This window comes from Enterobacter sp. ENT02 (assembly GCF_019219165.1).
GTDB lineage: Bacteria > Pseudomonadota > Gammaproteobacteria > Enterobacterales > Enterobacteriaceae > Enterobacter > Enterobacter mori.
In genome coordinates this window covers 229,685-287,355 of the sequence record NZ_JAHUWD010000003.1, presented here as the reverse complement: position 1 = coordinate 287,355, position 57,671 = coordinate 229,685, and the positions used below count along the sequence as shown (strand labels likewise).

The 57,671-nt window shown below is 55.3% G+C and carries 54 protein-coding genes, 1 tRNA gene, 1 pseudogene and 1 riboswitch (2 of these 57 running past the window's edge); of the genes and pseudogenes, 32 read left to right on the top strand and 24 right to left on the bottom strand.

All coding sequences use genetic code 11. The features are described 5' to 3' along the window. On the top strand, positions 1-113 hold the 3' portion of the coding sequence (locus tag KW829_RS12355; RefSeq protein ID WP_218308320.1) for an AraC family transcriptional regulator. 727 nt of this gene lie to the left of the window's left edge; the window shows 113 of its 840 coding nt (coding positions 728-840); its start codon lies beyond the left edge, outside the window; its stop codon occupies positions 111-113. A 29-nt stretch (positions 114-142) separates the two neighbouring features. On the opposite strand, the gene KW829_RS12350 is transcribed toward KW829_RS12355, so the two are convergent. From KW829_RS12350 to KW829_RS12330, 5 genes are read right to left on the bottom strand one after another with little or no spacing between them, the layout of a single operon-like run. Beyond that, a complete protein-coding gene (locus KW829_RS12350) occupies positions 143-1,018 on the bottom strand; it encodes a MurR/RpiR family transcriptional regulator (protein ID WP_218308319.1) in 876 nt (291 codons plus the stop codon). Further along, a complete protein-coding gene (locus tag KW829_RS12345; protein ID WP_218308318.1) occupies positions 1,015-1,965 on the bottom strand; it encodes an iron-siderophore ABC transporter substrate-binding protein in 951 nt (316 codons plus the stop codon). The genes KW829_RS12350 and KW829_RS12345 overlap by 4 nt, the downstream gene beginning before the upstream one ends. A 10-nt stretch (positions 1,966-1,975) precedes the next feature. After that, complete coding sequence (locus KW829_RS12340) at positions 1,976-3,016, bottom strand: iron ABC transporter permease (RefSeq protein WP_172701215.1); 1,041 nt, start codon at positions 3,014-3,016, stop codon at positions 1,976-1,978. Next, the gene (locus KW829_RS12335) at positions 3,013-3,996 is read right to left on the bottom strand and encodes an iron ABC transporter permease (protein ID WP_218308317.1); all 984 of its coding nucleotides are present in this window, start codon (positions 3,994-3,996) and stop codon (positions 3,013-3,015) included. The genes KW829_RS12340 and KW829_RS12335 overlap by 4 nt, the downstream gene beginning before the upstream one ends. Next, the gene (locus tag KW829_RS12330; protein WP_010435633.1) at positions 3,993-4,805 is read right to left on the bottom strand and encodes an ABC transporter ATP-binding protein; all 813 of its coding nucleotides are present in this window, start codon (positions 4,803-4,805) and stop codon (positions 3,993-3,995) included. The genes KW829_RS12335 and KW829_RS12330 overlap by 4 nt, the downstream gene beginning before the upstream one ends. A 383-nt stretch (positions 4,806-5,188) precedes the next feature. Between KW829_RS12330 and KW829_RS12325 the strand changes: the two genes are divergently transcribed. After that, positions 5,189-7,318 carry a TonB-dependent siderophore receptor gene (locus tag KW829_RS12325; RefSeq protein ID WP_218308316.1) on the top strand — a complete coding sequence of 710 codons (2,130 nt, stop codon included), beginning with the start codon at positions 5,189-5,191 and terminating at the stop codon, positions 7,316-7,318. Between the two features lie 83 nt (positions 7,319-7,401). On the opposite strand, the gene parE is transcribed toward KW829_RS12325, so the two are convergent. Genes parE through nudF form a run of 5 tightly spaced genes read right to left on the bottom strand, consistent with a single transcriptional unit; the run spans position 7,402 to position 11,810 of the window. Beyond that, on the bottom strand, positions 7,402-9,294 hold the full coding sequence (parE, locus tag KW829_RS12320) for a DNA topoisomerase IV subunit B (RefSeq protein ID WP_029740698.1): 1,893 nt from the start codon (positions 9,292-9,294) through the stop codon (positions 7,402-7,404). Between the two features lie 28 nt (positions 9,295-9,322). Next, positions 9,323-9,904, bottom strand: a complete 582-nt coding sequence (yqiA, locus tag KW829_RS12315; protein WP_218308315.1) for an esterase YqiA — start codon at positions 9,902-9,904, stop codon at positions 9,323-9,325. Then, positions 9,904-10,731, bottom strand: coding sequence for a 3',5'-cyclic-AMP phosphodiesterase (cpdA, locus tag KW829_RS12310; protein WP_089599602.1), 828 nt, complete (start codon positions 10,729-10,731; stop codon positions 9,904-9,906). Before cpdA ends, yqiA begins: the two co-directional genes overlap by 1 nt. Before the next feature lie 27 nt (positions 10,732-10,758). Next, positions 10,759-11,181, bottom strand: coding sequence for a DUF1249 family protein (locus KW829_RS12305; protein ID WP_218308314.1), 423 nt, complete (start codon positions 11,179-11,181; stop codon positions 10,759-10,761). Further along, entirely contained in the window at positions 11,178-11,810 is a 633-nt protein-coding gene (nudF, locus tag KW829_RS12300; RefSeq protein ID WP_010435645.1) for an ADP-ribose diphosphatase, read from the bottom strand. Before nudF ends, KW829_RS12305 begins: the two co-directional genes overlap by 4 nt. A gap of 203 nt (positions 11,811-12,013) precedes the next feature. Between nudF and tolC the strand changes: the two genes are divergently transcribed. From tolC to KW829_RS12285, 3 genes are all read left to right on the top strand, one after another. Beyond that, complete coding sequence (gene tolC, locus KW829_RS12295; protein WP_218308313.1) at positions 12,014-13,480, top strand: outer membrane channel protein TolC; 1,467 nt, start codon at positions 12,014-12,016, stop codon at positions 13,478-13,480. Positions 13,481-13,669: 189 nt separating this feature from the next. After that, positions 13,670-14,335 (top strand): DUF1190 family protein, encoded by a 666-nt coding sequence (locus KW829_RS12290; RefSeq protein WP_010435649.1) that lies wholly within the window; start codon positions 13,670-13,672, stop codon positions 14,333-14,335. A gap of 2 nt (positions 14,336-14,337) precedes the next feature. Beyond that, positions 14,338-15,498, top strand: a complete 1,161-nt coding sequence (locus tag KW829_RS12285; RefSeq protein ID WP_218308312.1) for a glutathionylspermidine synthase family protein — start codon at positions 14,338-14,340, stop codon at positions 15,496-15,498. An 82-nt stretch (positions 15,499-15,580) separates the two neighbouring features. Here the strand turns inward: KW829_RS12285 and ygiD are convergent, their stop codons facing one another. Next, positions 15,581-16,369, bottom strand: a complete 789-nt coding sequence (gene ygiD, locus KW829_RS12280; RefSeq protein WP_089599609.1) for a 4,5-DOPA dioxygenase extradiol — start codon at positions 16,367-16,369, stop codon at positions 15,581-15,583. A 131-nt stretch (positions 16,370-16,500) separates the two neighbouring features. Here ygiD and zupT point away from each other — a divergent pair, with 131 nt between their 5' ends. From zupT to KW829_RS12255, 5 genes are all read left to right on the top strand, one after another. After that, entirely contained in the window at positions 16,501-17,274 is a 774-nt protein-coding gene (zupT, locus tag KW829_RS12275) for a zinc transporter ZupT (protein ID WP_010435656.1), read from the top strand. 424 nt (positions 17,275-17,698) lie between these two features. Beyond that, positions 17,699-18,274: a fimbrial-like protein gene (locus KW829_RS12270; RefSeq protein ID WP_010435659.1), complete on the top strand. Its 576-nt coding sequence runs from the start codon at positions 17,699-17,701 to the stop codon at positions 18,272-18,274. Between the two features lie 78 nt (positions 18,275-18,352). Beyond that, on the top strand, positions 18,353-20,875 hold the full coding sequence (locus tag KW829_RS12265; protein WP_218308311.1) for a fimbria/pilus outer membrane usher protein: 2,523 nt from the start codon (positions 18,353-18,355) through the stop codon (positions 20,873-20,875). A 14-nt stretch (positions 20,876-20,889) separates the two neighbouring features. Then, on the top strand, positions 20,890-21,624 hold the full coding sequence (locus KW829_RS12260; RefSeq protein WP_218308310.1) for a molecular chaperone: 735 nt from the start codon (positions 20,890-20,892) through the stop codon (positions 21,622-21,624). 2 nt (positions 21,625-21,626) lie between these two features. Then, on the top strand, positions 21,627-22,688 hold the full coding sequence (locus tag KW829_RS12255) for a pilus assembly protein (protein ID WP_371317574.1): 1,062 nt from the start codon (positions 21,627-21,629) through the stop codon (positions 22,686-22,688). A gap of 57 nt (positions 22,689-22,745) precedes the next feature. Here the strand turns inward: KW829_RS12255 and ribB are convergent, their stop codons facing one another. After that, positions 22,746-23,399 (bottom strand): 3,4-dihydroxy-2-butanone-4-phosphate synthase, encoded by a 654-nt coding sequence (ribB, locus tag KW829_RS12250; protein WP_010435670.1) that lies wholly within the window; start codon positions 23,397-23,399, stop codon positions 22,746-22,748. A 106-nt stretch (positions 23,400-23,505) separates the two neighbouring features. Next, positions 23,506-23,656, bottom strand: a riboswitch (FMN riboswitch). A 121-nt stretch (positions 23,657-23,777) separates the two neighbouring features. Here ribB and ubiK point away from each other — a divergent pair. Further along, positions 23,778-24,074 (top strand): ubiquinone biosynthesis accessory factor UbiK, encoded by a 297-nt coding sequence (ubiK, locus tag KW829_RS12245; RefSeq protein WP_013098757.1) that lies wholly within the window; start codon positions 23,778-23,780, stop codon positions 24,072-24,074. A gap of 77 nt (positions 24,075-24,151) precedes the next feature. Here ubiK and hldE read toward each other — a convergent pair whose 3' ends face one another. Genes hldE through KW829_RS12230 form a run of 3 tightly spaced genes read right to left on the bottom strand, consistent with a single transcriptional unit; the run spans position 24,152 to position 29,801 of the window. Then, positions 24,152-25,582, bottom strand: coding sequence for a bifunctional D-glycero-beta-D-manno-heptose-7-phosphate kinase/D-glycero-beta-D-manno-heptose 1-phosphate adenylyltransferase HldE (gene hldE, locus KW829_RS12240; RefSeq protein WP_010435676.1), 1,431 nt, complete (start codon positions 25,580-25,582; stop codon positions 24,152-24,154). A gap of 40 nt (positions 25,583-25,622) precedes the next feature. After that, complete coding sequence (glnE, locus tag KW829_RS12235) at positions 25,623-28,478, bottom strand: bifunctional [glutamate--ammonia ligase]-adenylyl-L-tyrosine phosphorylase/[glutamate--ammonia-ligase] adenylyltransferase (protein ID WP_218308308.1); 2,856 nt, start codon at positions 28,476-28,478, stop codon at positions 25,623-25,625. 21 nt (positions 28,479-28,499) lie between these two features. Next, positions 28,500-29,801: an inorganic triphosphatase gene (locus KW829_RS12230; protein WP_218308307.1), complete on the bottom strand. Its 1,302-nt coding sequence runs from the start codon at positions 29,799-29,801 to the stop codon at positions 28,500-28,502. A gap of 237 nt (positions 29,802-30,038) precedes the next feature. On the opposite strand from KW829_RS12230, the gene KW829_RS12225 reads away from it, so the two are divergent. Together KW829_RS12225 and KW829_RS12220 are read left to right on the top strand one after the other, a co-directional pair. Then, positions 30,039-30,659 (top strand): TIGR04211 family SH3 domain-containing protein, encoded by a 621-nt coding sequence (locus tag KW829_RS12225; protein ID WP_010435686.1) that lies wholly within the window; start codon positions 30,039-30,041, stop codon positions 30,657-30,659. Between the two features lie 60 nt (positions 30,660-30,719). Beyond that, complete coding sequence (locus tag KW829_RS12220) at positions 30,720-31,961, top strand: multifunctional CCA addition/repair protein (protein WP_172701222.1); 1,242 nt, start codon at positions 30,720-30,722, stop codon at positions 31,959-31,961. A gap of 13 nt (positions 31,962-31,974) precedes the next feature. Here the strand turns inward: KW829_RS12220 and bacA are convergent, their stop codons facing one another. Together bacA and folB are read right to left on the bottom strand one after the other, a co-directional pair. Further along, on the bottom strand, positions 31,975-32,796 hold the full coding sequence (gene bacA, locus KW829_RS12215; protein WP_010435693.1) for an undecaprenyl-diphosphate phosphatase: 822 nt from the start codon (positions 32,794-32,796) through the stop codon (positions 31,975-31,977). Positions 32,797-32,902: 106 nt separating this feature from the next. Next, positions 32,903-33,271, bottom strand: coding sequence for a bifunctional dihydroneopterin aldolase/7,8-dihydroneopterin epimerase (gene folB / locus KW829_RS12210; RefSeq protein ID WP_108416206.1), 369 nt, complete (start codon positions 33,269-33,271; stop codon positions 32,903-32,905). Between the two features lie 107 nt (positions 33,272-33,378). Here folB and plsY point away from each other — a divergent pair, with 107 nt between their 5' ends. Both plsY and KW829_RS12200 read left to right on the top strand, forming a co-directional pair. Beyond that, the gene (plsY, locus tag KW829_RS12205; RefSeq protein WP_010435699.1) at positions 33,379-33,993 is read left to right on the top strand and encodes a glycerol-3-phosphate 1-O-acyltransferase PlsY; all 615 of its coding nucleotides are present in this window, start codon (positions 33,379-33,381) and stop codon (positions 33,991-33,993) included. Positions 33,994-34,086: 93 nt separating this feature from the next. Beyond that, positions 34,087-35,553, top strand: a complete 1,467-nt coding sequence (locus KW829_RS12200) for an MFS transporter (protein WP_172701223.1) — start codon at positions 34,087-34,089, stop codon at positions 35,551-35,553. 40 nt (positions 35,554-35,593) lie between these two features. On the opposite strand, the gene KW829_RS12195 is transcribed toward KW829_RS12200, so the two are convergent. Beyond that, the gene (locus KW829_RS12195) at positions 35,594-36,016 is read right to left on the bottom strand and encodes a MarR family winged helix-turn-helix transcriptional regulator (protein WP_172701224.1); all 423 of its coding nucleotides are present in this window, start codon (positions 36,014-36,016) and stop codon (positions 35,594-35,596) included. 147 nt (positions 36,017-36,163) lie between these two features. On the opposite strand from KW829_RS12195, the gene KW829_RS12190 reads away from it, so the two are divergent. From KW829_RS12190 to ureG, 9 genes are all read left to right on the top strand, one after another. After that, positions 36,164-37,177, top strand: coding sequence for an alpha/beta hydrolase (locus KW829_RS12190; protein ID WP_218308306.1), 1,014 nt, complete (start codon positions 36,164-36,166; stop codon positions 37,175-37,177). Between the two features lie 148 nt (positions 37,178-37,325). Next, positions 37,326-38,153, top strand: coding sequence for an urease accessory protein UreD (locus tag KW829_RS12185; RefSeq protein ID WP_218308305.1), 828 nt, complete (start codon positions 37,326-37,328; stop codon positions 38,151-38,153). 10 nt (positions 38,154-38,163) lie between these two features. Beyond that, positions 38,164-38,466 (top strand): urease subunit gamma, encoded by a 303-nt coding sequence (locus KW829_RS12180; RefSeq protein ID WP_006811999.1) that lies wholly within the window; start codon positions 38,164-38,166, stop codon positions 38,464-38,466. A 10-nt stretch (positions 38,467-38,476) separates the two neighbouring features. Next, positions 38,477-38,791, top strand: a complete 315-nt coding sequence (locus tag KW829_RS12175; protein WP_010435720.1) for an urease subunit beta — start codon at positions 38,477-38,479, stop codon at positions 38,789-38,791. Beyond that, positions 38,784-40,487 carry an urease subunit alpha gene (gene ureC, locus KW829_RS12170; protein WP_218308304.1) on the top strand — a complete coding sequence of 568 codons (1,704 nt, stop codon included), beginning with the start codon at positions 38,784-38,786 and terminating at the stop codon, positions 40,485-40,487. Before KW829_RS12175 ends, ureC begins: the two co-directional genes overlap by 8 nt. Positions 40,488-40,496: 9 nt before the next feature. After that, positions 40,497-40,955, top strand: a complete 459-nt coding sequence (ureE, locus tag KW829_RS12165; protein ID WP_218308479.1) for an urease accessory protein UreE — start codon at positions 40,497-40,499, stop codon at positions 40,953-40,955. A gap of 9 nt (positions 40,956-40,964) precedes the next feature. Continuing rightward, positions 40,965-41,504 (top strand): HupE/UreJ family protein, encoded by a 540-nt coding sequence (locus KW829_RS12160; RefSeq protein ID WP_029741751.1) that lies wholly within the window; start codon positions 40,965-40,967, stop codon positions 41,502-41,504. Next, entirely contained in the window at positions 41,504-42,178 is a 675-nt protein-coding gene (locus tag KW829_RS12155) for an urease accessory protein UreF (protein ID WP_218308303.1), read from the top strand. The genes KW829_RS12160 and KW829_RS12155 overlap by 1 nt, the downstream gene beginning before the upstream one ends. Positions 42,179-42,187: 9 nt before the next feature. Continuing rightward, entirely contained in the window at positions 42,188-42,805 is a 618-nt protein-coding gene (gene ureG / locus KW829_RS12150; protein WP_010435731.1) for an urease accessory protein UreG, read from the top strand. Between the two features lie 43 nt (positions 42,806-42,848). Here ureG and tsaD read toward each other — a convergent pair whose 3' ends face one another. After that, positions 42,849-43,862: a tRNA (adenosine(37)-N6)-threonylcarbamoyltransferase complex transferase subunit TsaD gene (tsaD, locus tag KW829_RS12145; RefSeq protein WP_010435734.1), complete on the bottom strand. Its 1,014-nt coding sequence runs from the start codon at positions 43,860-43,862 to the stop codon at positions 42,849-42,851. A gap of 236 nt (positions 43,863-44,098) precedes the next feature. Between tsaD and rpsU the strand changes: the two genes are divergently transcribed. The 5 genes from rpsU (at position 44,099) to KW829_RS12120 (ending at position 51,401) form a co-directional block, all read left to right on the top strand. After that, entirely contained in the window at positions 44,099-44,314 is a 216-nt protein-coding gene (rpsU, locus tag KW829_RS12140; RefSeq protein WP_001144069.1) for a 30S ribosomal protein S21, read from the top strand. Between the two features lie 115 nt (positions 44,315-44,429). Then, on the top strand, positions 44,430-46,175 hold the full coding sequence (gene dnaG, locus KW829_RS12135; protein WP_218308302.1) for a DNA primase: 1,746 nt from the start codon (positions 44,430-44,432) through the stop codon (positions 46,173-46,175). A gap of 135 nt (positions 46,176-46,310) precedes the next feature. After that, on the top strand, positions 46,311-48,182 hold the full coding sequence (rpoD, locus tag KW829_RS12130) for an RNA polymerase sigma factor RpoD (RefSeq protein WP_260662717.1): 1,872 nt from the start codon (positions 46,311-46,313) through the stop codon (positions 48,180-48,182). 161 nt (positions 48,183-48,343) lie between these two features. Beyond that, complete coding sequence (locus KW829_RS12125; protein ID WP_218308301.1) at positions 48,344-49,393, top strand: YncE family protein; 1,050 nt, start codon at positions 48,344-48,346, stop codon at positions 49,391-49,393. A 10-nt stretch (positions 49,394-49,403) separates the two neighbouring features. Continuing rightward, positions 49,404-51,401 carry a TonB-dependent receptor domain-containing protein gene (locus KW829_RS12120; protein ID WP_218308300.1) on the top strand — a complete coding sequence of 666 codons (1,998 nt, stop codon included), beginning with the start codon at positions 49,404-49,406 and terminating at the stop codon, positions 51,399-51,401. A 30-nt stretch (positions 51,402-51,431) separates the two neighbouring features. On the opposite strand, the gene mug is transcribed toward KW829_RS12120, so the two are convergent. Further along, positions 51,432-51,938 (bottom strand): G/U mismatch-specific DNA glycosylase, encoded by a 507-nt coding sequence (mug, locus tag KW829_RS12115; protein ID WP_089601111.1) that lies wholly within the window; start codon positions 51,936-51,938, stop codon positions 51,432-51,434. Positions 51,939-52,062: 124 nt separating this feature from the next. Between mug and KW829_RS12110 the strand changes: the two genes are divergently transcribed. The 3 genes and pseudogenes from KW829_RS12110 (at position 52,063) to KW829_RS12105 (ending at position 54,294) form a co-directional block, all read left to right on the top strand. Further along, positions 52,063-52,138, top strand: a tRNA-Ile gene (locus tag KW829_RS12110). A gap of 175 nt (positions 52,139-52,313) precedes the next feature. Next, positions 52,314-52,487 (top strand): annotated as a pseudogene (locus KW829_RS22935) (site-specific integrase); the annotation flags it as partial. Continuing rightward, complete coding sequence (locus KW829_RS12105; protein ID WP_218308299.1) at positions 52,477-54,294, top strand: KAP family NTPase; 1,818 nt, start codon at positions 52,477-52,479, stop codon at positions 54,292-54,294. The pseudogene KW829_RS22935 and the gene KW829_RS12105, both read left to right, overlap by 11 nt. A gap of 243 nt (positions 54,295-54,537) precedes the next feature. Here the strand turns inward: KW829_RS12105 and KW829_RS12100 are convergent, their stop codons facing one another. The 4 genes from KW829_RS12100 to KW829_RS12085 all read right to left on the bottom strand — a co-directional run. Beyond that, complete coding sequence (locus KW829_RS12100) at positions 54,538-54,738, bottom strand: ogr/Delta-like zinc finger family protein (protein WP_100166454.1); 201 nt, start codon at positions 54,736-54,738, stop codon at positions 54,538-54,540. Between the two features lie 67 nt (positions 54,739-54,805). Continuing rightward, a complete protein-coding gene (locus KW829_RS12095) occupies positions 54,806-55,960 on the bottom strand; it encodes a phage late control D family protein (protein WP_218308298.1) in 1,155 nt (384 codons plus the stop codon). Further along, complete coding sequence (locus tag KW829_RS12090) at positions 55,957-56,421, bottom strand: phage tail protein (RefSeq protein ID WP_218308297.1); 465 nt, start codon at positions 56,419-56,421, stop codon at positions 55,957-55,959. The genes KW829_RS12095 and KW829_RS12090 overlap by 4 nt, the downstream gene beginning before the upstream one ends. 11 nt (positions 56,422-56,432) lie before the next feature. Continuing rightward, a protein-coding gene (locus tag KW829_RS12085) for a phage tail tape measure protein (protein WP_218308296.1) crosses the window boundary here: on the bottom strand, positions 56,433-57,671 show its 3' portion. 1,041 nt of this gene lie beyond the right edge of the window; 1,239 of the gene's 2,280 nt are visible here — the last part of the coding sequence; its start codon lies beyond the right edge, outside the window; its stop codon occupies positions 56,433-56,435.

Sequence of the window (57,671 nt, the reverse complement as noted above, 5' to 3'; positions counted from 1 at the left end):
GAGACATCGCGGCGCAGACGGGGTTCTCCGACGTGACGTGGTTCATCAGCGCGTTTAAAAAAGGGATTGGCGAGACGCCGCTGCAGTACAGGAAGAACCATCGTTCGCTTTGACGCCCTCTACCACAGGAAGAGGAGGAAAATCAACCACTCTTCTTCCCCGGCTTTAATCCACGATGTAACTCGTTGATGCGCTTCATCGACTTAATAGTGCGCTGCGGCTCGGTGGAGGCGACGGACAAAATAATCATTTCAAGGCACAGCAGCACCGTGCCGTGGAGCGGGATTTTGCCCTTCTCGCCGCCGCGCGGAACGTGGATCACCACGCTGGCCTCTTTACTGAATCGCGAGTCGGTCGCGTTAGTCAGCAAAATGGTGGGAATGCTCAGACGTTTCGCCTCGCGCAGCGTGGTCTGCCCTTCCCGGTGCGCGGATTTTTGCGCCATCATCACCAGCACGTCACCGCGCTGAAGCGCAATAAGCTGCTCGGCAAGCCCTATCCCGGTGCGGTTGAGCGGGATCGCGGGAAGTCCCATACGGCTGAACAACCTGGCAGTGTAATCGGCCAGAATACCGGATGCGCCAATGCCAAAAATAGCGACCTGCCTCGCCTGTGCCAGCAGCGACACGGCCTGCGCCATCGCATAGCGGTTGTGTGGTTCAGACAGCACCTCGCAGGTGTGCCGATGCCCCTCCAGCACGAAATCTATGCTCGTATTCACATCGCTGCTCAGCGTATTCACCGTGGTAGACATTTTCTCGCTGGAAGTCACCACCGGGCCGAACCACTGCTCGAGCGTCTGCTTCAGATCGCGCAATCCGGCAAAACCGAGCGCCTGGATAGCGCGAACGACGGTGGCATCCGAGGTGTTAAGCAGTGTCGCGATCTCCATCGCCGTCTGCTCCATGACCGCTTCACGATTTTCATTGATATAGCGCGCCACCAGCAGCAGCCGTGGCGTGAGCTGGTTCGCTCGCGAACGGAAGCGGTCACCGTACACATCGACTTTGCGGATCACCGTGATGCCTCCGGCAGCGGACGTCCCGCAATCTGCGACTGCACCTGCGCGACCATCAGGCCTAACGAGGCGAACGAGTTCGAGATGGCCTCCTCGCGTGAGATGAGCACGTAATGCCCGGTGCGGCAGGCGTTGAGGAACTGGCACCATCCTGGCATCACCGCGTCCATCGCCGCCAGCTCGTCCTGCGGCTTGCCGCCGGTATCGCCGCGCCAGGTGGCGAAGACGAAATCGGCATCCAGCTCCGGCAGGCGCTCGGCGCTGACGTCGATACGCCCACCGTCCGGGATGCTCTCAATCAGCGGTGGAAACGTGAATCCTGCGTCGCGCAGCACGCGTCCAAGCGAGTGGTAGCTGTGCATGGCGTTGATTTTTCCCTGATTGGCCTGAATCACCGACACGGTTAACGTGCGGGTGTCGATAGTCGCTTTCAGGGCCTTGATTTGCTCCTGATAGCGACGCTCCAGAACCTTCAGCCGCGCCTGCGTACCGGTGAGCTGCGCCAGCTTGCGGTAGATTTCGGGCGCACCGCCGTCGAGGTGATCGATGCTCACCGTCGGGGCAATTTTTTCCAGCTGTTCTACCGGCGTGTTACGGGTCGGCTCGGTGATGATCAGGTCCGGTTTCGCGGCGGCAATGGCTTCAATGTCGATATCCGCAGTGCCGATGAATTTGATGTCGGAATTATCAAAATCGACGCCGGTTAACATGCCGCTGGAACGCAGAAAATGGCTGCCGTCCGGTCGGGTGCGGCCATGGCTGGCAACCGGGGGTACCCCAAGCTCAATCAGCGGGATGGTGATATCCAAATCGTGCAACGAGACGATCCGCTTCGGATGGACCGGCACTACCACGTTGCGGTTCAGATCGTCTGTAAACGTCTGCGTCGGTTCCGCCGCACTCGCCACAAACCCTACCAGCAACAGCATTGTCAAAAGTACGCGCATCACACTCCCTCTAAAATCGGTCCCGACGCTGCCAGAGCAGCAGCAGGAAAAACGGCCCGCCAATCAGTGAAATCACAATCCCCGCCGGCAGCTGTAGCGGCAAAAATGCCAGACGCCCGACGTTATCCGCCAGCAGCACCAGCAGCGCGCCCAGCACGGCGCTTCCCGTCAGCAATGCTGTTTGCCCACCGCGCAGCAGCAGGCGCGCCATATGCGGTGCAATCAGCCCCACGAAACCCATCCCCCCCACACAGGAGACGCAGGCCGCGGTGAGCACGACCGGTGCAAGCACGCGCAGCAAGGCAAGTCGTGAAGTGCGCACGCCAAGCCCGGTCGCGGTGTGGTTACCCAGCAACGCCACGTCGGCGGCGCGTGCGGTAAAGAGCAGCAGCGCGAACGCGGGAAGCGCCCAGGCGGCAGCAATACTGACCAGCATCCAGTTTGCCGCATGCAGGCTTCCCGCCAGCCACAGCATCGCGGTCTGCACGTCGCGCACGTCCGCGGTAGTCATAAAAACACCCATTGCGGCGGCAAACGCCCATGACACGCCGATACCCGTCAGGATGAATCGCGGACGGGAAATATCGCGTGCCAGCGCCACCACCAGCAGCGCGGTCAGCAGCCCACCGGCCATGCCGACCAGCGGTCGCCAGTACAGGCTAAGCGCCGGGAACTGAAAAATCAGCAACAGCACCGCCGCGCTACAGCCCTCTTTCACGCCGATAAGCCCGGGGTCAGCAAGGCCATTGCGGGTGATGGACTGCATCGCCGCCCCCGCCATACCGAGCATCGCGCCGCACAGCACCGCCATCAGCAGGCGCGGCAGACGGATATCCATCACGATGTAATGCGTCTCTGCTTCCAGCGTCTGCGGATAAAACAGCGCGCGCCCGACGGCGGAGGCAGGAATGGGCAGCGAGCCGTGGGTCAGACCAAAACTGAGAAGCAAGAAGGCAGCCAGCGATAAAAATGCCAGGCATGCCAGCGCTTTTGGACGAACCAGCGCCGAAAGGGGGCCGACGCGTAGCGCACGCAGTCCCACCCGGCTCATTTGAACATCCTCGACGCCAGGAAGATAAAGACGGGCGCACCGACCAGCGCGGTCATAACGCCGGTTGCCAGCTCATACGGCGTAAACAGCGTGCGGGCGGCAACATCCGCCAGCAGGAGAACCAGCGCCCCACACAGGGCCGAAAGCGGCACCATTGCGCGGATGTCCACCGTCACCAGGCGGCGGATCAGCTGTGGTACCACAAGGCCGATAAAACCAATCGGCCCGGCGATGGAGACCGCCGCGCCGCAGAGCAGTGCAATCGCCAGCAGCGCGAACAGGCGCGTTTTCAGCAATGAGACGCCAAGCCCCTGCGCCATTCTGTCGCCCAGCGCCAGCATGTTGAGCGAGGGCGAGAGCCACAGCGCCAGCGCAAAGCCAGCGGCAGCAACCCCTGCCGCGCTCCCTATCGTCCCGGCGCTGAGCCCCGCTAAATCTCCAGCCAGCCAGGTGCGCATGGCGAGCAGCGTCTGTTCATCAAGGATTAATATCGCGGCAGTCACCGATGAAGCAAATGCCGACATCGCCACGCCGCACAGCGTGACTTTCATCGGCGTCAGCCCGGTGCGACCAGAGGAGGAGAACATCAGCACCAGCAGAAACAGCGCCGCGGCACCGACGGCGGCAACGAGCGGGCGACCAAACGGCAGCGACAGCCCAAGCGCGCTGACGATCACCACCGCCAGCGCCGCCCCTGCATTCAGCCCCAGAATATGCGGCTCGCCGAGCGGGTTACGGATCACCGACTGCAGCAGCACGCCCGCCACGCCGAGCGCGGCGCCAGTCACCATTGCGGCGCAGAGACGCAGCAGCCGGAGCCTGATAATCACGCTATGGTCGAAATTGCGCGGATCGAAATGGAAGAATGCATCCACTACCGTCCGGGGAGCGATAAAGCGCGCGCCGATGCCCAGATGTGCAATCGCGCCCATCGCCAGCAGCAATGTGAATACAAGGAATGCCAGAGAGGTGCGCATCATGGTTGTTCTGCGACCTTTCGAAACGGCATAAAGAACGGCTTTCCGGTCATTGGGTTAACGGACATATGTACGTCGACGTCAAACACCGTTTTGATCAGCGACGGCGTGCAGGTGTCGCCTTCATGTAATACCCCCTCGACTTTGCCCTGGCGTAAAAAGACCAGCGAATCGCCGTAGTTCACGGCAAAGTTGAGATCGTGCAGCACCACCACCACGGTGCGCCCGTGCTGGCGGGTCAGGGTGTGCAGCAGCTCCAGGATCTCCACCTGATAGCGAAGGTCGAGATACGTCGTGGGCTCATCCAGCAGGATATACGGCGTTTGCTGCGCCAGCGCCATGGCGATCCAGCAGCGTTGACGCTGACCGCCGGACAGGCTTTCAACCGGCAGATGAGCAAACTCTGCCGTTCCGGTCAGGCGTAATGCCTCCTCCACCGCCAGCTCGTCTTCATCACTCCACTGACGCATAAAGTTCTGCCAGGGAAAGCGCCCGCGCGAAACCAGTTCAAAAACGGTTAACCCCTCCGGCAACAGCGGAGACTGCGGCAAAATGCCAAGCTGACGGGCGACCGCTTTGGTCGGCTGTTCATGAATGGCTTTGCCATCCAGCACGACGCTGCCGCCAAGCGGCTGTAGCAGACGCGCGAGGGTGCTCAACAGCGTGGATTTGCCACAGCCGTTCGCCCCCACCAGAACGGTCATCTTCCGTTGCGGGATCGCGAGGGAGATATCATCAACGATGATTTTTTTGTGATAACCCGCAGAGAGATTCTCCAGAACCAGTCCCGGTTTTGTCGTGTTATGCGCCACGTGAATGCCAACGTAATGAAAAACCAATAAATAAAAATAAAACTCATTCTCTTTTGAGAAGTTTGCCGCTGCGCCATGTAGTAGTCAAGTGAATAAAAGCCCTGGATAAACCAGGGGCGATCGCAACGGGTCACGCAAAGTTAAATCAATAAATTCCAATAAATTTCAATAAATTAAAAGCCAATTGCTTTGATTTTAACGGTACGAAAATCACTGTAGTCATTATTTTACTTTTTCCATTTACTACTACAATCCCGCATGATTGAATGATTCTCAATTACAAGTTCGATGCCATTCAGGCTAACGAACAGACCGTAAGGGCAATGACTCACACATTTTTCCGCGAAGATTGTTTCGCCGGATATTCTGGGAAAACAGATGTAATGGCTAAGTTCACACCTTCATTCTCTGGGGTAAAAGGGCGCGCGCTCTTTTCTCTGTTGTTTATGGCACCTTTGGTACACGCAGCGGCAAACGACGGCGAGACCCTGACCGTTACCGCCGATCCGAATGCGACCCTCGACGCCACCAGCGGCTATCAGCCCCTGAACACCTCCACCGCCACGCTGACCAACATGCCGATGCTGGACATCCCGCAGGTGGTCAATACCGTCAGCAATAACGTGCTGGAAGACCAAAACGCGACCACGCTCGACGAGGCGCTGTATAACGTCAGCAACGTGGTGCAGACCAACACCCTGGGCGGCACGCAGGATGCCTTTGTGCGCCGTGGTTTTGGCGCGAACCGTGACGGCTCGATCATGACCAACGGCCTGCGCACCGTGCTGCCGCGCAGCTTTAACGCCTCAACCGAACGCGTGGAGGTGCTGAAAGGCCCAGCCTCGACCCTGTACGGTATTCTCGACCCCGGCGGCCTGATTAACGTCGTCACCAAACGCCCGGAGAAAACCTTCGGCGGCTCGATTTCTGCCACCTCGACCAGCTTTGGCGGCGGCACCGGACAGATCGATGTCACCGGCCCGATTGACGGCACGCGCCTGGCGTATCGCCTGACGGGGGAATATCAGGACGAAGACTACTGGCGCAATTTCGGCAACGAACGCAGCACCTTTATCGCCCCGTCGCTCACCTGGTTTGGCGATGACGCCACCGTGACCGTGCTCTATTCGCATCGCGACTATAAAACGCCGTTCGATCGCGGAACGATCTTCGATCTCAACACCAAAAAAGCTGTCGACGTCGATCGCAAAACCCGCTTTGACGAATCGTTTAACGTCACCGACGGGCAGTCCGATCTCGCGCAGCTCAACGCGGAATATCGTCTTAACAGCCAGTGGACTGCGAAGTTCGACTACAGCTACAGCCAGGATAAGTACAGTGATAACCAGGCGCGCGTGATGGCCTACGATTCAAAAACCGGCAACCTGACCCGCCGCGTGGATGCCACCCAGGGCTCCACCCAGCGGATGCATACGACGCGAGCGGATCTGAAGGGGAACGTGGATATCGCCGGTTTCTACAACGAGATCCTGACCGGCGTGTCGTATGAGAATTACGATCTGCTGCGCACGGATATGATGCGCTGCAAGAACGTCAAAGGTTTCAATATCTACAATCCGACGTATGGGAATCTCGACAAGTGCACCACCGTCTCGGCGTCCGACAGCGACCAGACCATCAAGCAGGAGAGCTACTCCGCCTACGCGCAGGACGCGCTGTACCTGACCGATAAATGGATCGCCGTCGCCGGACTGCGCTACCAGTATTACACCCAGTACGCGGGGAAAGGCCGTCCGTTTAACGTGAATACCGACAGCCACGACGACCAATGGACGCCTAAGCTGGGGCTGGTGTACAAGCTCACCCCGGCAGTCTCGCTATTTGCCAACTATTCCCAGACGTTTATGCCGCAGTCGTCCATTGCGAGCTACATCGGTGACCTGCCGCCGGAAACGTCGAATGCGTATGAAATTGGTGCTAAGTTTGACCTTTTTGACGGCATTACCGCCAATATTGCGCTGTTTGATATCCACAAGCGCAACGTGCTGTACACCGAAAGCGTGGGTGATGAAACCATCGCCAAAACCGCAGGCCGCGTGCGCTCTCAGGGCGTAGAAGTGGATCTTGCGGGGTCGCTGACTGAGAACACCAACATTATTGCCAGCTACGGCTATACCGACGCGAAGGTGTTGGAAGACCCGGACTATTCGGGCAAACCGCTGCCGAACGTGCCGCGCCATACCGGCTCCCTGTTCCTGACCTACGATATTCACAATGCGTTTGCCGGGAATACACTGACGCTGGGCGGCGGCGGGCACGGCGTAAGCCGTCGTTCCGCAACCAACGGTGCGGATTACTATCTGCCGGGCTATTTCGTGGCGGATGCGTTTGCGGCGTACAAGATGAAGCTGCAGTATCCGGTGACGCTGCAGGTGAACGTGAAAAACCTGTTTGATAAGACCTACTACACGTCGTCCATTGCGACCAACAACCTGGGCAACCAGATTGGCGATCCGCGCGAAGTGCAGTTTACGGTGAAGATGGAGTTTTGACGTAAAAAAGCCCGATGGCGCTAACGCTTATCGGGCCTACGATCCATTCCCTCTCCCTGTGGGAGAGGGTTAGGGTGAGGGCATCAGGCCTCAATATCCGCCATATCGCCTTTCTCCTGCAGCCAGTTACGTCGGTCTTCCGAACGTTTCTTGGCAAGGAGCATATCCATCATGGCGTTGGTTTGCTGTTCGTCTTCGTCGCTGATCGTTAGCTGTACCAGACGGCGCGTGTTCGGATCCAACGTCGTTTCGCGAAGCTGCATCGGGTTCATCTCGCCCAGCCCTTTAAAGCGCTGCACGTTCGGTTTGCCCTTCTTGCGCTTCAGCTGTTCCAGCACGCCCGCTTTTTCCTCTTCCGTCAGCGCGTAGTAAACCTCTTTACCGAGATCGATACGGTAGAGCGGCGGCAGCGCCACGTGAACGTGGCCGTTTTTCACCAGCGTTTTGAAGTGCTTCACGAACAGCGCGCACAGCAGCGTGGCGATGTGCAGACCATCGGAGTCCGCATCCGCGAGGATACAGATTTTGCCGTAGCGCAGCTGGCTCAAATCGTCGCTGTCCGGATCGATGCCGATCGCCACCGAGATATCGTGAACTTCCTGCGAGGCCAGCACTTCATCAGAAGAGACCTCCCAGGTATTCAGGATCTTACCCTTGAGGGGCATGATCGCCTGATATTCACGATCGCGCGCCTGCTTGGCCGATCCGCCCGCCGAGTCCCCTTCCACGAGGAACAGCTCGGTACGGTTGAGATCCTGCGCGGTACAATCCGCCAGCTTGCCCGGCAGCGCGGGGCCGCTGGTCAGCTTTTTACGCACCACTTTCTTCGCGGCACGCAGACGACGCTGGGCGCTGGAGATCGCCATTTCAGCCAGCATTTCTGCTGCCTGAACGTTCTGGTTCAGCCACAGGGTAAATGCATCTTTCACCACGCCGGAAACGAACGCCGCGCACTGACGTGACGACAGGCGCTCCTTGGTCTGACCGGCAAACTGCGGATCCTGCATCTTCACGGAGAGCACGTAGGCGCAGCGATCCCAGATATCTTCCGCAGACAGCTTCACGCCACGCGGCAGGATGTTGCGGTATTCGCAGAATTCGCGCATCGCGTCCAGCAGCCCCTGACGCAGGCCGTTGACGTGCGTACCGCCCAGCATGGTCGGGATCAGGTTAACGTAGCTTTCGGTCAGCAGCTCGCCGCCTTCCGGCAGCCACAGCAGCGCCCAGTCCACGGCTTCTGTATCGCCGCTAAAGTTACCGACAAACGGTTTTTCCGGCAGCGTTGGCAGGCCGTTTACCGCTTCGCACAGGTAGTCGTTCAGACCATCGGCGTAGCACCAGGTTTGTGCGGTATTGTTAACGTGGTCTGTAAAAGTGATTTCCACGCCCGGACATAGCACCGCTTTGGCTTTCAGCAGGTGCGTCAGGCGAGAAACAGAAAAACGCGGGCTGTCGAAGAAGCTTTCGTCAGGCCAGAAGTGGACGCTGGTGCCGGTATTGCGTTTGCCGCACGTGCCGACAACCTGCAGATCCTGCACCTTATCGCCATTTTCAAAGGCGATGTTATAGACCTGGCCGTCGCGACGAACGTTCACTTCCACGCGTTTGGACAGGGCGTTCACCACGGAAATGCCCACGCCGTGCAGACCACCGGAGAACTGATAGTTCTTGTTGGAGAACTTACCGCCCGCATGCAGACGACAGAGGATCAGCTCAACGGCAGGCACGCCCTCTTCCGGGTGGATATCCACCGGCATGCCGCGCCCGTCGTCGATAACTTCCAGCGACTGATCGGCGTGCAGGATAACGTCAACGCGTTTGGCATGGCCTGCCAGCGCTTCGTCCACACTGTTATCAATAACTTCCTGGCCCAGGTGGTTTGGGCGCGTCGTATCGGTGTACATCCCCGGGCGGCGGCGAACCGGCTCAAGCCCGGTGAGTACCTCAATGGCATCAGCGTTATAGGTTTGCGTCATGATTTAAGCTAGCAATTCGCATTGATTGTCAGTGGCTGTGCAGTCCAAGAAAATCGACAATCTGGGTGAAATGATCCTCAAAGCCCGTGAAAGCATGGTTTCCGCCCTCTTCTATAGTCTGGCGGCAGGATGCGTAATACGCCACTGCCTGGCGGTAATCCAGCACTTCATCACCCGTCTGCTGCAGCAGCCAGATGAGATCCGGCGCTTCAAGCGGGTCGACCTGCATAACTTTGAGATCGTAAATATGGCGTGACTCTAGCACATATTGTTGGCCGGTGTAGGGGTTCTCGTTTTCGCCAAGAAAGTCCCTGAGTAGCTCAAATGGCCGTACCGCTGGGTTAACCACCACTGCGGGCAGCATAAAGCATTGCGACAGCCAGGTGGCGTAATATCCTCCCAGCGATGAACCGACCACGCCAAAGGATTCGCCACCGTGTTCGAGGACGCTCGATTCCAGCATCTCCGCCGCTTCCGCCGGGTATGGCGGCAGTTGCGGGACAATCATCTCAACGTGCGGATGATTCTCGCTCAGCCAGTGGCGAAACTGCGTCGCTTTCGCGGAGCGCGGCGAGCTGTTGAACCCGTGAAGATAGAGAAGCGTAGACATCAATAGCCTTCTGAAGCGGTATCGGGGCGGAATTTTGCGCCTGACAAACGGCACACTTCTGTCGTCAGGTTGCCATCGGCATGCAGTTCCAGCCAGCGCCAGCCTGGGGCGATGGTGTCCAGGGTGAAGTTGGCGCAATGCGGCTTAAATTGCACGCAAGTGGACGGCGTGGCGAGCATTCTGCGGCCATTCCAGTCGAGATCCTGTTCCTGATGAATATGTCCGCACAGCAGATTTTTCACGCGAGGGAAGTTCACCAGCACGCTATCCAGCGCCGCTGAGTTACGCAGGCTGTGTTGATCGAGCCAGCTGCAGCCCGCTGGCAGCGGATGATGATGAAGCAACAGCAGCGTATTGCGTGCCGGTTCGGCAGCCAGTTTGGTTTCGAGCCAGTCAAGCTGAAACTCGCTTAACTCACCGTGCGGGACGCCAAAGACCTGGCTGTCGAGCAGTAAAATTTGCCAGTGGTCCCCTGCAAAAACACACTTCGCCGGGGAGATGCCCGACTCCAGGAGCGAGCTGTACATGGCAGGCTGGAAATCATGGTTGCCGGGCAGCCATACGCAAGGCACACTGAAGCTCGCGATGCCTTCAGCAAAATGCTGGTAGGCCGCGGAGGACTGATCCTGCGCCAGATCGCCCGTTGCGACAATCAGATCGCAGGCGCGATCTTCGGCGTGAATCGCGTTGAGTACAGCCTGATAGCTCTCCCAGGTATTCACGCCCAGCAGAGTTTCATGCTTTTCGGCAAACAGGTGGGTATCGGTGATTTGTAATATCCTGACTGGCGCCCCACCAGCAACAGTCAGGTTCAACAGGCTTTCCAAATGGTGTCCTTAGGTAGGTTTATGACGCTAACAAACCGGAATCGCCATTGCTCCATGTGCTAAACAATATCTTAGCCAGTCGGCTAAAAACTGGTTAATTTGATGCTTTTCGTCGCGTTGATGCAACTTTTTATTCGGGTAATCATACCGCGCTTTGAAGCGAAAGATCTGCTGGCTCGAACACACTTCAGCGACCATCGCGTCGTGATAGAGACGCACCGTCATCGACGGCAAGCTCCAGTAGCTAATGCTGGGGGCCGTTTGCTCAATCTCTACCACCGTAGTGTAGCGCGTTGATTCTGTTATCGTTAACCGATACTGCGCGTTGCTCACCTGATAGCTTACCGTTTCGCCGGGTGCGTCGTTTCGCGGCAGCAGGCGGCGCAGATGTGCGAAATTGGTTTCGCACAGGCGCATCATTTCTGGGAAGTCAGGTGTATAGCGCTTCATTTTTTCCACTCGTTTCGTAATGTCTGATAATGCAGTTGCAGCCATTGCAGGGCGATGACAGACGCTGCGTTGTCGATTGAACCCTCTTCTACCCACTGGTAAGCCTGTTCCCGGCTCACCACATGAACCCGAATATCTTCGTTTTCATCTGCCAGACCGTGGATCCCTTCCGCGGTCGTGGCGTCCACTTCGCCCACCATAATGGATAAGCGTTCACTTGTGCCACCCGGGCTTGCCAGATAGCTGAGCACGGGTTTTGTTCTCCCGACAACCAGACCCGCCTCTTCCAGCGCTTCGCGCCGGGCAACGTCCTCGACCGATTCGCCCTCTTCAATCATCCCGGCCACCATCTCCAGCAGCCACGGGCTTTCGCTGACGTCATAAGCGGCGATGCGGATCTGCTCAACCAGCACCACTTCATCGCGCACTGGGTCAAAGGGTAGCAAGACTGCAGCATGCCCGCGCTCAAAAATTTCGCGTTTGATTTCGCCGCTCATCTCGCCGTTAAACAGGCGATGCCTGAAACGGTAAAGATCCATTGAAAAAAAACCGCTATAAAGCGTTTCTCGTGCAATAATTTCTACATCGTTTTTGGCGAATGTGACGGGCAACTTCTCTGTTTTTTGCATAAATCATGTCCTGGTAGCAATGGTGATGAAATGATGAATTTCAAGGCTGTTTGGCTGCCGTTTGTAAGGCTATATGATAGATTGGTGCAAATTACCGCCAGATGGCACGTAACGCCAACCTTTTGGTGTGGATGATTCTGTTAGAATCGGCAATTATTTTTAATTAGATCAGCGCTAATACTGCTTCACAACAAGGAATGCAAATGAAGAAATTGCTCCCCATCCTTATCGGCCTGAGCCTGACGGGCTTCAGTGCAATGAGCCAGGCGGAAAACCTGTTACAGGTCTACCAGCAGGCACGTCTGGGCAACCCTGATTTACGTAAATCAGCGGCCGATCGTGATGCTGCGTTTGAAAAGATTAACGAAGCGCGTAGCCCGCTGCTGCCACAGTTAGGTTTAGGTGCAGATTATACCTACAGCAACGGTTTCCGCGACGCTAACGGCGTTAACTCCAATGCCACCAGCGCATCACTGCAGTTAACCCAGACGCTGTTTGACATGTCCAAATGGCGCGCCCTGACCCTGCAGGAAAAGAGCGCGGGTATTCAGGATGTGACGTATCAGACCGATCAGCAGACGCTGATCCTCAATACCGCCACCGCTTACTTCAACGTGCTGAGCGCGATTGACTCGCTCTCCTACACCGAAGCGCAGAAACAGGCGATTTACCGTCAGTTGGATCAAACCACCCAGCGCTTCAACGTGGGCCTGGTGGCGATCACCGACGTGCAGAACGCCCGTTCACAGTACGACAGCGTACTGGCCAACGAAGTCACCGCGCGTAACAACCTTGATAACGCGCTGGAATCACTTCGTCAGGTGACCGGTAACTACTACCCTGAGCTGGCCTCCCTGAACGTGGACAGCTTCAAAACCGATAAGCCGCAGGCCGTTAATGCCCTGCTGAAAGAAGCGGAAAACCGTAACCTGGCGTTATTGCAGGCGCGTCTGAGCCAGGATCTGGCTCGCGAGCAGATTCGCCAGGCGCAGGATGGCCATCTGCCAACCCTGAGCCTGAGCGCCTCTACCGGTGTCTCTGATACGACCTACAGCGGTTCTAAAACCAACTCAGCCCAGTACGACGACAGCAACCAGGGTCAGAACAAAGTGGGTCTGAGCTTCTCCCTGCCGCTGTACCAGGGCGGCATGGTGAACTCCCAGGTGAAACAGGCGCAGTACAACTTTGTTGGCGCAAGCGAGCAGCTGGAAAGCGCGCACCGTAACGTGGTGCAGACCGTGCGTTCTTCCTTCAACAACGTGAACGCCTCTATCAGCAGCATCAACGCATACAAACAAGCCGTTGTGTCTGCACAAAGCTCCCTGGATGCAATGGAAGCGGGCTACTCGGTCGGTACGCGTACCATCGTTGACGTACTCGACGCGACCACCACGCTGTACAACGCGAAACAGCAGCTCTCCAGCGCACGTTACCAGTACCTGATTAACCAGCTGAACATCAAGCAGGCGCTGGGTACGCTGAACGAACAGGATCTGCAGATGCTGAACAGCACGCTGGGCAAACCAGTGTCGACCTCACCGGAAAGCGTTGCACCGGAGAACCCGCAGCAGGTTGCCGCGGTGGATAACTTCAACGGTGATAGCAATACCCCTGCTGCACAGCCAACGGCAGCACGTACCAACACCGGCAATAATCCGTTCCGTAACTAAGAGTGTCATCAGGCCCACTGCGGCCTGATGCCCTCACCCCGGCCCTCTCCCACAGGAGAGGGAGCATCTGAATCACACTCGAACGTAAGCCAACGTAAAGATCCCCCTCATTCCGCCCCTCTTCGCTTCATTTTCAACCACTCATCCTCTATCCTGAGCGTTATTACCACTGGGTCCTGGAAGACAAACATGAAACGGACAAAAACGATGAATCACGCGTCGTTCCGCAAAAGCTGGAACGCACGTCACCTCACCCCTGTTGCACTGGCGGTCACCGCCGTCTTTATGCTGGCAGGCTGTGAGCAAAGCGACGAAACGGTCTCGATGTATCAAAACGCAGACGACTGCTCGGCCGCAACCGGTAAAGCCGCGGAATGTACGACGGCTTATAACAGCGCGCTGAAAGAAGCGGAACGTACCGCACCGAAATATGCTTCGCGCGAAGACTGCGTGGCGGAATTCGGCGAAGGCCAGTGCCAGCAGGCGCCTGCTCAGGCAGGTATGGCACCGGAAAACCAGGCGCAGGCGCAGTCCAGCGGCAGCTTCTGGATGCCGCTGATGGCGGGCTACATGATGGGCCGCATGATGAGCGGCGGCGCGGGCTACCAGCAGCAGCCGCTGTTTAGCTCTAAAAACCCAAACAGCCCGGCATACGGTAAATACACCGACGCCACCGGTAAAAACTACGGTGCAGCAACGCCTGGCCGTACCACGACCGTGCCTAAAACGGCGATGGCGCCTAAGCCAGCAACCACCAGCACCATCACCCGCGGTGGCTTTGGTGAATCTGTGGCGAAACAAACCACCATGCAGCGCAGCGCGACCGGGTCTTCGACTCGCTCAATGGGCGGCTGATTATGGAACGAGTCAGTATTGTCGAGCGCCCGGACTGGCGCGAAAAAGCCACTGAATATGGTTTTAACTTCCACACCATGTACGGCGAGCCGTACTGGTGTGAGGATGCTTACTACAAGCTCACGCTGGCCCAGGTTGAAAAGCTGGAAGAGGTCACCGCTGAGCTGCACCAGATGTGCCTGAAGGTCGTGGAAAAGGTTATCGACAGCGATGAGCTGATGACCAGATTCCGCATTCCGAAGCACACCTGGAGCTTTGTACGCCAGTCCTGGAAAACGAACCAACCTTCACTTTACTCTCGCCTCGATCTCGCCTGGGATGGCGTGGGTGAACCTAAGCTCCTGGAAAATAACGCCGATACGCCAACCTCCCTGTATGAAGCGGCGTTCTTCCAGTGGATTTGGCTGGAAGATCAAATCAATGCTGGAAACCTGCCGGAAGGGAGCGACCAGTTCAACAGCCTGCAGGAAAAGCTGATTGAGCGTTTCGCCGAACTGCGCGAACAGCACGGCTTCAATCTGCTGCACCTCGCCTGCTGCCGCGACACGGAAGAAGACCGCGGTACGGTTCAATACTTACAGGACTGCGCCGCCGAAGCGCACGTCGCCACCGAGTTCCTCTATATCGAGGATATTGGTCTGGGTGAAAAAGGTCAGTTTACGGATATGCAGGATCAGGTGATCAGTAACCTGTTCAAACTCTATCCTTGGGAATACATGCTGCGCGAGATGTTCTCCACCAAGCTGGAAGACGCTGGCGTGCGCTGGCTGGAGCCAGCGTGGAAGAGCATTATTTCGAATAAAGCCCTGCTGCCGATGCTGTGGGAGATGTTCCCGAACCACCCTAACCTGCTGGCGGCGTACTTTGCGGAAGACGATCACCCGCAAATGGAAAAATACGTCGTGAAGCCGATCTTCTCCCGCGAAGGCGCAAACGTCTCCATCATCGAAAACGGCAAAACGCTGGAAGCGGTTGAAGGACCTTACGGCGAAGAAGGGATGATCGTCCAGGAGTTCTATCAACTGCCGAGGTTTGGCGACAGCTATACCCTGATTGGCAGTTGGCTCATCAACGATCAGCCTGCCGGGATTGGCATTCGCGAAGATCGCGCGCTGATCACTCAGGATCTGTCACGCTTTTATCCGCATATTTTTATTGAGTAAGATTTGCCCGGTGGCGCTACGCTTACCGGGCCTACGCGCGACATGTAGGCCGGGTAAGGCGAAGCCGCCACCCGGCATGTTTTTACCCAATCTGCACCGATAGCATACTTAAGCTCCCCATCTCAATACCGTCGACCGGGATCGTCACCGGTTCCTGACCATCCCACGCGCCAAGCACATACAGCAGCGGCAGGAAGTGCTCCGGGGTCGGGTTAGAGAGCGAACCGCCGTCGTGATCCAGATAGTTCACCAGCGGATGCGCCTCACTCGGGCCTTGCCACATCAGGTTTGCTTTGACGTAGTCGTTAAACGAGGTCGCCCACGGGTACGGCGTGTTCTCACCGTGCCAGCGCGCCGTACGCAGGTTATGCACCACGTTACCACTCGCCACCAGCATGATGCCTTCATCACGCAGGGTTGCCAGCTTGCGGCCCATTTCCAGATGCCAGGCGGCGGGTTTGGTGCTGTCGATGCTCAACTGCACCATTGGGATATCGGCATCCGGGTACATCTTAATCAGCACGCCCCAGGAGCCGTGGTCAAAACCCCAGGCTTCTTTATCCAGTGCAACCGGAACAGGCGCCAGCAGCTCCACCAACTGCTGAGCCAGCGCTGGTGAGCCAGGAGCGGGGTAATGCGTGTCATACAGCGCCTGCGGGAAACCGCCGAAATCATGAATGGTTTTCGGTGCTTCCATCGCCGTAACGCCGGTACCTCGCGTAAACCAGTGCGCAGATACCACGACAATGGCTTTCGGGCGCGGCAACGTCTCACCCAGCTGACGCCAGGCTCGGGTATAGACGTTATCCTCCAGGACGTTCATTGGGCTACCGTGGCCTAAAAACAGTGCTGGCATACGAGAAGAAGACATGATGATATCCTTACAGACGGTGTCAATTTGATTGGGCTACATTACGCGCAATCCGGTAAAGATGAACGCTGATAAGCATGAAGAACATCTTCAGGAAATTTGAATATAAGGGACAGATAAAGGAGAGATGAATGTCAGTACCTCTGATGTTGACCGTCCTGGCGGGTGCAGCCACCTTCATTGGCGCGATCCTGGGCGTACTCGGCCAGAAACCCTCTAACCGTGTGCTGGCTTTTTCACTCGGTTTTGCTGCCGGCATTATGCTGCTTATCTCCCTGATGGAGATGCTGCCCGCTGCCCTTGGCACAGAGGGCATGTCCCCACTTCTGGGCTACGGCATGTTTGTCTTTGGTCTGCTCGGGTATTTCGCTCTCGATCGCATGCTTCCGCACGCGCATCCGCAAGATTTAATGCAGGAAAATGTCACCCCCTCGCCGCGTAATATCAAGCGCACGGCGATACTGTTGACGCTGGGCATCAGCCTGCATAACTTCCCGGAGGGCGTCGCCACCTATGTGACGGCCAGCAGCAATCTGGAAATGGGCTTTGGCATCGCGCTGGCGGTCGCCTTACACAATATTCCTGAAGGACTTGCCGTTGCGGGACCGGTGTATGCAGCCACCGGCTCAAAACGTACTGCCGTTTTCTGGGCCGGTATTTCAGGTATCGCCGAGATTCTGGGTGGCGTACTGGCATGGCTGATTCTTGGCAGTCTGGTTTCACCTGTGGTGATGGCAGCCATTATGGCCGCGGTGGCCGGGATTATGGTCGCACTTTCAGTAGATGAACTGATGCCACTGGCAAAAGAGATAGACCCGAACAACAACCCGAGTTATGGCGTGTTGTGCGGCATGTCGGTGATGGGGTTTAGCCTGGTCTTGTTACAATCGGCAGGTATAGGCTGAGCGGTTGCGCTCCCTTTTTTGCGGGAGCGCAATTTTTTGAAATGTCAGCAAGTGCCAACCATCATTATCAATGATATTAAGTCCGGCACCATACTTTCTCGCTGCTATAGAATTCACTCAAGAAATATTATTTATAACTATTTCCCGTAAAATAATTAGCGTTTAGTGTATTACATGAACGTCAAAAGGTTGATGTTAGTCACTCTTTAAACCAAGCGCCCTGGCTTTTTATTCACAGCACCTATGTCACCTATAACCCCAAAAAATATATTAATAAAATCTAACCCCCTAATTAAGAAATACTCACGAGATCACTCATATTGTGACTGATATATTTCACCCGTTTTAATGCAATAAACGTGTTGCAATATTAATTCATGAACCGTATTGCGATTTCCAATCTTAGATAAAGGATTATATCTTCATGTTTAACAAGACTATCCTGGCCGTTGCGACAACTGCACTGCTTTCTGGCCTGTCATTTACTGCTGTAGCAGCAGATAACCAGGGCTCAGGGAAGATCACGTTCACTGGCGAAGTGATCAGTGCGCCTTGCTCTATCACCCCGGGAGATGAAAATCAGACCATTGAATTAGGCGAAGTCGCGGATAGCGTGCTGAATAGCGGTAAAAACTCGCTGCCGGTTGACGTCAATATCCACCTGCAGGACTGCATTCTCTCAACGACAACTGGGCAAACCACCACCACCATCGACAAAGTAAAAGTGACCTTTACTTCCGCAAGCACCGATGCAACCGACACCAGCCTGATGAAAAACACGCTGGATGGAAACATCGGCGGTGCAACAGGTGTAGGCATTCGCTTACTGGATAGCGGCAGCAATAAAGTCACGCTGGGCACGCCGATTGAAGTGTCCTTCCCGACCACTAACGCCTATCAGGAGCTGAACTTTAAAGCCCGCATGGAACCGGTATCTGGCAGCACCGCTACACCAGGTAACGTGCAGGCTCAGGCGAACTATATTCTTGCCTACAAGTAATCAAAATAGCCACTGAAAACGTAGCCGATGAAGGACTCATCGGCTTTTGTGTATTCCTTTTAAAAGCGAAACGGATTTATGCTAAAACACTCAGCGCATCAACTTTCTCGCCTCACTGCTTTCATAAAGCATTCGCTGAGCGCCACGTTTTACTCAGCATTATTCGTATTGCCGGTATCCGCAGTTGAATTCAACACGGATATGATTGACGTTGAAGATCGAAGCAATATTGATATTTCCCAGTTTGAGAAAAAAGGCCACATCGTGCCGGGTAACTATCTCGTTCGCATTCAGGTCAATAAAAACACGTTACCGCAACCCGCGACAATGGAATGGATCGCAACGGATAACGACAGCGGCTCGCAAATTTGTCTCAACGCAGAGCAATTATCCGCTTTCGGATTGAGCGCCGACTTTATTTCAACACGCCATTTTTCTCAGGGCGGACGTTGCCTTGATCTTTCGGGTGTTCCAGAACTGGTTTTTTCACTCAATAAGGGCACGATGGTGCTGTCCGTCACCGTTCCTCAGGCATGGATGACGTATCAGGCGCAAAACTGGACGCCGCCTGAATTCTGGGATGATGGCATTGCGGGCGTGTTACTCGATTATAATCTCTATGCCAGCCAGTACGATCCGCACGGGGGCGACGACAGCCAGAATGTTAGCGCTTACGGCACGCTTGGGTTTAACCTCGGCGCATGGCGTCTGCGTTCAGATTATCAATACAATCAAAACTTCCGTAAGGGTGAGTCGACCGGCAGCGATAGCAGTCTGGCACGGACTTATCTGTACCGTCCTATTCCTTCGCTGTCATCAAAAATGACGCTCGGGCAATATGATTTAAGCTCAGATATATTTGATACCTTCCACTTTACCGGTGCGTCGTTGGAAAGTGACGAAAGCATGCTGCCACCCGATTTACAAGGCTATGCACCGCAAATTACCGGTATTGCGCAGACCAATGCCAAAGTGACCGTCACCCAGTCTGGCCGCGTCCTTTATCAAACAACCGTCGCGCCGGGTCCTTTCACGATTTCCGACCTGGGGGAAACCTACCAGGGGCAGTTGGACGTGACAGTTGAAGAGGAAGATGGGCGCAAAACTACCTTCCAGGTCGGTTCTTCCTCCATCCCCTTCCTGACCCGAAAAGGCCAGGTGCGTTATAAAACCTCCGTAGGTAAACCCACCGCAACGGGACATAACGACATCAATAACCCCCTTTTCTGGACAGGTGAACTCTCCTGGGGCTGGCTGAGCAATGTGTCACTGTATGGTGGCACCATGCTGACGGCAGATGACTATCAGGCTATGACTACCGGTATCGGCTTCAACCTGGATGAGCTCGGTTCGTTATCCTTTGATGTGACAGGTGCCGAGGCTACGTTGCATCAGGAAAACAATGATAAACAGCGAGGTTTCAGCTACCGCGTAAATTACGCTAAGCGCTTCGAAGCAACCGGTAGCCAGATTACCTTTGCCGGTTATCGATTCTCGGATAAAGAATATGTCTCAATGAGCGAGTATCTTGCCTCCCGCGACGGTGATACCTCAACGACAAACGAAAAAGAGAGTTATGTCATCTCCTTCAACCAGTACCTTGACTCTCTGGCATTAAATACTTATCTCAACGTCACTCGTAATACTTACTGGGATAACAGCAGTAATACGAACTACTCCTTTTCACTGAGCCGCAATTTTGATATTGGCGATTTCAGAGGGCTGTCCGCTTCGCTGGCGCTGAGCCGCGTGCGCTGGGATGACAGTGACGAAAATCAGATCTATTTTTCCTTCACCCTCCCGCTGGAGCAGAGCCGTAGCATTATGTACAGCTATCAGCGCTCAGGTGGCGACAGTGCGTCTCATATGGCTTCCTATTATGATTCATCCGATCGCAACAATACGTGGAATCTCTCTGCCTCTACGACAGAAGAGGATTTACGCGAAGGCGAACCGTCATTGCGTGGCGGATATCAGCACTATTCTCCTTACGGACGTCTCAACCTGTCAGGGAGCGTTCAACCTAATCACTATCGTTCAATCAGCGCTGGCTGGAATGGTTCGATCACGGCTACGCGACATGGTGTCGCCCTGCATGATTACAGCCCGGCAGATAATGCCCGGATGATGATTGATGCTGATGGTGTTTCAGGGATTGAGGTCAACAGTACGCGCACGCGCACTAACGCATTTGGTATTGCCGTTGTGCCCTCGCTCACCAACTACACCACTTCAACGGTGCGTGTAAACAGCAATACATTGCCTGATGGTGTGGATATAGAAAACTCCGTCATTCGAACCACGCTGACAGAAGGCGCCATAGGCTATAGCAAGCTCAACGCCACCAGCGGCTACCAAATTGTCGGCATCATTCGTCAGGAAAACGGACAGTTTCCGCCTTTGGGTGTCAGCGTCATCGACAGCGCCTCGGGCAAAGAAGTCGGGCTGGTCGCGGAAGAGGGGTTCGTGTATCTCAGTGGAATTCAGGAAGACAGTCTCTTACGCCTGAACTGGTCTGATAAAACATGCGAAATCACGCCACCAAATAAAAGTAACCTCAGCGGCGAGGCCATCTTATTACCTTGTAAAACAGTGCATTAATTCAGGATGAAACAATGAACATACCGTTAATTTCAAAAGGACTTTTCTGTCTTCTGGGCGCGTGCAGTTCTGCATACGCCACCGTGTCCCCAGACAGAACGCGCATCATTTTCAACGCCTCCGCGAAAAGCGTATCGGTCAGATTGACGAACCAGAGTAAAACCGCCCCCTATCTGGCTCAGTCGTGGATAGAGGATAAAGCGGGAAAGAAAACACGCGAGTTTATCTCCCCTATTCCGCCCCTGTTGCGTATTGAGCCTGACGAACAGGCGCAGGTGCGCCTGATGGCACAGCAAAAACTCAGCCAGCTTCCGGCCGATCGTGAGTCGCTGTTTTATTACAACATGCGGGAAATACCTCCCAAAGCCGAGCAGAAGAACGTGATGCAAATCGCCATGCAAAGTCGCCTAAAGTTGTTCTGGCGACCAAAAGCCATTGAGCTGAAAGAGGGGCAGTTTGTGCCACTGGATAAGGTGGTCGTATCCCGCGTCTCCGGCACCCTGCAGTTCAAAAACAGCAGCCCGTATTACATCACCGTCGGCTATATCGGCCTGAACGGGAAAACCTTATTGCCGGGTGCGGAGAGCGTCATGATAGAGCCGTTCGGTCAGGCCAGCCAACCACTGGCTAATCTGCCCGCTGATTTCCAAATTGGCTATATCGGCGATTATGGTGGCCTGGAAATGTTTAAGGTGAGCTGTAACGCGGTGCAGAGTACCTGCCAGAGCAAACCGGTGAATAAGGGATAATGATGAAAAAAATATACCTCGCGGCGATTGCCCTTTTATGTTTTTTCTCATCCTCCGCATGGGCAATGGACTGCTACAAAGATTCAAAGGGCGGCCAAAGTCTGGTCACAACGACGCTCCCGACGTTCACGGTACCTGCAAACGCCCCTACCGGACAAAAGATCTGGGAGAGCGGCGATTTGCTGGTGACGGTATATTGCGATCATGCCACCCGCGACAGTACAAAACCTGTCTCGCAGGATCCCTGGAGTGAAAATGTTTATGCCTATATCCTGGACAGTTTTCATAACACCGATAGCCTGATGACCAACAATCCTTATCTGGCATTTGGCGTAACCTATAATGGTGTTGACTATGACATACCCGATATCAAAATTGATACGGGAGCCTGCCTTGATAAGCAGGATGATAAGTGGGGCAACTATCAAGAAGCCGCCTGCAATGGCGTTACAATTCAGAAAAACATCACGTTTACCGTGCGCTTTCGTCTTTACGTCAAGCTAAAAGCGATACCAAAAGAGCAGTTTGACTATACGTTTCCCTCTGTCACCGTGCTAGCGTTTGACGGTTCTGGTGGGATCAACACGCTTTCGAACGCCAAAAACCTGCATTACGATATCGCCGGCCTCTCAAATATTCATTTCCTGGACTGCGGTGTGGATATTCGAATCTACCCTGAAAACCAGATCGTGGACTTTGGGCAGTTTACGGAGAGCGCGGTTAGCACCAGAGCGCTCACTTCACCGTTTAGCATATCGACAATCCGGGATGCGACTGCAGGCTGCTCAGAACAATTTGACGTAACGACCAGCTTTTATACTACCGATACGCTCTATGATGATACGCATCTGGACATGGGAAATGGTTTACTCATGCGCCTCATTGATAAAACCAACGGCGATGTGACCTACAACCAGTATCTTCCTTTTGCAACCTATCACCCAGATGATACGGAGAGCACCCTCACGCACGACTACACGGCTGAACTCACTCGCAAACCCGGGGAAGCCGTTGCTGTCGGGCCATTCAGCAAAGACATTATTGTAAAAGTTAACTACCAGTAGCCACACCAGCCAGAAACAAAAAAGCCGGGTTTCCCCGGCTTTTTCACATCAGCCATTTCAGCTGGCTTTGCGCTCGTGCGCCTGGCGATACTCAACCAGATCTTCAATCGTCACCACCGGCATGTTGTGCAGACGCGCAAAAGTGATGCACTCCGGCGCGCGCGCCATGGTGCCATCATCGTTGGTCAGTTCACACAGCACACCCGCAGGTTTGAAGCCTGCCAGGGTCACCAGGTCGATAGTCGCTTCGGTGTGACCGCCGCGGGTCAAAACGCCGCCCGCCTGCGCACGCAGTGGGAAGACGTGGCCTGGACGATGCAGATCGGATGGCTTCGCACCGTCTGCAATCGCTGCACGTACGGTGGTCAGACGGTCAGCCGCAGACACACCGGTGGTCACTCCATGCGCCGCTTCAATGGTCACGGTAAAACCGGTACCAAAGGCGCTGGTGTTGTTTTCGACCATCATCGGCAGCTCGAGCTGCTTACGACGATCTTCGGTAATACACAGGCATACGATGCCGCTGCCGTGACGGATGGTCAGCGCCATCTGTTCAACGGTCATGTTTTCGGCGGCGAAAATCATGTCGCCTTCGTTTTCACGGTTTTCATCGTCAAGCACCATCACACCGCGGCCTTCGCGCAGTGCATCCAGTGCATGTTCAACACGTTGAGTTGAAGTGCCAAAAGAGGAAAGTAGCGTCTGATTCATGGTAAAAAAACCTCATTAACATTATGGTTACCAGAATCAGGGCAGTCTTAGGAGCGCCGTATAAGCGGCAAAAAGATAACGTGAGCGGGCCCATGCCCGACTGGATCGTTACTCTCTCCCATCCGGACTCTAACCGTCGGCCCCGGAATTACACCGGATCTGCTGACCTTTGAGTATTCACCCAAAGCGCTCGCGGGCTTTCAGCGTTAAGCTGATTTACCGCCGGTGGGGAATTTCGCCCCGCCCTGAGAATAAGCGAGATAACTATAACGCTATTGATTAACCTGGGCAATGCATAAGCTTCAAACAAATCTGCTTTATCCTGGAGCATGACGCGCTACAATGTTCATCAACACCGTTTTATCAAGGGAAGCCACTATGATTGACCCGAAGAAAATTGAGCAAATTGCGCGTCAGGTTCACGAGTCCATGCCAAAAGGCATTCGTGAATTTGGTGATGACGTTGAGAAGAAAATCCGCCAGACGCTGCAGGCGCAGTTAGTTCGCCTTGATTTAGTGAGCCGCGAAGAATTCGACGTGCAGACGCAGGTTCTGCTGCGCACCCGCGAAAAGCTTGCGCTGCTGGAACAGCGTTTGACCGAGCTGGAAAACCGCAATACCCCGGAAGAAGTGAAGCCGGCACCGGCGATTCCGCCGGTGGACGATCAGGCGTAAGTGCGGCCTGATGCCCTCACCCCAGCCCTCTCCCTGTGGGAGAGGGTGAAAAAAAACGGGCCAAATGGCCCGTTTTTTTACTGACTGTCTTTCTGGATCTTCTTAATGATGTTGGTGGTTGAACACCCGTCCTCAAAGTTAAGCACCATCACTTCACCGCCGTTGGCCCAGACCTCTTCGCTCCCCGCGATTTGCTCAGGTTTGTAATCCCCGCCTTTCACCAGCAGATCTGGCAGAATACCTGCAATCAGGCGCTGCGGCGTGTCTTCTTCAAACGATACCACCCAGTCCACGGCTTCCAGCGCGCCGAGCACGATCATACGCTGCTCCAGCGGGTTCACCGGACGCGTTTCACCCTTCAGGCGTTTCGTCGACGCATCGCTGTTGACCGCCACAATCAGGCGATCGCCCAGCTTGCGTGCATTCGCCAGATACGAAACGTGGCCCGCGTGCAGGATGTCGAACACGCCGTTGGTCATCACCACTTTTTCACCACGCTTACGCGCCGCGGCAACGGCCACCTTCAACTCGTCTTCGCTCATGACGCCAAAACCGGTATCGGCACGACCGCGCACGGCGTTTTCCAGCTCGATAGGCGAAACGGTAGACGTCCCGAGCTTACCGACCACCACGCCCGCCGCCGCGTTCGCAAAGTAGCACGCTTCTTCGAGGGAATTACCCGCCGCCAGCGTCGCCGCCAGGACACCAATCACCGTATCACCGGCACCGGTTACGTCGTACACTTCTTGCGCCTGGGTTGGCATATGCAGCGGCGCTTTGCCCGGCTGCAGCAGCGTCATTCCCTGCTCGGAGCGGGTCACCAGCAGCGCGGACAGCTCGAAATCTGCAATGATCTTCATGCCGCGCTCAACCAGCTCTTCCTCGGTTTTGCACTTGCCCGCCACCGCCTCAAACTCGGAGAGGTTTGGCGTCAGCAGCGTCGCGCCGCGATAACGCTCAAAATCGGTTCCTTTCGGGTCGATCAGCACCGGCACGTTGGCTTTACGCGCCAGCTTAATCATCGTCTGTACGCTTGCCAGCGCACCTTTCGCATAGTCGGACAGCACCAGCGCGCCAATATTGTCCAGCGCCTGGTTGATACGCTCGTGCAGCGGCTCAGGATCGACGCCCTCAAAACCTTCTTCAAAGTCGAGGCGGATCAGCTGCTGGTTGCGCGACAGCACGCGCAACTTGGTGATGGTCGGGTGGGTCGGAACAGAAACGAAATCGCACTTCACGTTCACGTCCGCCAGCGACTTGCTCAGCGCGCGCGCCGCATCGTCGATGCCGGTCAGGCCCACCAGACGCGAATGCGCGCCCAAAGAGGCAATGTTCATCGCCACGTTTGCCGCGCCGCCGGGACGCTCTTCAATGGTGTCGACCTTAACCACCGGTACCGGTGCTTCCGGAGAGATGCGGCTGGTCGGGCCGTACCAGTAGCGATCCAGCATCACATCCCCAACAACCATTACCCCAGCACGTTCAAACTCTGGCAGTGTTACTTTCATTCCTGACTCCAGAAAGATTCACAATTTGCGCGCGATAATATCACACTTGATTTGTTACGCACGGTTCCACCAGCCACTTCTGCCAGCTGGCCGTTACCTGAGCGCGTTCAGCGATGAAACAGTCCAGCGCCACGTGCCCCGGCTGCTCCTGCAAGGCCAGGTGATGCAGCTCGTCGCGCAGCGTGGTGTAGGCGCGGGTTAAGGCCTGCGCCTCCTGCTCGTCCATAATGTCGTTTTGCGCCAATAGTTCCAGAATGCGCACGTTATCCGACCAGCGCGTCAGCTTCGGCTTGTCGTGCGCGTGCAGCAGCACCAGATACTGGGTAATAAACTCAATATCGGTAATCCCGCCCTCATCGGCTTTAATATCAAAGCGATCGCGATGCTTATTGCCTAAGTGCGCACGCATTTTCTCGCGCATTTCGCGCACTTCGGTCTGCAACGTACTGCCGTCACGCGGGGTGGTCATGACCTCCTTGCGGATGACGTCAAACTGCGTTTTTAACTGCGGATCGCCATACACCACGCGTGCGCGCACCAGCGCCTGATGCTCCCACGTCCAGGCTTCACTCTTCTGGTAATCGGCGAAGGACTCCGTCGAGGTGACCAGCATGCCCGCCGCGCCGGACGGGCGCAGACGGGCATCCACTTCATACAAAATGCCCGACGAGGTGCGGGTGCTGAACAGGTGCATGATGCGCTGCGCCAGACGCAGGTAGAACTGGCGCCCGTCAATTTCACGCTCGCCGTCGGTCATCACGTCAACCGGGCAATCGTGCAGGAAAATAAGATCGAGATCAGAACTGTATCCCAGCTCCCAGCCGCCAAGCTTGCCGTAGCCCACCACCGCGAAGCCGCGCCCCTCACGGTCGGCCAGGTGTTTCGGCTGGCCGTAGCGCGCCACCATCTGCACCCACGCCTGATGCACCACCGCGTCGATAATCGCTTCCGCAAGCCAGGTTAAGTGATCGCTCACTTTCATCACCGGCAGCGTTCCGGCGATATCCGCAGCCGCCACGCGCAGCATCTGCGCCTGCTTAAACTGGCGCAGCGCCTCAAGCTGTTGCTCTTCATCTTCTTCCGGCACGCGCAGCAGATACTGTCGCAGCTCGTCGCGGTAGGCATCCGTCGCCGTGGGCTGATACAGCGTGTTAGGGTCGAGCAGCTCATCCAGCAGCAGCGGGTAACGTGCCAGCTTGTTCGCCACCATCGGCGACGCGGCACAGAGGGAAATCAGATGCTTGAGCGCCCCCGGAAACTCGCTCAGGAGTTCCAGATAGGTGGTACGCGTGATAATCCCGCTCAGCAGCGGCATCATGCGCGACAGCGGCACCGGCGCGTCCGCCCGCGAGCAGACCTCGCTCAGCAGGTGCGGCATCAGGTGATCCAGCACCTGACGACCGCGCGGGCCAATGGCGCGTTTGTTCAGTTCGAGACGGAAATCCGCGATTAGCGCCACCACGCGGTGACGGGCATCGTCACTCAGGTGCGCCAGCACGGGGGTCGTGTCATCTTCCTGAAGCGCGTCCTGCCACAGCTCGCGCCAGTGCTCGGAAAGCGCATCGTCCTGCGACTCACTTTCGTCATCACCAATCAGGTCGTTAAAGATGCGGCGCACGCCTGCCATATGGGCGTCCAGCCGTTCGGTCAGCGTCGACCAGTCTTCCACGCGCATGCCCCAGGCCAGACGCGCCCGGTTCAGGTCGTCGCCCGGCAGAGTCTGGGTCTGTTCGTCGTTGATGCTTTGCAGCAGATTTTCCAGACGGCGCAGGAACAGATAGGCCTCGCGCAGGGTTTTCGCGTCGCCTTCCGGCAGCAGGTGCAGCTGCTCGATGGCGCTCAGCGTCGGCAACAGCGAGCGGGACTGGAGCGATGGCTCGCGCCCGCCGCGAATAAGCTGGAAGACCTGCACGATAAATTCAATTTCGCGAATGCCACCCGCGCCGAGCTTGATGTTGTCCTTCAGACCGCGACGGCGCACCTCACGGGCGATCATCCCTTTCATATTACGCAGGGACTGGATCACGCTGAAGTCGATATAGCGACGGAACACGAACGGACGCAGCATGGCGCGCAGCTCGTTGGCGTAAGCGTCGTCGCTGTCGCCCATGATCCGCGCTTTGACCATCGCATAGCGCTCCCAGTCGCGCCCCTGCTCCTGGTAGTAATCTTCCAGCGCGGCAAAGCTCAGCACCAGCGGGCCGCTGTCGCCAAACGGACGCAAACGCATGTCCACGCGGTAGACAAAACCGTCCTGCGTGGGCTGATCCAGCGCCTTAATCAGACGCTGGCCGAGGCGGGTAAAGAACTGGGCATTGTCCAGTTCGCGACGGCCGCCGCGCGTGGAGCCGTTCTCGGGCCAGGCAAAAATCAGGTCGATATCGGAGGAGAAGTTCAGCTCGCAGCCGCCGAGCTTGCCCATTCCCAGAATCAACAGCGGCTGAGGAACCCCTTCCTCGCTGCACGGCGTGCCCCACTCTTTACAGCAGGCGGCGTAGAGCCAGTCGCGCGCGGCGACAATCAGCGTTTGCGCCAGCTCGCTTAGCTGCTGCAAGGTGCTCTCTTCGCTTACCAGCCCCAGCGACTGCGCCCAGGCGATACGCACCATGACCCGACGTCGGAACTGGCGCAGCACGCGCATCAGCGTCGCTTCATCCGCTACGTCTTCGAGTGTGGTTTGCAGCCAGCCAGCATAATGCCGCCACTCGTCCGCCTGTGGCGGTGCGTTCTCAAGCTCTGCCAGCCAGTCCGGGTTGGCGGCGATACTTTCCTGCACAAAATCACTGAAGGCGAGCACGCTCTTTGCCTGCTCGCTTAACGATGAGGCCGGTAATGACTCGGGCAGACGTTCACAAACGGTCTGCCACTGCTGCTGTAATTGCGAAGAAAGCGGCATTATTGGGGTTCCTTGCCAGAGTTAACGTTTTCCGCTGTGCAGCCAGAACGGCTCCTGCGAAATGGCCTCGTTACGGAAATGCTCAATCTCAATATGCTGGCGGGTTTCAATGGCGTGTTTCAGCCCCTGCCAGTTTTCCAGCCAGGTCTGCGCCTTCACGCCGTCATAGGCACCGGACAGCAGCACCATGCTGTCGATATTACGCGAAAGGCGGGGAAGCTGATCACCATACTGATCGCCCAGCGGATAGGCAAACGTGGTCTTCAGTTCAGCGGCATGGCGGGAAAGATGAATATCCGCGAAACGTTTGAAGTTTTCCGCGATTTTGGTTTGCGCTTTTGCATCCAGGAAAGTACGCCAGCCTCGCGTCACCAGAAACTCGGTCAGCGCCAGTTTTGCCGTGGCGGTTTGCGGGCTGTAGATCGCCGTTTGCGCGGATACGTCCGAGAGCATCAGCGCTTCGGTTTGCGTCAGCAGATCGCGTAAGTGAGCACTTGCTTTGCGAGGAACGATACCGCCGAACAACGCAAGGGTATGACGCACCAGGGCAATAGCCGCCAGCACGTGGGATTTCGCGTTTTTCACATTACGCACCCACAGCTCTTCGTGGTACTGCCACTGGGAAAGCGCCAGCTCCAGCGCGGCTTCCAGACCCTGTTCAACGCTGGCTTTCGGCGCAACGTGCAAAATGGTCGTCTCTTTCAGCACGCGCGGCGCATTCCCCGCCGCCAGGTGGTAGCCGCGCGCGGCTTTGCTCAGGCTTCCCTGACGCAGTCCAGACTGGTTCACCAGCTTGCGCGCCAGCTTCAGCACGTCGTTGGCGTCACCTTCCAGCAGTTCAAGTTCCAGTTCGCAAATCGGTTCCTGGAACTCCCCCGCCTTCACCTCGCCCAGATCGAGGGCGATTTCAATGCGGCTTTTGCCTTCCGTCACCAGCCATTTCTCGCGCCAGAAATCGGTGCTGAACAGCGGCTGTACTTCTGCGGATAAGGTTGCCGGGAGTTTGCCTTCCGGCCAGACCTCAGCCGGAAAACGTTCAAGCTCAAGTTCTGGCTTACTGATGTCGATATTGTATTCCGGGCGCTGGTGCAAACCGCCCACCACGCGACCGGCAATTTTCATCGTCATCTCGTAGCGCCCGCTCGCGCCACGGATGCGCAGGCCCATATCGTGACGACGCAGCCAGTTATCCGGCGTTTCGTAATAGATATTAAGCAGTTGTACCGGTTCATGGTGTTCGCCTGAAAGCGTGTGCAGATGCTGACGAAGTGCGTCAACGCTGTCTTTTTCGACGATAAACTTTAATTCGATTTCTTGTGCCATAGCCTTGTACTTTTGCCTGCGTCACAGACGCGTCGATGAAGGCGAACTTCCTCGCCATTTGTTTGTCAGTACATAGTATTTTGCGCCAAATTACCACGCAATGAGCAATTTGACGGGCGTAAAAGTTTGAAGAGGTGGAAATCACGACACAGATGATTCCGATTGATGACGAATCCTTTGCGTAGAGACACTGATACCACTACTATCGTTCCACTATTTATGAAAATAACGACTGATATGCTTAAATTACGCCTGATTGGACTTACTTTACTCGCTTTTAGCGCCGCAACCGCGGTCCACGCTGAAGAGAAGCGTTACGTTTCTGATGAACTGAACACCTGGGTACGCAGTGGCCCTGGGGACAATTATCGCCTCGTGGGCACGGTAAATGCCGGCGAGGAAGTAGTTCTGTTACAAACCAATGCAGACACCAACTACGGTCAGGTACGCGACAGCTCCGGTCGCACCTCCTGGATCCCGCTGAAAGAGCTGAGCAACGTGCCAAGCCTGCGCACCCGCGTGCCGGACCTGGAAAACCAGGTGAAAACCCTGACCGATAAGCTGACCAACATCGATAACACCTGGAACCAGCGCACGGCAGAAATGCAGCAGAAAGTGGCCCAGAGCGATGGTGTGATCAACGGTTTGAAGGAAGAGAACCAGAAGCTGAAAAACGAGCTGATTGTCGCGCAGAAGAAAGTGAATGCCGCCAACCTGCAGCTTGATGATAAACAGCGCACCATCATCATGCAGTGGTTCATGTATGGCGGCGGCGTGCTGGGCGTCGGTCTGGTACTGGGTCTGGTGCTGCCAATGCTGATCCCAAGCCGTAAGCGCAAAGACCGCTGGATGAACTAACTCGTCTTCTCTGCCACACTTACGTATTATCTTGCGAAAAGAGAAAACGGGAGCGTTGGTGTGAAGAGTTATCTGGTCGGTGGTGCGGTACGTGATGCGTTGTTAGGTCTGCCGGTCAAAGATAAAGACTGGGTGGTGGTGGGTGCCACCCCCGAAGAGATGCTCGACGCGGGCTACCAGCAGGTAGGCCGCGATTTTCCCGTTTTTCTTCATCCTAAAAGCCGTGAAGAGTACGCCCTGGCGCGTACCGAACGAAAATCCGGCTCTGGCTATACCGGTTTTACCTGCTACGCCGCCCCGGATGTGACGCTGGAGCAGGATCTGCTGCGCCGCGATCTCACCATCAACGCCCTTGCGCAGGACGAGCACGGCCAGATCATTGATGCCTACGGCGGTCAGGACGATCTGCGCGACCGTCTTTTACGTCACGTTTCCCCGGCTTTTTCTGAAGATCCGCTCCGCGTGCTGCGCGTAGCGCGTTTCGCCGCGCGTTATGCGCATCTCAGTTTCCGTATCGCTGATGAAACCATGGCGCTGATGACCGCGATGACCGAAGCGGGCGAACTGGAACACCTGACGCCAGAACGCGTCTGGAAAGAGACGGAAAACGCCCTCACGACCCGCAACCCGCAGGTCTTTTTCCAGGTGCTGCGCGACTGTGGCGCGCTGAAAGTGCTTTTCCCGGAAATCGACGCGCTGTTTGGCGTCCCCGCCCCGGCGAAATGGCACCCGGAAATTGATACCGGTATTCATACCCTGATGACGCTCAGCATGGCCGCCATGCTCAGCCCGGACGTGGACGTGCGTTTTTCCACTCTGTGCCACGATCTCGGCAAAGGGTTAACGCCGAAGGAGTTCTGGCCGCGCCATCACGGACACGGTCCGGCAGGCGTGAAGCTGGTCGACGGCATTTGCCAGCGGCTGCGCGTGCCGAATGAGATCCGCGACCTGGCAAAACTGGTGGCAGAGTTCCACGATCTCATCCATACCTTCCCGATCCTGAAACCGGCCACCATCGTTAAGCTGTTCGATAATATCGACGCCTGGCGTAAACCCCAGCGCGTGGAGCAGATCGCCCTGACCAGCGAAGCCGACGTGCGCGGTCGCACCGGGTTTGAGTCATGCGATTACCCACAGGGCCGTTTGCTGCGCGAAGCCTGGGATGTGGCGAAAGCCGTACCCACGAAAGATGTTGTTGAAGCAGGATTCAAAGGACCGGAAATTCGGGAGGAGTTGACGAAACGCAGGACAGAAGCCGTTGCGGCATGGAAGGAAAAGCGTTGCCCTCAGCCAAAAGACTGAGGGCCGTTGGTCATCAGAAGAAGACCACGTACACCGCAGCCGCGACGATAAAGCGGTAGATCGCGAACGGAATGAACGAGATACGCTTGATCAACTGCAGGAAGGTTTTGATGGCGATCAGCGCCACGATGAAGGCGGTGATGAAGCCCACGGCGAACATCGGAATGTCGCCAGCCGTCAGGAAGTGATAGCTCTTATAGACGTCGAGTACGGTGGCGCCCATCATCATCGGCACCGCCAGCAGGAATGAAAATTCCGACGCGGCATAACGGCTCACACCCATCAGCATGCCACCAGAAATGGTCGCCCCTGAGCGCGAGAAGCCCGGCCACAGCGCCAGACACTGGAAGCAACCAATGATAAACGCCTGACGGTAGGTCATATCATCCAGACCTTCCGCACGCGGGGTTTTAGGTTTCAGCACTTCTGCTGCAATCAGCAGGAAACCGCCAACCACCAGCGCATACATCACGTTAATCGGGTTAAACAGCGATTTGATGGTGTCGTGGAATACCAGCCCCAGCACGACCGCAGGGACCATGCCGAGCAGAATGTGAATCAGCGTCAGACGGCCCTTGCCTTCCCCTTCACGCTGCGGCAAACGTCCAAAGTGAATGCCGATCAGGCCAAACAGACGACGCCAGAACATCACCACAACCGCCAGAATAGAACCCAGCTGAATCACCACTTCGAACGTCTTTGCGGTATCGCCCTCAAAGCCCAGCAGGTGGCCGACGATAATCATATGGCCCGTACTGGAAACCGGCAAAAACTCCGTCAATCCTTCGACCACACCCAGTATTGCCGCCACCAGCAGCGAGTGCATATCGCTCATCTATAAACCCCTAAAAAGATATAAAAAAACGGTGTCCCACATGGACAACCGTGAAAGATACAGCTTTATGACCGGTATAACCTAAAATGGTTTAGCGATTATGACGTTAAATCTTTGCTTTCAGATTATTGCCACGCTCGATAATCACGCCCACGTTGGCAGCGCGCGCTACCGCCCCCGGTTTGCTTAACTTGATGCGTACCCATGGCGAGTTAAATTTGGTCAGCAGTAGCTCCGCCACCTCTTCCGCCACGCGTTCCACCAGCGCAAAACGCTGCCCTTCCACGTGCCCCACGACCGCGTCACTGATGTCGGCATAGCTCAGACAGTCCTTCACGTCGTCGCTTTTTGCCGACGCGCGGTTATCCCAGCCCATTTCGATATCGAACACCAATTTCTGCTCGATGGTCTGTTCCCAGTCGTAAACACCAATAGTGGTGATTACCGAAAGTTGCTCTATAAATACAATATCCATCACGACCTGCCTGCTTTTTGGCTAAACCGGATACCACTTCCGGCGAATTATGCGTATTATCCACAGATGCTGAGAATACAGATACATTTTCAAAACGGAACAGCGTTATGAGTGCAATCGCGCCTGGAATGATTATCCTCGCCTACCTTTGCGGCTCAATCTCCAGCGCCATTCTGGTCTGCCGCATCGCCGGGTTGCCTGACCCACGCGAAAGTGGTTCCGGGAATCCGGGGGCGACCAATGTACTACGAATTGGCGGCAAGGGAGCAGCCGTAGCGGTTTTGATTTTTGATGTTCTGAAAGGGATGCTACCCGTCTGGGGCGCGTATGCGCTGGGCGTCACGCCGTTCTGGCTCGGTCTAATCGCCATCGCCGCCTGCGTCGGCCATATCTGGCCCGTTTTCTTTGGTTTTAAAGGCGGAAAAGGCGTTGCGACGGCCTTCGGTGCGATTGCACCTATCGGCTGGGATCTCACTGGCGTAATGGCCGGGACCTGGCTGCTCACCATTCTTCTGAGCGGCTACTCGTCGCTGGGCGCGATCGTCAGCGCGCTGATTGCCCCGTTCTACGTCTGGTGGTTTAAACCCCAGTTCACCTTCCCGGTGTCGATGCTCTCCTGCCTGATCCTGCTGCGCCATCACGACAATATTCAGCGCCTGTGGCGTCGTCAGGAAACCAAGATCTGGACGAAGCTCAAGCGTAAGAAGAAAGACGCTAAATAAAGCGTTCGTTATGCCTTATAACCAAATGTGATTTTGGTCACCTTCTGCCTGTGGTAACTGTTAGAGACACAACACAACCACACAAAAAGAAAAATGGCAGAAATCACAGATACAACTCCCCTTTCAACGGCAGGAAGCACCCCGGATGGCGACATCAAGTGGGTGCGCAGCGCATCGGACGTTTCACGTCTGGTTAACGACGGCTCCCAGGGCCGGGCCAACGCCCGTATCGTGGTCGGTATCGCGCTGGGCGGTATTTTCCTCGACGCCTACGATCTCGGCGCGCTGGCCTTTGGCATCAAGGACATTACCCGCGAATTCAATTTAACCCCTGCTGGCACCGGCATGGTGGCATCGGCCATTACCTTTGGTGCCATCGTCGGGGCACTGCTCGGCGGCTATCTCACGGATAAAATCGGGCGCTACCGCGTGTTTATGGCCGATATGGTCTTCTTCGTCGTCGCCGCTATCGCCTGTGCGCTGGCTCCGAACGAATATGTGCTGGCGGGCGCGCGCTTTGTGATGGGGCTCGGCGTGGGGATCGACCTTCCCGTGGCGATGGCGTTTCTCAGCGAGTTCGCCAGACTGAAAGGTCCGGGAAACAAAGCTTCCAGCGTCGCGATGTGGTGCCCTACCTGGTATGCGGCCATAAGCATCTCCTACCTGTTGGTGCTCTTCTTCTACGCCGTGCTGCCGGAAAGCCACAGCGACTGGCTCTGGCGCCTGATCCTTGGCTTTGGCGCGGTGCCCGCGCTGGTGATTATCGCCATTCGCAGTCGTTACATGAGCGAGTCTCCGGTCTGGGCGGCGAATCAAGGCAACCTGAAAGAGGCGGCATCCATTTTGCGGCAGTCGTACAACATCAACGCCCACGTGCCGCAGGATGCCCTTGACCAGCCCGCGCCGGTGGTTAACAAGGCGAAATGGTCGAACTACCTCAACCTGTTCCGGGGCATTTATCTGCGGCGTACCACCCTCGCCACGCTGCTGTCGGTGGTCTCCTCGTTTGCCTATAACGCCGTGGCCTTTGGCCTGCCGGTGATTATTTCAAGCTTCTTCGTACAGTCGATGCTCACCACCATTTTGATCTCGCTGGTGCTGAACCTGCTGTTTGCGTTTGTTGGCGGATTACTGGCGGTGCGCTATGTTCCACGCTTCGGCGCGTGGCGGATGTCGCTCGCGGGCTATGCCTGCCAACTTGTGGCGCTGCTCGGGCTGGCGCTGATAGGCCGACCGGAAGGTGCCTCTGAAGGGGTGCTTGCTGTTTCGATGCTGGCGCTATTCCTGTTCGGTCAGGGCTTTGGCCCGGGTGCGCATACCATGACGTTTGCGTCATTGAGCTACCCGACCTCGCTGCGCGGCGTGGGCGTGGGTCTCAACCAGACGCTGATGCGCAGCAGCTCGACGCTGTCGCTATTCCTGTTCCCGCTGCTGGTTGCTTCGCTGGATACCGCCGTGTTCTGGGTGATTGCGCTGGCACCGTTTATCGGCCTGGCGTCTCTGCTGGCGATCCGCTGGGAGCCGTCCGGGTATGATGTGGATGCGGAGGATTATCGGTAACGACAGGTCACTTCGGTGGGTTCCTCCCACCGAAGGGCGCTTATAAATCGTCCAGCAGAGTTCGGGAGAGTTTTTTTAGCATCTCAAGCTCATCATCATTCATCCGCATGCTGCAACGAATCTGGTCCGGCAGCGCCATCACCTGTTTTTTCAGTGCATTAGCTTTTTCTGTCAGAACGACATTTTTCATCCTTTCATCCCCCACAACCGCGATACGGTTGAGAAATCCTTTTGCCTCAAGCTTTTGTACAAGCGGGGTCAATGTGCCTGAATCAAAAAACGTCTTATCGCTGAGATCGCGAAGTGGGATGTTGTCTCTCTCATAAAGCGCCATCAAAACAACGAATTGCGGATAGGTCAGATCCATCTCCTGCAGTAAGGGGCGATACTGGCGAACGAACGCATTGGTAACCGAGTAGAGCGAGAAGCAAAGTAAATCATCTAGCGTTTTGTTTTCTTTCATTTTTCTATCAACCCCGAATCTGTTGTCTAAAAAAATTATAAATAACGTTTGACTAAAAGTATCTTGCGCGCAAGTATTATATCAACAATTAAGTAGCGCACTACTTAGTTATCTTATCCCATCAAACACGTTTAAAGAGGTATCGTCATGAAAACATTAACCGCCATCCTGGTTTCTTCCGTCTTCGCGTCAGCCGCGGCATCCGCTCAAACCACCAATACCCCTACCCCGACCGCAGGCGTACAGGCATTTCTCAATGTTTTGAATTCTGGCAAGGGTAAACCAATGGAACAGATGACCCCTCAGGAAGCCCGCCAGGTACTGATCGGCGCGCAGCAAGGCGCAAAACTGCCGCCCGCTCAGGTTTCTGAAAAAACGATCCAGGTTAATGGCCAGGCGATCAAACTGAAAATAGTGAAACCTGAAAACACCAGCGGCACGCTCCCGGCATTTATGTTCTTCCACGGCGGCGGCTGGGTGCTGGGTGATTTCCCAACCCACGAACGCTTGATCCGCGATCTCGTTCGCGCGTCGGGTGCCGCAGCGGTTTACGTTGATTACACGCCGTCACCTGAGGCCCATTTCCCGGTAGCCATTAATCAGGCCTATGAAGCGACAAAATGGGTAGCCGGTCACGGTCAGGAAATTGGTGTGGACGGTAGCCGTCTGGGTCTGGTCGGTAACAGCGTGGGCGGCAATATGGTGGCTTCCGTGGCGCTGCAGGCAAAACAATTTAATGGGCCAAAAATTCGCTACAACGTCATGCTCTGGCCTGTGACCGATGCGAATTTTGATACTGCCTCGTATAACCAGTTCGAGAACGGCTATTTCCTGTCGAAAAACATGATGAAATGGTTCTGGGACAACTACACCACCAACGCAGCCGATCGCAACAATATCCTTGCCTCTCCGCTTCGCGCCAGCGCCGCGCAGTTGAAAGGCTTCCCGGAGACGCTGATTCAGACAGCAGAGTTGGACGTTCTGCGGGATGAAGGTGAGGCATTCGGGCGTAAACTGGATGCGGCTGGCGTCCCGGTGACCGTCACGCGCTATAACGGCATGATCCACGATTACGGCCTGCTCAATCCACTGAGCGAAGAGCCTACGGTCAAGGTTGCCCTGGAGCAGGCTGGCGCAGCGCTGCATGAGCACCTGAAATAACAGCATCGCGATGTTTGTCAGACAGCACGCCTCCCGGGCGTGCTTTTTTGTTTCGTCTTAACCGCCATCCATAAGCGACTCATATGACAGCCTTCATTTCCGCCAGGGCATACTGAAACGACCCCGATGATGAGCAGATGGATGCAGCATGTTAGCAGCTCAGGTCACTGATAATTCATACAAAGGCTGGCAGGCATCGCTTGCCCTGCAGTTTTGTCACACCCCTGAGAAAACTCTCCTGTACTCCGCTCATCACGTCGGGCCGCTTACCGTCCAGCGTCCGTTTTACCCCGAAGGGGAAACCTGCCACCTTTATCTGCTTCACCCGCCCGGCGGGATTGTGGGCGGCGATACGCTGGACATTTCCGTTCGACTGAACGCCAAAAGCCATGCGCTTATCACCATGCCCGGCGCCAGCAAGTTCTATCGCAGCAGCGGGCCGCAGGCCCGTCTAAGTCAGCACTTTTATCTCGATGAAGACGCCACCCTGGAATGGCTGCCGCAGGACACCATTATTTTTCCCGGTGCGAATGCAGCACTGCGCTCGGTCTTCCACCTGAAGGCCTCCAGCACGCTGCTGACGTGGGAGCTGTACTGCCTGGGCCGCCCGGTGATAAACGAAACCTTCAGCCACGGCACGCTGGAGAGCCGTCTTGAGGTGTGGGTAGATGACGAGCCCCGCCTGATTGAGCGCCAGCATCTTAGCGACGGCGATCTCACGCCCGTCGCCGGACATCCGTGGCTCGGCACGCTGCTGTTCTATCCGGCTGTCGATGATCACCTCGACGCGGTGCGCGAGCGGCTTGCGCCACTGGAAAATTATGCCGGGGCAACGCTCACTGATGGCCTGCTGTCGGTGCGTTTTCTCTCCCACGACAACCTGATTTGCCAGCGGGTGATGCGCGATATCTGGCAGTCGCTTCGCCCGCTCCTCACCACCAAAAACGCCTGTTCGCCGCGTATCTGGCAGACATAAGAGAAACATTATGGAACTGACCCCCAGAGAAAAAGACAAGCTGTTGCTGTTTACCGCCGCGCTGGTTGCCGAACGCCGCCTTGCGCGCGGGGTAAAGCTCAACTACCCGGAATCGGTCGCGCTGATCAGCGCCTTCATTATGGAAGGCGCGCGCGATGGCGAAACCGTCGCCTCGCTGATGGAGGCGGGCCGCCACGTCCTGAGGCGCGACCAGGTAATGGAAGGCGTCCCGGAGATGATCCCGGATATTCAGGTGGAAGCCACCTTCCCGGACGGCTCCAAGCTCGTCACCGTCCACAATCCAATCGTCTAAGGAGCGCGTGATGATCCCAGGCGAATATCAGATCAAACCGGGCAATATCAGCTTTAACGTCGGGCGAGAAACTCAAAGCGTGGTTGTCGAAAACCACGGCGACAGGCCGATCCAGGTCGGATCGCACTACCACTTTTACGAGGTCAATCCGGCGCTGAAATTCGATCGGGAAGCCACCAGGGGCTATCGACTGAACATCCCGGCGGGCACCGCCGTACGCTTCGAGCCCGGCCAGAAGCGGGAAGTGACGCTGGTGCAGGTCTCGGGTGCGCAGCGAATTTTCGGTTTTCGCGGTGACGTGATGGGAGAGGTGAAACATGGCTGAGATTTCACGCCGGGCGTATGCCGATATGTTCGGCCCCACCACGGGGGATAAAGTGCGGCTGGCCGATAGCGAGCTGTGGATCGAAGTCGAAGACGATCTCACGATCTATGGCGAAGAAGTCAAATTCGGCGGCGGGAAGGTGATCCGCGACGGCATGGGCCAGGGGCAGATGACCGCTGACGCCTGCGTGGATCTGGTTCTCACCAACGCGCTGATCGTCGATCACTGGGGGATCGTGAAAGCCGATATCGGCGTCAAGGACGGGCGGATCTTCGCCGTAGGCAAAGCCGGGAACCCGGACATTCAGCCCGGCGTGACGATCCCGATTGGTGCGGCAACGGAAGTGATTGCCGCCGAGGGGAAGATCGTCACCGCTGGCGGGATCGACACCCACATCCACTGGATCTGCCCGCAGCAGGCGGAAGAGGCGCTGGTTTCCGGCGTCACCACCATGATCGGTGGCGGCACCGGACCGGCGGCGGGCACCAACGCCACCACCTGCACGCCAGGACCGTGGTATATCGCCCGCATGCTGCAGGCTGCCGATACGCTGCCGGTGAATATCGGCCTGCTCGGCAAAGGTAACGGCTCCAACCCGAACGCCCTGCGCGAGCAGATTGCCGCCGGTGCTATCGGGCTGAAAATTCACGAAGACTGGGGCGCGACGCCTGCGGCGATCAACTCCTCGCTGGAGGTCGCTGACGAGATGGATATTCAGGTGGCGTTGCACAGCGACACGCTGAACGAATCCGGTTTTGTCGAAGACACGCTGGCGGCCATCGGCGGGCGAACCATCCACACTTTCCACACCGAAGGGGCGGGCGGCGGCCACGCGCCGGATATTATCACCGCCTGCGCGCACCCGAATATTCTGCCCTCCTCCACCAATCCGACGCTGCCCTACACGGTCAATACCATCGACGAGCATCTCGACATGCTGATGGTCTGCCACCACCTTGACCCGGATATCGCCGAGGACGTGGCGTTTGCCGAGTCGCGCATTCGTCGTGAAACCATCGCCGCAGAAGACGTGCTGCACGACATCGGCGCATTCTCGCTCACCTCGTCAGATTCGCAGGCCATGGGCCGCGTCGGGGAAGTGATTATCCGCACCTGGCAGGTGGCGCACCGCATGAAAGTCCAGCGCGGCGCGCTGCCGGAAGAGACCGGAGAGAACGACAACTTCCGCGTGAAGCGCTACGTCGCCAAATACACCATTAACCCGGCGCTCACCCACGGCATTGCCCACGAAGTCGGTTCGATTGAGGCGGGCAAGCTGGCGGATCTGGTGGTCTGGTCCCCGGCGTTCTTCGGCGTCAAGCCCGCCACCATCGTCAAGGGCGGGATGATTGCCTGCGCGCCGATGGGCGATATCAACGCCTCGATCCCCACGCCGCAGCCGGTGCATTACCGCCCGATGTTTGGATCGCTGGGTGCCGCGCGCCACGCCACCCGGCTGACGTTTATCTCGCAGGCCGCCAGTGCGAACGGCATCCCGCAGCAGCTCAACCTGCAGAGCGCTACCGCGGTGGTGAAAGGCTGCCGGACGGTGAAAAAGGCGGACATGATCCACAACGGCCTGCAGCCGAATATCACCGTCGACTCACAAACCTACGAGGTGCGCGTCGACGGTGAACTGATAACCAGCGAACCGGCTGACATTCTGCCGATGGCGCAACGCTATTTCCTGTTTTGAGGAGTGATGATGATCTATTTAACCCAACGCCTGGACCATGCGCACCCGATTACCGCCAGCGTCACGCTGCCGATTGACGTACGGGTGAAAAGCCGCGCCCGCGTATCGCTGAACGACGGCCGCGAAGCCGGACTGATGCTGCCGCGCGGCCTGCTGCTGCGCGGGGGCGACCTGCTGACTACCGACGACGGTATCGAGGTCGTCGAGGTGATCGCCGCCCCGGAGTCGGTTTCCGTGGTGCGCTGCGCCGATCCGTTCCTGCTCGCCCGCGCCTGCTACCACCTGGGCAACCGCCACGTGCCGCTGCAGATCATGCCCGGCGAGCTGCGCTATCACCACGACCACGTTCTCGACGACATGCTGCGCCAGTTCGGGCTGGAAGTGGCCTACGCCAGCCTGCCGTTTGAACCGGAAGCGGGCGCTTACACCAGCGATGCCCACAGCCACTCTCACGCTCATTCACATTAAGGATTAGTCATGCGTAAGTATTTACCTCTGCTGCTTCTGGCCTTTTCCGTTCCGGCGCTCGCCCACCCCGGCCACGGCACCGACAGCTTTCAGGCCGGTTTTCTCCATCCGCTGACCGGGCTCGATCATCTGCTGATGCTGACCGGTGCGGGCGTGCTCTCTGCGCTGAGCGGACGCAAACTCCTGCTGCCGTTTGCCACCCTCGGGATGATGCTTGTCGGTGCGATTGCGGGCAGCCTGCTCGGCGGCTTTAGCGGCATGGAGATGCTGATTATCGCCTCGCTGGCGGTATCCGGCGTGATGATGTTTAAAACTGAAAACCGCCTGCTGCTGGCGGTGCCTGCCCTGGCGATGTTCCACGGCTGGGCGCACGGCGTGGAGATGTCCGGCCACAGCTTCTGGCTCTTCACCAGCGGCTTTATGCTGGCCAGCGCCACGGTGCTGTGCGCCAGCTTTGCCGCGGGGCTGCTGCTGCGTCGTCACGACGGCCTTCGTAAGACCTTCGGCGGCGGGCTGATCGTCTCCGCCCTGCTGGCGCTGATGAGCTGATGGATCATTCCCGCCAGTTGCTGCGCCTGATGCAGCTCTCCAGCAGCAGCCTGCCGGTCGGGTCGTTTACCTGGTCGCAGGGGCTGGAGTGGGCCGTTGAGGCGGGCTGGGTCACGGACGCCGACGCCTTTAAACGCTGGCAAATCCAGCAGATGGAGCAGAGCTTTTTCTGCGTCGATCTGCCGCTGTTTATGCGTCTTTATCAGGCCTGTGAGCAACGCGATCTTACACATGCAAAACGCTGGACGGCATACCTTCTCGCCTGCCGGGAAACGCGCGAGCTGCGAGAAGAAGAGCGCAACCGCGGGGCGGCCTTTACGCGACTGATTAAGAGCTGGGAGCCGGATTGTCCGCCCGAATGGCTGCCGCTGTTTATGCAAAGCCAGCTCTGCGGCATGGCCTGGCTCGGCGTGCGCTGGGGTATTGACGCGCGCGAGCTGGCGCTGAGCCTCGGCTACAGCTGGATAGAGAGCGCGGTGATGGCGGGCGTCAAGCTGGTGCCGTTTGGTCAACAGGCCGCGCAGCAGCTGATTATCGAACTGAGCGACGACTACGCCGCTGGTTTTGAACAGGCATTTTTACGTCGCGACGACGCGCTGGGGGCAGCAACGCCGCTGTCCGCCATCGCCTCCGCGCGCCACGAAACCCAATATTCACGACTATTCCGTTCCTGAGGAGTCAATATGGCTGATTACAAACATCCCCTGCGCGTGGGCGTGGGCGGCCCGGTAGGGTCGGGCAAAACCGCGCTGCTGGAAGCGCTCTGCAAGGCGATGCGCGATACCTATCATCTTGCGGTGGTGACCAACGATATCTACACCAAAGAGGATCAGCGCATCCTGACCGAGGCGGGCGCGCTGGAGCCGGAGCGCATCGTGGGCGTGGAGACAGGCGGCTGTCCGCACACTGCCATCCGCGAAGACGCCTCAATGAACCTGGCGGCGGTGGAAGCGTTAAGCGAGAAGTTCGGCAATCTGGATCTGATCTTCGTTGAAAGCGGCGGCGACAACCTGAGCGCGACCTTCAGCCCGGAGCTTGCGGATCTGACGATTTACGTGATCGACGTGGCCGAAGGGGAAAAAATCCCGCGCAAGGGCGGGCCGGGGATCACCAGGTCCGATTTTCTGGTGATCAACAAAACCGATCTCGCGCCGTACGTGGGGGCGTCGCTGGAGGTGATGGAGCGCGACACCAACCGCATGCGCGGCGAGCGTCCGTGGACGTTTACCAACCTGAAGGCGGGTGACGGTTTAGCGACGATTATTGCGTTTCTGGAAGAGAAAGGGATGTTGCGGGTGTAGTCCTATGATCCCCTCTCCCTGTGGGAGAGGGTTAGGGTGAGGGTTACGCCTCTGGCAGTTCCGCCAGCGGCCAGCGCGGACGCACGGACACGCTGAGGTCGGACGTTGCACCGGCGTTCAGACGCACCATCCCGGCGTAAGCGATCATCGCGCCGTTATCGGTACAGAATTCCGGACGCGCATAGAACACTTCTCCACGACGCTTTTGCATCATCTCAGCGAGCTTCGCGCGCAGCGTACGGTTAGCGCTCACGCCACCCGCCATCACCAGACGCTTAAAGCCAGTCTGATCCAGCGCGCGCTTGCACTTGATCATCAACGTATCCACCACCGCATCTTCAAACGCACGGGCGATGTCGGCACGCGTCTGCTCGTCGTTATCATTATTGCGGATAGTATTGGCCGCGAAGGTTTTCAGCCCGGAGAAGCTGAAGTCCAGCCCCGGACGGTCGGTCATTGGGCGCGGGAAGACAAAGCGCCCTTCCGTTCCCTGCGACGCCATTTTTGACAGCATCGGGCCACCCGGGTAATCCAGCCCCAGCAGCTTGGCGGTTTTATCGAAGGCTTCACCGGCGGCATCGTCGATCGACTCGCCCAGCAGCTCGTACTTGCCTATGCCCGTTACGCTAATCAACTGCGTATGACCGCCGGAGACCAGCAACGCCACAAACGGGAATTCAGGCGGATTCTCTTCCAGCATCGGCGCCAGAAGGTGCCCTTCCATATGGTGAACCGGGATCGCCGGCACATCCCACGCGAACGCCAGCGAACGGCCAACCGTTGCGCCAACCAGCAGCGCGCCAACCAGGCCCGGGCCTGCGGTATACGCCACTGCATCAATCTCTTTTGCCGTTAATCCCGCTTCTTTCAGCGCCGCCTGAATCAGGGGAACCGTTTTACGCACGTGGTCACGAGAGGCCAGTTCAGGTACGACGCCACCGTAGTCAGCGTGTAATTTCACCTGACTATACAACTGGTTGGCCAGAAGACCTTTTTCGTCGTCGTAAATGGCGATGCCGGTTTCATCGCAGGATGTTTCAATACCCAGTACACGCATGACTTGTTTTACCTCGTTTCAATACCGCGCAGTGTAGAGCCTGGGCGGGTTGATGTAAAACTTTGTTCGCCCCAGGAAGAAGGCTCGTGTATACTCCTCACCCTTATTAAAGTCCCTTTCAAAATCGCATCGGTGCTTTACAAAGCAGCAGCATTTGCAGTAAAATTCCGCACCATTTTGAAATAAGCTGGCGTTGATGCCAGCGGCAAACCGAATTTATTAAAGGTGAGAGTTACATGCCGGTAATTAAAGTACGTGAAAACGAGCCGTTCGACGTAGCACTGCGTCGCTTCAAACGTTCATGCGAGAAAGCAGGTGTTCTGGCTGAAGTTCGTCGTCGTGAGTTTTATGAAAAACCAACGACCGAACGTAAGCGCGCTAAAGCTTCCGCTGTGAAACGTCACGCGAAGAAACTGGCTCGCGAAAACGCACGCCGTACTCGTCTGTACTAATTGGTTGAGGGCCTCAGCCCTCAATTGACAGACAGAGTAATAGTCGTAAGGCCGTGCTTCCGGAAGGAATGCGCGGCTTGTTTTCGTTTATAAGTCGCTTAAAATTTTGGGGCATATGGCCGGAAGAATCCCACGCGTTTTCATCAATGACCTGCTTGCCAGAACCGACATCGTCGATCTCATCGACGCGCGGGTAAAGCTAAAAAAGCAGGGCAAGAACTACCATGCGTGCTGTCCGTTCCATAACGAAAAAACCCCCTCCTTCACCGTAAACGGTGAAAAGCAGTTCTACCATTGCTTCGGCTGTGGCGCACACGGTAATGCCGTCGATTTTTTGATGAACTACGACAAGCTCGAGTTCGTTGAAACCGTCGAAGAGCTGGCGGCGATGCATAACCTTGAAGTGCCGTATGAAGCAGGCAGTGGGCCAAGTCAGATCGAGCGCCATCAACGGCAAACGCTGTATCAACTGATGGATGGCCTGAATTCGTTTTACCAACAGTCTCTTAAGCACTCTGCGGCTGAGCCTGCGCGTCAGTATCTGAACAAGCGCGGACTGAGCGACGATGTCATTACGCGTTTCGCTATTGGTTACGCCCCGCCCGGCTGGAACAACGTGTTAAAGCGTTTTGGCGGCAATAGCGAAGATCGTAAGTCTCTCATCGATGCAGGCATGCTGGTCACCAACGACCAGGGACGAAGCTACGACCGCTTCCGTGAACGGGTGATGTTCCCGATCCGCGACAAGCGAGGCCGGGTAATTGGTTTTGGTGGTCGCGTGCTGGGTGATGCCCTGCCGAAGTACCTCAACTCCCCGGAAACCGATATTTTCCATAAGGGCCGCCAGCTGTACGGTCTTTATGAGGCGCAGCAGGATAATGCGGAACCTCCGCGTCTGCTGGTCGTCGAAGGCTATATGGACGTCGTGGCGCTGGCGCAGTACGACATCAACTACGCGGTTGCGTCGTTAGGTACGTCCACGACTGCCGATCATATTCAGCTGCTGTTCAGGGTGACCAACAACGTCATCTGCTGTTACGACGGTGACCGCGCAGGACGTGACGCCGCCTGGCGAGCGCTGGAAACCGCGCTACCTTATATGACCGATGGGCGTCAGCTACGCTTTATGTTTCTGCCCGACGGTGAAGACCCGGATACGCTGGTGCGTAAAGAGGGCAAAGCGGCGTTTGAAGCGCGGATGGAGCAGGCTCAGCCGCTCTCCACGTTTTTGTTTAACAGCCTGATGCCGCAGGTCGATTTGAGTACCCCTGACGGGCGCGCGCAGCTCAGTACGCTGGCGCTGCCGTTAATCAGCCAGGTGCCCGGCGAAACGCTGCGCATCTATCTGCGTCAGGAGCTAGGCAACAAGCTCGGCATTCTGGACGATAGCCAGCTTGAACGTTTAATGCCTAAACAGGCTGAAAACGGTGCGGTTCGCGCCGCGCCTCAGCTAAAACGCACAACCATGCGTATACTGATAGGGTTACTGGTGCAAAACCCCGAGCTTGCTCCGCAAGTGCCGTCGCTGGCGGGTTTGAACCACGAAAAATTGCCCGGACTTGGCTTATTTTCAGAACTGGTCAACACTTGTTTGTCTCAGCCAGGTCTGACCACCGGACAACTTTTAGAACATTATCGCGGCACAAAAGAGGCCGCTACCCTTGAAAAATTGTCGATGTGGGACGATATAGCAGATAAGGACATTGCAGAAAAAACGTTCACCGACTCGCTCAACCATATGTTTGATTCGATGCTTGAGTTGCGCCAGGAAGAGTTGATAGCTCGCGAGCGCACACACGGTTTGAGCAGCGAAGAACGCCGGGAGCTCTGGATGATTAACCAGGAACTGGCGAAGAAATAAGTCAAAGACAACAGTATTTAACGGCTTAAGTGCCGAATATCGATCGGGAAGCCCCCGGCAGCCGCACTGAGAGGCAGCGGCAAAAATATAAGTACGCCCTCGCTTTAAAGGTTGGCAGCCCCATCGCCGACACCAATCAAACGAAATAAGTGTGGATACCGTCTTATGGAGCAAAACCCGCAGTCACAGCTGAAACTTCTTGTCCAACGCGGTAAGGAGCAAGGCTATCTGACCTATGCCGAGGTCAATGACCATCTGCCGGAAGATATCGTCGATTCAGATCAAATCGAAGACATCATCCAAATGATCAATGACATGGGTATTCAGGTGATGGAAGAAGCACCGGATGCCGATGATCTGTTGCTGGCTGAAACCTCCAACAACACTGACGAAGATGCGGAAGAAGCTGCTGCACAGGTACTGTCCAGCGTGGAATCTGAAATCGGGCGTACCACTGACCCGGTCCGCATGTACATGCGCGAAATGGGTACCGTTGAACTGTTGACCCGCGAAGGCGAAATTGACATCGCTAAACGCATCGAAGACGGGATCAACCAGGTTCAGTGTTCTGTTGCTGAATACCCGGAAGCCATCACCTATCTGCTGGAACAGTACGATCGCGTTGAAGCTGAAGAAGCTCGCCTGTCCGATCTGATCACCGGCTTTGTCGATCCGAACGCTGAAGAAGATATGGCGCCTACCGCCACTCACGTCGGTTCAGAACTGTCTCAGGAAGAGATGGATGACGACGAAGACGAAGATGAGGAAGAAGAAGACGACAGCGACGACGACAACAGCATCGACCCTGAGCTGGCACGTGAGAAGTTCGGTGAGCTGCGTACCCAGTACGAAGTGACGCGTGACACCATCAAAGCGAAAGGCCGCAGTCATGCCGCCGCTCAGGAAGAGATCCTGAAGCTGTCTGAAGTGTTCAAACAGTTCCGCCTGGTGCCAAAACAGTTCGATTACCTGGTGAACAGCATGCGCGTCATGATGGATCGCGTGCGTACCCAGGAACGTATCATCATGAAGCTGTGCGTTGAACAGTGCAAAATGCCGAAGAAGAACTTCATTACCCTCTTCACCGGCAACGAAACTAGCGAGACCTGGTTCAACGCGGCTATCGCGATGAACAAACCGTGGTCAGAAAAACTGCATGATGTGAAAGACGATGTGCAGCGCGGCCTGATGAAACTTCAGCAGATCGAAGAAGAAACTGGCCTGACCATTGAGCAAGTAAAAGACATTAACCGTCGTATGTCCATCGGCGAAGCGAAAGCCCGCCGTGCGAAGAAAGAGATGGTTGAAGCGAACTTGCGTCTGGTTATCTCTATCGCCAAGAAATACACCAACCGTGGTCTGCAGTTCCTGGATCTGATTCAGGAAGGCAACATCGGTCTGATGAAAGCGGTAGATAAGTTTGAATACCGTCGTGGTTATAAGTTCTCTACCTATGCGACATGGTGGATCCGTCAGGCGATCACCCGCTCTATCGCAGACCAGGCGCGCACCATCCGTATTCCGGTGCATATGATTGAGACCATCAACAAGCTCAACCGTATCTCCCGCCAGATGCTGCAAGAGATGGGCCGCGAGCCGACGCCGGAAGAGCTGGCTGAACGCATGCTGATGCCGGAAGACAAGATCCGTAAAGTGCTGAAGATCGCCAAAGAGCCAATCTCCATGGAAACACCAATCGGTGATGATGAAGATTCGCATCTGGGTGATTTCATCGAGGATACCACCCTCGAGCTGCCGCTGGACTCTGCCACCACCGAGAGCCTGCGTGCTGCCACGCACGACGTTCTGGCTGGCCTGACCGCCCGTGAAGCAAAAGTACTGCGTATGCGTTTCGGTATCGATATGAATACCGACCACACGCTGGAAGAAGTGGGTAAACAGTTCGACGTTACCCGCGAACGTATCCGTCAGATCGAGGCGAAGGCGCTGCGTAAGCTGCGTCATCCAAGCCGCTCTGAAGTGCTGCGTAGCTTCCTGGACGACTAATCTGTCCTGACAGCAAAAACTCCCTGCGGGGAGTTTTTTTTGGGGATTTTCTACCGAGAGTACAAAAATTAGTAGGGGTGACCGCTTACATATGCAATTGTAAATGATATTTATTTTCATTATCATTTTTCTTTTCGTAAACTACTGTAAAGAAAAATTACATGAATTTCAAAACATTAAAAAATCAATCCCTCTGTGCGCTCGCGATTTCCCTGGCACTTCACGCGGGTTCTGTTTTGGCAAAGGATTTCACGGAAGATCAGTTTATCTCTCAGCCGCTGGGTCACGGCGTTTACGAACTGGCTTATGACGCTGGACAAAAGGCAGTCTACGCGGCCTCTGCCCCCTCTTTCGAGAAAGACAAAACCGCCGGTGAAGTGTTCCAGCTTGCGGTCGATTCACTAAACGTTAATGAGCGCATTACTACCCAGCGCCGCCCGTTTGCGGTTTCACTGGATGATGCCAGTCATATCCTGTGGTTAGGCAACGCGCTTGATGGCTCAGTGACACTGCTCGATACCCGCACCAACAAAGAAGTGAAAACCCTCCAGCTTGCGGATGCTGAGAATAAAGCACACGTCCGCGAAGTGGTTCTTGATAAGAAACACCACCGCCTGTATGTCTCCGGCATCGGCAGCGAAGGCAAAGGCGTGCTGTGGGTCGTCGACACGCAAAAACAGACGTTGCTGCTGACCCACAAACAGATGGATCCGGTCGGTTTTGCGGTCGATGAAGCAGGCGATAAAGTTTACGCTGTGACAGGCAAAGGCGAGCTAATTACCCTGGATGGCAAAACCTCGCAGGTTCTCTCCCGCGTAAAGGTTGACCCCGCTGAACCTAAACACTACTTCCTGAACATCGCGTTGAACACCGCCAAAGGCGTTGGTTTTATTGCGGATACCAACACCCGTGACGTGCTGGTTGTCCAGCTCGACTCCGGCAAAATTGTTCATCGCGTTCCAACACCGAACTCTATTGCCGCGGTCTACAACCCTGCGCGCGATGAAGTGTATGTTACCCATCGCAATGCCCGTCAGATAAGCGTTATCGATGCCAACACCTACAGCCTGAAACACACCGTCACAACGGCGGCGATGCCAAACAGCATGGTGCTTTCCCCTGACAACAAAACGCTGTTCGTCAGCGTGAAACAGGATGAAAAGGCCAACAAGGCTGACTATGTGCTCAAACTCGATTTAACCCCATTCTGAGGAGTGCGATGTGATGAACCAGACACGAACGGCGCTGGCGATGTCGCTCGCCCTCGCCACCCTACCTGCGGCAGTTTTCGCCGAGGAAACTACCCCGGCAGATGAAGATCAGCTTGTCGTCACCGCCACCGGTTTCGCGCAGGAACGCCGCGAAGCACCGGCCACCATCTCTGTCGTCGGTGAAAAAGAGCTTAACACCCGGTCGAACCAGAACGTCACCGAGGCGCTTCGTGAGATGCCCGGTGTATTAGTGGGCAACGGTAACGGAAGCCTGGCAACGGGTGATGTGCAGATGCGCGGCATGGACTCGACCTACACCTCTTACATGGTGAACGGTATCAAACAGGGTACCCGCGAATCCCGCCCTTACGGGCACCACATCGGCACCGAAGCGGCCTTTTTACCTCCGCTTGCCGCTATCGAGCGTATTGAGGTGATCCGTGGGCCGATGTCCTCCCTGTATGGCTCTGACTCCATTGGCGGCGTGGTGAACGTCATCACCAAAAAAGGCTACAACCTGGATGCATGGACCGGCGTACTGGAAGATAACTACTTCCTGCAGGAGAAGAGCGAGTACGGCAACACCAACCAGACCAACGCGTTCCTGATGGGGCCGATTATTCCCGGCAAACTCGGGGTGAGCGTGGCGGCGGATTATCTGGACCGTCGCGATGACGACAGCCAGAACGATGAGCGCTTTGTAAAGCACCAGGCCGGAAATCTGGACGCGACCATCAACATGTCGCCGACCGATACCCAACTGTGGGATTTAAATGTCGTTAAAGGGCATCAGGTAAAATCACACAACGATAAAGCCTGGGAATGGGATTTTGACCGCGATGCTGCGTCGCTTTCTCAGCACGCCTGGTACGGTGACGATTTGCTGGAAGCGAAGAACTTCGTCAGCTACGAGAACGCCAAAACCGAATATCGCGTTCCGGGGATGAGCTCGCAGTTCATCAAACAGCGTAACTACGAGGCCAATAGCGCGAACACCTTTACGCTTGGCGATCACAAGCTGACGCTGGGGATTAACTTCACCCGCAACGAGCTGGACGACACCTTCGGTATTGCAGACAAGGAAGTGCCAGGCGTCACGCCAGTCAGCAAAATCACGCGTAACGGCTGGGCGGTCTTCGCCGAAGACGCCTGGATGATGGTGCCGGACTTCACCCTCACCACCTCAGCACGTCTCGATCACGACAGCTATTTTGGCTACCACGTGACGCCAAAACTCTACGGTAACTGGACGATTGATGAAAGCTGGGCGCTGAAAGGTGGCGTCTCTGCGGGCTATAAAAAACCGGATCTGCGCCAGAACAACGAAGGCTTCACCAGCGTTTACGGTTCGTATCCTTATTCCTATATTGGCATCGGTAACAACGACCTTAAGCCCGAGCAGAGCGTCAACACCGAACTGGGCGTTTACTGGCAAGAGGACGCGCTGGCGCTGGATGCCACCGTGTTCTTCACCAAATTTAAAGACAAGATCAGCGACTACACCATCTGTACCGCAACGGCTACGCAGAAGTGTGTGTACAACGGCTATGAAGCGGAAGAGGTCTCCCAGTACTTCAACGTCAGCGACGCGGAAATTTATGGTCTGGAGCTGAACGGTGACTGGCAGGTCACGCCCGCGCTGAAGGCTAACGCGAACTACACCTATACGCACAGCGAGCAAAAGAGCGGTCAGTACAAGGGGGAAGCGCTGAACGAATTCCCGAGCAGCATGGCCAACCTCTCCCTGACGTGGAACGCGCTTAACGATCTTGAGCTGTGGACCAAAGCCAGCTGGCGCAGCAACACGCCGAACACCGGGAAATCGACATCCACAGAGGCCTATGCGCTGGTTGATTTAGGCGCACGGTACCATTTCAACAAGCGCATCACGCTGATGGCGGGGGTCTACAACCTGTTCGACGTGAACCCGATCTACAAAACGTCCTATAACCAGTCTTCCCTGCTGGAAGGACGCCGCTACAACATGGGCGCACGCTTCGAGTTCTGACAGTGGTGCCGGAGCCTCTGGCTCCGGCAGCTACAGCCCGCGCACCATCAGCGCCTCATCCAGTTCGCGATAGGCTTCAACCAGCTTATCCAGCGTTGCCCTGTTTAACCCGCTTGGGTTTGGCAGTACCCACACCTGCGTAACGCCGATGCGAATGCTCTGTTTACCCCACTGCGCCCCGCGCTGGCTGAATGCCTGCTCATAAGCCTGCTTGCCGAGGATAGCCAGCGCAGCGGGCTGATAATCCTCTATTTTCTTGACCAGTTCCCGCCCGCCGCTGCGTAGTTCATGCAGATTGACCTCGGTTGCCTGCACCGTAGGACGCTCGACCAGCATGGTGATCCCACAGCGCGTATCCAGCAGGTGTTGCTCCTCTTCTGGCTTGAGTAGCCTGTCGGTAAAACCTGCCTGATAGATCACCTTCCAGAAGCGATTTCCCGGATGAGCGAAGTGAAAACCGGTGTGCGCCGAGGATTTACCCGGGTTGATACCGCAAAATACTACCCGCAGGCCAGGGGCCAGAATGTCGTTAATCATCTTTACTCCCACTGATACATCGTTATGGAAGTATAAAGGATTGATTATGCATTGTTTATAAAAACAGCAGGCAGGAGTGAATGGCTGGATTGCTGCGGGGAGTTACTTTATAATTCACCGCCACGGCCCCTTAGCTCAGTGGTTAGAGCAGGCGACTCATAATCGCTTGGTCGCTGGTTCAAGTCCAGCAGGGGCCACCAAATTTTAGCTTTAAAATCAAAGAATTAAGCCACTCTACTGAGTGGCTTTTTTTTCACTAATAGTATGAATGTCGCAAAAGTGTCGCATGAGACTCACTTTGCTGTGGTAGTTCACGCGTTTTGCATCTCCCTTCCGTATGTTGCCTGATGTAAACTGTTACCGTTCATGAAACCAAGTTATTTCATGATGAACGGTGGAAACATATTAGTACTGCAAAGAATACTAGGACATACTGATATCAAAATGACAATGCGATACTCGCATTTTGCACCATCTCACTTAATTGAAGCTCTAAAGTTCAATCCATTATCAAAATCTATTAAAAAGGATGCTGAAGATGATCGATGAAAGCTTAAAAAGGTATCTTGACTATTACATTGAACAAGCTGAACCAAGTTACGCCGTTCTCATAACAGGGGATTGGGGAATAGGTAAAACTTATCAAGTGATGAATTCATTGCCTAAAGAAAAAGTATGCTATGTCAGTTTATTTGGCTTGAGTTCCACAAGTGAGATATACGCTAATGTCTTCGCAGAAATGTATCCAACAAGAAATTTTTTAAAAAAATCTGCTACAGCTGTTAAAGATTCCACCGCAGAATGGAATGATATAACGTTTGGAGCAGGAAATATTATTAGTAGCCTTGCCGATGCCTTTATAAAGGAGAAAGTAGATAATACAAAAATCATAGTTTTTGATGATCTTGAAAGATGCTCAGTAAAATTAAAAGATATTCTTGGCGCTATAAACAAATACACCGAACATCATAAATGTCGCGTACTTGTAATTGCTCACGACTCAGAAGTAGAATCAGAATTCATAACTACAAAAGAAAAAATAATTGGTCATACAATCAAAATAAAACCTCAAGTGGATTCTGCTGCCGATAGTTTCTTTTCCGAAACCGTCAGATTAAAACATCATAACAATATCAAATCATTCATAGTTTCTGCATTTAAAAAATCACAGTGCCAATCACTGCGAATACTTCGACATGTTATTAAGGACTGTGAAAGATTAACCTCTTGCCTTACATATATTAAAATCAAAAACGATGAGGCTATGCAGGAATTATTTAATACATTTTCAACATTGAATATTGAGTACAGACTAGGTAATATCCTTTCTGTTGAACTTATGAGCTTACAAAATGAATTCCATAATCACAGCTACTCACTACCAAGTTTAGAAGCTGGCGATGAAGAAAATGAAGAAGCAGACCCGAAAGAGAAAAGATTGAAAAGATTATTTTCAAGTTATTCTCAAGAGATTTTTTCGGGTGGAATCCTCAATGATGAGCTTATTTATTTGATGCTTGTTGAAGGCATATATCCAAAAAGTAAAATAAGAGACAAAATCAAACAATCAAGATATTTTCAAGAAAAAGCAAATATCGAAGTGCCAGCTTGGCTGAAAATCCAAAGTTTCGATTATTTGGATGATGAAGTTGTTAACAATTCTAAAGTCGAGATGCTTAAACAATTTGAAAATAGAGAGGTGACTGAAACCGGGACTATGCTTCATATGTTTCACTTGATGTTTTTAATGTCATATATCAATGTAATTGATAAGTCCTTAGAGGAAACTCTTAATGATTGCAAAAAATACATAGATGACCTTGTTAACAACAATAAATTACCATTTGATAATCCAAATGAAAGTATATTTGATAGCTTTTTAGAGTCGAGTGCACACGGCCACGGATTTTGGTTATATGAAGTTTACAGTCAACATATTAATGAAATTAGAAAATACATCAAAATAAAGCGTAAGGAAGCATTAATTAATAACTACCCTGAATTTTCAAGGGAGATAATGCAGGCTTTAAATGATAATTTAAATGAGTTCAAATTACTTTTAATCGGTGAAGGTTCGACTTTAGGAAAATATTCCAGAATTGACATATTATCTACCATACCTCCTGAAGATTTCGTACTTACATGGCTGTGCAAACCCTATAATGACTGGGACAGAATTAGAAACATTCTAATAAATAGATATACTAATGGCATTGCCAAAAATATTTTGGCTAGTGAAAAAGAATGGTTGCGCTCAGTAATTGTCACACTAAAAATCGAAGCGATGAAGTTAGAAGGATTTGAACGCCTCAGGATAGAGAGACTCATCCCTGCACGTGCAATGCAGTATCTATAGTGTCGCAAAAGTGTCGCGCAAACTTCAGATTATTGGCTAATATTGGTGGATATTGGGTCTTTAACTTATTGATTTTAAATTAAGTAATTGTTTTTGCTTAGGCTGTAATGGTTCTCATAATCGCTTGGTCGCTGGTTCAAGTCCAGCAGGGGCCACCAAATTTTAATTGTAGAATCAAATTATTAAGCCACTCTAACGAGTGGCTTTTTTATTGGTTTTTTTCAACGGCCGGAAGCGAAGCCGCTAACCGTGAGCCAGCGAAGCCGTTCGCGCATTCCCAGCGTCTCCAGGGGTTGCGATCAGACGCTCCACGGACTCCATCGTCACGAACGTACAGCTGCAGTCAACATTGGTGCACTGGTGATAGCGCTCTTTGGTGTTTTCACTTAAATAGCGACTGGTACGCGCATGCGCGGAATGCTTGCACTTAGGACAATGAAACATGTACCCCTCCGTTTAATTCACATTTTGTGAATTAATAATACTCAAAAACAACGTAAAGGCAAATCAATTACTCACTGTCGACAGAAAATTTTTCGTCGGTGGCGTTCAACTCGAGGTTAAGCCTGGTGGTAAATCCGCTTTCGCTGAGGGTATGAACCACCTCGCTGATGATCCACGCCTGCTCGTCAATGACGCGTTTAAAACCGTTTACAAGCACCGGCGTTTCGGGAAACAGATCGGCTCGCCCCAGCGCCAGCTGGATGGAAAATTTCACGGTCCCCCGCTGGAGCACACGCCACTTTGCCTCTGCAGCTCTGAGCGCCTGCTCTTCAGAGGCGTAGACCGTAGTGAGCTCAAACACGTTCTCCGCCGATCCCACCAGCATCTCCTGCGGCTTCTGCGCCTTGTCTACTGCTCCCGCTGTCGGCGCGGCGGCATCCGGGTGCATTAATGCCTCTGGCACCTGCCCCTCAGGCAATCGATTAATCCTCAATTGAGGATTTTGTTTTTTAGGATCGCGCGTTTGCAGCCATTTGGCCGTCACGCCAGAATAGTTTTCACGATCGGCGACGGAAAAAAGATGCCGGTCGCCATCCCCACGTTCAATCACCATTAAGGGAATCGTTTTGCCGCTGGCCGTCACGGCCTGGCCCGCCTTCATAAAAATAACCTTGCCGGCTTTGATTGAAACAAATGCGCCGTTGCGTTCGGCCAGGCGGGTGAGAAACGCCGCGTCTGTCTCCTGAGACTGATCGATATGCGAAATGGTGATAGACGAAAGTCCCGCCGCGACGCTAGCGGTCAACTGGTTACGCTGTGCGATAGTATTAACGATCGCGCCGATCGTCGTGTCATGCCACGACTGCTCGCGCCGCACGTTTAGCTTCCCGCGGAAATCCGCGCTGCATCCCCGAATGGTCAGCTTGTCCGGTGCGCCCTGAAATTCAATCGTATCGATCGTGAAGTTCCCTTTTTGTAGGAGTGGGGCGCCCTCCCATCCCAGCCATAACGAGAGCGTAGCCCCCCGGGCAGGCAAATCTAGCAGTCCGTCGGAATCATCGAGTTGAATATCCAGCTGATCGGCTTCCAGCCCGCGTTTGTCGGTCATGGATAAGCTGATAAGACGAGGACTGACGTTTTGCGTGATATCACGATCGTCAAGCTTGAGCATAAAATCAGGGGCGATTTTCCCACCCGCCCGGATATTCATTTCGGTGATCATCCCACCAGCCCTCCAATGCTATTGCGTGCGCTCGTCACCAGCTCTTCAGCCTGCGTTCTCAGGTCGCCAAACATCGCCATTAGCGATTCGTCCACGCGTTTCAGCTCCAGCGTAAAATTAATTTTTCGCGCAGTGCCATCACTGTAAAAATCCGAATGCGTATGCGTGACTTTCTCAATGATAAACATGCCGTGAATGATGCCGGTGCCGTCTATCAGCGGCCATGCCCGCCCTTCATTTGCCATCAGCTCAAGCGACTTAAGAGAAAGCCGCCCTCCCGTGAGCTCCGGGTAAAGTAATCCGGACAGGCTGAAGGAGGTCTCACCTTCGCCAAGATACTGCCAGGCTTTAGGCTTCCCGATGCGATCGTTGGATGCCCAACGATAGCCCTTTGTAAACTGCATTGTCTGATACGGTAAGGTTCGTCGTTCAAAGACAAACAGACCCAGCACCATTAACATTTTCTCTCTCCTCAACCGTACGTAAAGCTGGTTTGCTGCTTTCTTGCTTTCTCACGTTCACTGTTCTCTATTGCCTCCTGGATTTGACGAGTCAGATCCGTTCCGGAGGCCACGCTTCCCTGCAGCGTAATGTTGTATTCGCTTTTGCTCTGATCGACGTATGAACGCCCTCCCGCGGCAGCCGTTGGCTGGTATCCCATGAAGCCGCCGTAAACCGGTGACGCCGGGTCCCATGCACTGCCAGCGTCAGCAGAGGAGGTACCCTCTTTCGGCACGACCGGGTCGATATTGCCCGACTCTTTTTTTATGACGCCGAGTTTCTCCAGCAGCCAGCTGGCCTTGCCGCTCAGGCTGTTAAAGAGATCAAGCGGAGCCATTAGCGCATTTCCCAGCGCCTGACCGAACGCCACGCCAACATTTTTGCAGCTGTCGAGCGTTTCCTGCGTCGCCTTGATCGGCGCAATCAGCTCGGTGAACCATTGCCAGATCCCGCTCAGTTTTTCTGCGATGAAATCAAACGCCTTTAACAGCGGGGAGAACAGCTCGCCCAGCGGCGCGAAGGCCGCAGAAAGCCCCTCAATCACGCCGCCAAAGAAGGCGCTGATGGGCTCCCAGTATTTAAAGATCAGCAAGGCACCGGCGGCAATCGCCGCGCCAAGGGCAATAACCGGCCAGCTAAGGGCTCCCAGCACCGTCATGATGGTGCCCCCCACCACGCTGAATCCCATACCCAACATTCCTGCCGCAGTGATGATCATATTCAGGCCAGACAAAACCGGCGCGACGACCATGCCTAACCCGCCCAGTACGCCTGCAAACGCCTGCGCGCCGATAACGACGCCGACCAGAACTTGCGTCAGCTCAGGGTTAGCGTTCGCCCAGAGAGAGAGCGTACCGAGCCACCCGGTTGCGGTGGCGATCAGGGTGCGCAGGGTACCGTCCGCGTTATCAAATACATCTATCTTTAACCCGCTCCACGCGGCCTGGAACCGGTTGATATCGCCGTCAAGATTATCGGTCTGTACGGAAGCCGCGAGCGCGGCACTGCCCTTCGCCCCCTGCAACTGCTGACGTTTTTCATTAAGCGATCCATCACCCGCCGCGGAAGCCAGCACCCCTGCGGCTTTTATCGCATCCGGAGTCTGAACATGGCGCAGCATCGCGCTGAGTGCGTCCCCGGCGGCGGCACCTTTCATCCCTTTTTCCGCCAGGACGCCGAGCAGCGCGGTGGTCTCTTCAAGCCCCAGACC

Coding starts and splice junctions, on each gene's coding strand:
- KW829_RS12195 (WP_172701224.1), bottom strand. CDS start 36,016: ATGAAAGAAAACAAAACGCTAGATGATTTACTTTGCTTCTCGCTCTAC.
- KW829_RS12155 (WP_218308303.1), top strand. CDS start 41,504: ATGGATCATTCCCGCCAGTTGCTGCGCCTGATGCAGCTCTCCAGCAGC.
- ubiK (WP_013098757.1), top strand. CDS start 23,778: ATGATTGACCCGAAGAAAATTGAGCAAATTGCGCGTCAGGTTCACGAG.
- tolC (WP_218308313.1), top strand. CDS start 12,014: ATGAAGAAATTGCTCCCCATCCTTATCGGCCTGAGCCTGACGGGCTTC.
- KW829_RS12345 (WP_218308318.1), bottom strand. CDS start 1,965: ATGCGCGTACTTTTGACAATGCTGTTGCTGGTAGGGTTTGTGGCGAGT.
- ureG (WP_010435731.1), top strand. CDS start 42,188: ATGGCTGATTACAAACATCCCCTGCGCGTGGGCGTGGGCGGCCCGGTA.
- KW829_RS12160 (WP_029741751.1), top strand. CDS start 40,965: ATGCGTAAGTATTTACCTCTGCTGCTTCTGGCCTTTTCCGTTCCGGCG.
- KW829_RS12190 (WP_218308306.1), top strand. CDS start 36,164: ATGAAAACATTAACCGCCATCCTGGTTTCTTCCGTCTTCGCGTCAGCC.
- KW829_RS12230 (WP_218308307.1), bottom strand. CDS start 29,801: ATGGCACAAGAAATCGAATTAAAGTTTATCGTCGAAAAAGACAGCGTT.
- glnE (WP_218308308.1), bottom strand. CDS start 28,478: ATGCCGCTTTCTTCGCAATTACAGCAGCAGTGGCAGACCGTTTGTGAA.
- ureC (WP_218308304.1), top strand. CDS start 38,784: ATGGCTGAGATTTCACGCCGGGCGTATGCCGATATGTTCGGCCCCACC.
- KW829_RS12125 (WP_218308301.1), top strand. CDS start 48,344: ATGAATTTCAAAACATTAAAAAATCAATCCCTCTGTGCGCTCGCGATT.
- KW829_RS12200 (WP_172701223.1), top strand. CDS start 34,087: ATGGCAGAAATCACAGATACAACTCCCCTTTCAACGGCAGGAAGCACC.
- folB (WP_108416206.1), bottom strand. CDS start 33,271: ATGGATATTGTATTTATAGAGCAACTTTCGGTAATCACCACTATTGGT.
- KW829_RS12185 (WP_218308305.1), top strand. CDS start 37,326: ATGTTAGCAGCTCAGGTCACTGATAATTCATACAAAGGCTGGCAGGCA.
- nudF (WP_010435645.1), bottom strand. CDS start 11,810: ATGCAAAAAACAGAGAAGTTGCCCGTCACATTCGCCAAAAACGATGTA.
- KW829_RS12260 (WP_218308310.1), top strand. CDS start 20,890: ATGAACATACCGTTAATTTCAAAAGGACTTTTCTGTCTTCTGGGCGCG.
- KW829_RS12325 (WP_218308316.1), top strand. CDS start 5,189: ATGGCTAAGTTCACACCTTCATTCTCTGGGGTAAAAGGGCGCGCGCTC.
- KW829_RS12340 (WP_172701215.1), bottom strand. CDS start 3,016: ATGAGCCGGGTGGGACTGCGTGCGCTACGCGTCGGCCCCCTTTCGGCG.
- ygiD (WP_089599609.1), bottom strand. CDS start 16,369: ATGTCTTCTTCTCGTATGCCAGCACTGTTTTTAGGCCACGGTAGCCCA.
- KW829_RS12305 (WP_218308314.1), bottom strand. CDS start 11,181: ATGAAGCGCTATACACCTGACTTCCCAGAAATGATGCGCCTGTGCGAA.
- KW829_RS12100 (WP_100166454.1), bottom strand. CDS start 54,738: ATGTTTCATTGTCCTAAGTGCAAGCATTCCGCGCATGCGCGTACCAGT.
- bacA (WP_010435693.1), bottom strand. CDS start 32,796: ATGAGCGATATGCACTCGCTGCTGGTGGCGGCAATACTGGGTGTGGTC.
- zupT (WP_010435656.1), top strand. CDS start 16,501: ATGTCAGTACCTCTGATGTTGACCGTCCTGGCGGGTGCAGCCACCTTC.
- mug (WP_089601111.1), bottom strand. CDS start 51,938: ATGATTAACGACATTCTGGCCCCTGGCCTGCGGGTAGTATTTTGCGGT.
- KW829_RS12225 (WP_010435686.1), top strand. CDS start 30,039: ATGCTTAAATTACGCCTGATTGGACTTACTTTACTCGCTTTTAGCGCC.
- KW829_RS12105 (WP_218308299.1), top strand. CDS start 52,477: ATGATCGATGAAAGCTTAAAAAGGTATCTTGACTATTACATTGAACAA.
- KW829_RS12290 (WP_010435649.1), top strand. CDS start 13,670: ATGAAACGGACAAAAACGATGAATCACGCGTCGTTCCGCAAAAGCTGG.
- rpsU (WP_001144069.1), top strand. CDS start 44,099: ATGCCGGTAATTAAAGTACGTGAAAACGAGCCGTTCGACGTAGCACTG.
- KW829_RS12335 (WP_218308317.1), bottom strand. CDS start 3,996: ATGATGCGCACCTCTCTGGCATTCCTTGTATTCACATTGCTGCTGGCG.
- KW829_RS12180 (WP_006811999.1), top strand. CDS start 38,164: ATGGAACTGACCCCCAGAGAAAAAGACAAGCTGTTGCTGTTTACCGCC.
- ribB (WP_010435670.1), bottom strand. CDS start 23,399: ATGAATCAGACGCTACTTTCCTCTTTTGGCACTTCAACTCAACGTGTT.
- tsaD (WP_010435734.1), bottom strand. CDS start 43,862: ATGCGTGTACTGGGTATTGAAACATCCTGCGATGAAACCGGCATCGCC.
- KW829_RS12285 (WP_218308312.1), top strand. CDS start 14,338: ATGGAACGAGTCAGTATTGTCGAGCGCCCGGACTGGCGCGAAAAAGCC.
- KW829_RS12265 (WP_218308311.1), top strand. CDS start 18,353: ATGCTAAAACACTCAGCGCATCAACTTTCTCGCCTCACTGCTTTCATA.
- KW829_RS12270 (WP_010435659.1), top strand. CDS start 17,699: ATGTTTAACAAGACTATCCTGGCCGTTGCGACAACTGCACTGCTTTCT.
- hldE (WP_010435676.1), bottom strand. CDS start 25,582: ATGAAAGTAACACTGCCAGAGTTTGAACGTGCTGGGGTAATGGTTGTT.
- yqiA (WP_218308315.1), bottom strand. CDS start 9,904: ATGTCTACGCTTCTCTATCTTCACGGGTTCAACAGCTCGCCGCGCTCC.
- KW829_RS12090 (WP_218308297.1), bottom strand. CDS start 56,421: ATGTTAATGGTGCTGGGTCTGTTTGTCTTTGAACGACGAACCTTACCG.
- KW829_RS12255 (WP_371317574.1), top strand. CDS start 21,627: ATGAAAAAAATATACCTCGCGGCGATTGCCCTTTTATGTTTTTTCTCA.
- plsY (WP_010435699.1), top strand. CDS start 33,379: ATGAGTGCAATCGCGCCTGGAATGATTATCCTCGCCTACCTTTGCGGC.
- KW829_RS12175 (WP_010435720.1), top strand. CDS start 38,477: ATGATCCCAGGCGAATATCAGATCAAACCGGGCAATATCAGCTTTAAC.
- parE (WP_029740698.1), bottom strand. CDS start 9,294: ATGACGCAAACCTATAACGCTGATGCCATTGAGGTACTCACCGGGCTT.
- dnaG (WP_218308302.1), top strand. CDS start 44,430: ATGGCCGGAAGAATCCCACGCGTTTTCATCAATGACCTGCTTGCCAGA.
- KW829_RS12095 (WP_218308298.1), bottom strand. CDS start 55,960: ATGATCACCGAAATGAATATCCGGGCGGGTGGGAAAATCGCCCCTGAT.
- ureE (WP_218308479.1), top strand. CDS start 40,497: ATGATCTATTTAACCCAACGCCTGGACCATGCGCACCCGATTACCGCC.